Consider the following 53,782-nt stretch of genomic DNA (forward strand, 5'->3'; position numbering starts at 1 on the left):
CGCCCGTCACCGTCGTCTTCTGGGTCGGGCGGATACCCACAATCTCGATTTCCTCGCCCACCTTGATCGTGCCGCGCTCGATACGACCGGTCACCACCGTGCCACGGCCCGAAATCGAGAACACGTCCTCGATCGGCAGCAGGAACGCCCCGTCCACCGCTCGCTCCGGCGTCGGTATGTACGAATCCAGCGCCTCGGCCAGCTTCAGTATCGCCGCCTCGCCCAGATCCCCCGTATCGCCCTCCCGCGCCTTCAGCGCCGAACCCTTCACGATCGGAATGTCGTCGCCCGGGAACTCGTAGCTCGACAGCAGCTCTCGGACCTCCATCTCCACCAGGTCCAGCAGCTCCTCGTCGTCCACCATGTCCACCTTGTTCATGAACACCACCAGCGCCGGCACCCCCACCTGACGCGCCAGCAGGATGTGCTCCCGCGTCTGCGGCATCGGGCCGTCCGCCGCCGACACCACCAGGATCGCGCCGTCCATCTGCGCCGCGCCCGTGATCATGTTCTTCACGTAGTCCGCGTGACCCGGGCAATCCACGTGCGCGTAGTGACGGTTCTGCGTCTCGTACTCCACGTGCGCCGTGTTGATCGTGATCCCGCGCGCCTTCTCCTCCGGCGCCGCATCGATGTCCGCGTAGCTCATCGCCTTCGCGCCACCCGCCTTCGCAAGCGTCATCGTGATCGCCGCCGTCAGCGTCGTCTTCCCATGGTCAACGTGACCAATCGTGCCAATGTTGCAGTGCGGCTTGTTACGTTCGAATTTCTCTTTGGCCATCGGGGTCCTGCCGGCGTTGCTTAAACTTCTGCGTCAAGGAGCTGGAGCGGGTAGCGGGAATCGAACCCGCATCCTCAGCTTGGAAGGCTGCTGCACTACCATTGTGCTATACCCGCCGATAGCCCCGAGCCGGGCAAGCCCGGTTCGGATCCCGGCTCAGGATTCCGACCGCTTCTCAGCGATCGGGACCGGGCGGGCCCGGCTCGGATCCTTGCCTCGAGATTCCGATCGTTTCGACGCGATCGGAGGGCGGGGTCGCCGCATCTCCTCAGGTTCAACTCGTTCCGACGCGTGGTGGGGGAAGTAGGACTCGAACCTACGAAGCCATTACAGCAGCGGATTTACAGTCCGCCCCCTTTGCCACTCGGGACATTCCCCCAGCGCGCCCGGAGCCAAAATGGGGCCTTCGGAGAAAAGGCTTCCGCCCGGGCGGGAGGGGAGCGTAAAGCGCCGGTCTCTCGTCCAGAATGCGGCGGCCCGCCGAGGGGCCCCAAATCGGAGCGCGTCTTATAGTGGCCTCGTCCCGCGAACGCAACGACGCCCGAAAGGGCCGGAAATCGCCCCCCCGGAGCCCGGCGAAACACGAGGGCCGGGCAGAGGCGAAGCCCCCTTCCCGCCCTCGCGGCGACCGCCGCGCCGCCCCTCCCGCCGACGATTGGCTATGGGGCTGGCACGCCGTGGAAGCGGCGCTGGCCAACCCCCGTCGCGGCCCGCCGGTCCGGCTGGCCGCGACGCCCGACAAGGCGCGGCAGATCGAGGCGCGTTTCGGCCGCCTGGACGTCCTGGAGCTTCACGATTCCCATCGGATCGGGCTGATGCTGCCACAGGGCGCCGTGCACCAGGGCGTCGCGCTGCGCCCCGCGCCCCTGGAGGACACCGATCTGGGCGACTTCGACGTACGCCCCGGCGCGGTGCTGCTGATGCTGGATCAGGTCACAGACCCACAGAACGTGGGGGCGATCCTCCGCTCGGCCGCGGCTTTCGGCGTGACGGGCGTGATCCTGCAGGACCGCAACGCGCCCAAACTGACCGGCGCCCTCGCCAAGGCCGCCGCGGGCGCGGTGGAGAAGACGCCCGTCGCAAGGGTCGTGAACCTGTCCCGGGCGCTGGAGGAATTGTCGCGCCTGGGCTGGCGGGCCGTGGGCCTGGCCGGCGAGGCCGAGCGGACGCTGGACGCGGCCCTGGACGGCTCTCCCACGGTGCTGGTCATGGGATCGGAGGGTGACGGCCTGCGCCGCCTCGTGTCCGAGCACTGCGACGAGCTGGCGAGGATTCCCATGCCCGGCGGCTTCGAGAGTCTGAACGTCTCGGCCGCAGCGGCGATCGCGCTGTACGAGGCCGCCCGGCCCCGCCAGGGTCAGGGCGCGGGATGAACAGGTTGCAGCCGCGCCCACGCTGTCGCATGGAGGCGAGATGTTCGCAGACTTGCTGACCCCCGCGGCCCTGTCGGCCCTGCTCCAGGTGCTGATGATCGACCTGGTCCTGGCCGGCGACAACGCCGTGGCCGTGGGCCTGGCCGCAGGCGGCCTGCCGCCCGAGCAGCGCAAGCGGGCGATCTTCTACGGGCTGATCGCCGCCGTGGTGCTGCGGATCGGCTTCGCGCTGATCACCACCCAGCTCCTGGGCATCGTGGGCCTGCTGTTCGCCGGCGGGCTGCTGCTGCTCTGGGTCTGCTGGAAGATGTGGCGCGAGCTGCGCGACCAGGCCGTGCACGAGGAGGCGGCCGCCGAGGCCGTGCTGGACGACGACCCGACGACCGAGCCGTCGGCCGCCGTCACGGTCCGCCAGCCGAAGAAGTTCCGCGACGCCTTCATCCAGATCCTGATCGCCGACGTCTCGATGTCGCTGGACAACGTGCTGGCCGTGGCCGGCGCCGCGCGCGAGCATCCGGCCATCCTGGTCTTCGGCCTGCTGCTCTCCATCGCGCTGATGGGCGTGGCGGCGACCTGGATCGCGCGCCTGCTGCACAAGCATCGCTGGATCGGCTACATCGGCCTGCTCATCGTGCTGTACGTGGCCCTGCACATGATGTGGGAAGGCCACCGCAGCGTCGTGGTCGATGTGGGCCAGACGCCGGCGTACAACGCCCTGATGCCTGCCCCGCTGGACATCACGCCCGAGGAAGAGGCGCGGATCCTCGCGCACTGACGGCTCCGGGACGCTCCATCCGGAGCGCCCCGGCCCGCCTCAGAAGTCAACCTTCAGGGAGACCCAGAGCCGGCGGCCTTCCTGGTTGTTGGTGTACTCCGGCGCATAGGCCACGGGAGTCCCGTACGGGAGCTGGCGGACGAAGTACTTGTCCAGCACGTTGTAGATCGTCGCGCTGAGGGTGACGTTCTCCCGCACCTCGAACGATCCCCCGAGGTGGAACACCGCATAGGCCTTGTAGTCGCCGAGCGCCGCGCGCGCCGCGCCCTCGCCCCGATACCGCTTGCTGCGATACTCGCCGCGGACCCAGGTGTTCAGCCGGTCGGTCACAGTCCAGCGGACGGCGCCGTTCAGCATATGCTTCGGGGTGTCGGTGAGGGGCAGGCCGGCGGAGGCGCCGCTCTTCTGCTCGCTGTCCGTGAAGGTATAGTTGGCCTGCACGCTCCAGTCCTCGGCGAACCGCCAGCGCGAGGCGATCTCCACCCCCCGCGTGACCGCCTTGTCGATGTTCACGCTCTGGCCGAACGTCGCGACCGTGGGGAAGAAGCCCACGTCCGTGCAGCCCGCCGGGCGGCCGCTGCCCGAGTCATACTGGGCCTGCGTCAGGCCGAAGCTGCAGTTCGCCACCGGCTGGCCGCTCGCGATCTTGTCCTTGAAGTCGTTGTGGAACGCCGTGACGTTGGCGGTGAAGCCATTCAGGTTGTCGAAGTAGATCGCCGCCTCGACGCTGGTGCTCGTCTCGGGCTTCAGCGTCGGCGACCCGATCAGCGGCAGCCGGCCCTGGTTGCCGAACCCGTTGATGCCGCTGGCGAGCTGTTCCAGCCGGGGCGTCTTGAAGCCCTGGCTGACGCCGCCCTTCACCGTCCAGTTCTCGTTGGCGTTCCACACGAGATAGCCGCGCGGGCTGAAATGCGAGCCGAAGGTGCTGTGATCGTCGCGCCGGGCGCCCACGGTCAGGGCCAGGCCTTCGGTGAAGCGCCACTCGTCCTCGGCGAACAGGGCCCACTGGGTATGCTCGAACGGCGCCGGCGCGACACCGTCGACCATCTCGGCGTCCCAGTACTGACCCCCCACCGTGAAGGTGTGGTTACGCCAGCGAGAGAAGAGCTTGGAGTCGAAGATCGTGTTCACCGATTCCAGCGTGCGGGGCCCCCCGGCGCCGGCGACGCCGTTGGGGATGATCCGCCCCTTGGTCTCGGTCTTGCCGCGCGAGATGTTGCTCTCCAGCACCCCGAACGGCAGCTTCCAATCGTGGGCCAGCACATACTGGGTGCGGCTGAACTCCAGCGCATCGGCATAGCCGCCCGCCGTGGTGTTGGTGCCGAGCTGGGAGGCGGAGTTGTCATACCACTGCTCGGCCCAGTCCACGTCCAGCCAGAGGTTGTGGTCCGGATGCGGGGTCAGGGTGAGACGGCCACCCGCGCTGCGCAGCTCAGCCCGCGTGGCGCTGCGCCCGAAGCCGGTGATCGGCGCGTCCACCCCGGCGACGTTCTCGAAGGTCAGCTTCGAGGCCTGCCGGTTCGTGAACGACCCGCGCAGCGCCAGTCCGAGAAGCCCCGGCGCCACCGGGCCGGTCACATAGGCGTTGCCGCCGTAGAAGTTCCCGAACTCGCTGTTCTCCTGCAGCGTTCCGTCCAGGGTGAACGAACCGGTCCAGCGCTCGCCCACCTTGCGCGTGATGATGTTGACCACCCCGCCCATGGCGTCCGAACCGTACAGGGTCGAGACGGGGCCGCGCACCACCTCGATGCGCTCGATCGCGCCGATGGGCGGCAGGAAGCTGGTCGAGGTCTCGCCGAAGCCGTTCGGCGTGACGCTGCCCGCGGTGTTCTGCCGCCGCCCGTCGATCAGGATCAGGGTGTAGTCGCTGCCCATCCCGCGGATGTTGATGTTCAGCCCGCCGGTCTTGCCGACCGCGCCGCCGACGTCGACGCCCTCCACCATGGTCAGGGCCTCGGCGATGCTGGTCGCCCGCATCTGCTCCAGCTCCACCCGCGGCAGCACGGTGACGCTGGCCGGCGCCTGGGTCAGCTTCTGCTCGAAGCCGGCCGCGGTCACCACCAAGGCGTCGACCTCGGTCGCGGCGGACGCGTCCGCGCCACGATCTGCGGCGCTCGCGGCCACCTGCGCCAGGGCCGCCTGGCTACCAAACACGACAAACGCCAGCGCGCTCGTCCCCAGCAGGACGCGCCGCAAACACGGACTCGACATGAATTATCCCCAACTCGCGACTAAGAATAAGTCGCAGTAACAGCTTCGCAGCCGGCGTCAAAGTTTTTGCGAGCCACTCGCAATCAAGAGATCGCTGATCTTTGAAGCCCTCAGGCCTCGGGACCGCCGAAGCGTTCGCGCCATTCGGCGGCCTGGGTGTCCTCGATCTTGCGGAACAGCACCTCGGGCGCGCGGACCGGCTGGCCGGGCGTGAGCGCCGACAGCACGCCCTCCCCGTCCAGCGACGGCCAGGTCCCCGGGAACGGCTGGCCCAGGGCGTCGGCGATCTTTTCGGCCGCGAACGGGATGAAGGGCTCGGACACCCGCGCGAACAGGGCCGCCAGGTTCAGGCCGTAGCGCACCGCCACGGCCGCGCGGTCGCGGTCGGTCTTGATGGCCGTCCAGGGGGCGGCTTCGGTCAGGTACTGGTTGCCCAGCACCCAGAGCTGGCGGAGCGCGGCCGCGCTCTTGCGGAACTCGCGATCCTCCATGTGCCCGGTCAGCTCGCGCAGTTTGGCGAGCACGTCGGCCTCGAGCTTCTCGTCCAGCGCGCCCGGCTGGCCGCCCTCGGGCACGACGCCGTCGAACCGGCTCTCCGCGAACTTGCAGATGCGGTTGACGAAGTTGCCCAGCACGTCGGCCAGGTCGGCGTTCACCTGCTCCCGGAACTGCTCCCAGGCGAAGGTGGAATCCGAGGTCTCGGGGACGTTGGCCATGATCCACCAGCGCCAGTAGTCGGCGGGCAGCAGCTCCAGCGCATGGTCCATGAAGACGCCTCGGCCCTGAGAGGTCGAGAACTTGCCGCCGTAGTAGTCGAGCCAGTTGAAGCCCTTGAGCTCGTCCACCAGCTTCCACGGCGCATTGTTGGCGACCGCCCAGTTCCCCTTGGCGTCCACCCGCTCGTTGACGCCCAGCAGCGTGCAGGGAAAGCCGACGGTATGGAAGGGGACGTTGTCCTTGCCCATGAACTGGACGTACTTCACGTCGGCCGCTTCGGGCTGGCGCCACCAGCGTTCCCAGGCGGCGTCCGGCGCGGGCCCCTGCCCGGCTTCCTGGGCGCGGGCGTCCGCCCATTCCCAGGTCGCGCCGATATAGCCGATCGGCGCGTCGAACCAGACGTAGAAGACCTTGCCGGCCAGGCCCTCGATGTCGGGAAGCTGGCCGTCGGGATTGGCGCCCCACTCATGGGCGTTCACGGGCACGCCCCATTCCAGGTCGCGGGTGACGCCCCGGTCCTGCAGGCCTTCATCCAGCCACTTGAGCGCGATCGAGGTGACCAGCAGCGGCCAGGCGCCACGCTTGCCGTCGATCCAGTTGCGCAGCTTGTCGGCGAAGACGCTCTGACGCAGGAACAGGTGCTTGGAGCCGCGGATCTCGATGTCCGTCGAGCCGGAGACCGCGGAACGCGGGTGCAGGAGATCAGCCGGGTCCAGCACGCGCGTGCAGTTCTCGCACTGGTCGCCGCGGGCGGCCTCGTACCCACAGTGCGGGCAGGTCCCGATGACATAGCGGTCGGGCAGGAAGCGCCTGTCGGCGTTGGAATACACCTGCTGGGTGACCCGCTCCTCGATGAAACCCGCTTCCCAGAGCTGCTGGGCGAACTGCTGGGTGAGCCGGCGGTTCTGCGGTGAAGAGGTCCGGCCGAAGTGGTCCCAGGACAGGCCGAACGCCCGGCCCAGGCGATGCTGGACGTCATGCTGCTCGGCGCAGAACGTGGCCGGGTCCTGGCCCTTCTCGGCGGCGGCCAGCTCGGTAGGCGTGCCGTGTTCGTCGGTCGCGCAGATATAGAGCGTCTCGCGCCCCCGCGACCTCTGGAACCGGGCGTACACGTCGGCGGGCAGCATCGAACCGGCCAGCGTGCCGAGGTGCTTGATCCCGTTGATGTACGGCAGGGCCGAGGTGATGAGGATACGGGACATGGGCGTAGGTCGAGGGTCTTCTGGTGGCCGGTGAGGACACGCGGCTTACAGGGCCGTGCCGGGGATCGCCATAGCCGACGTTGCAAGAAACACTCGCGCCGACGGCCCATATGGCGTCAAACTCGCCTGAGGGGCGAGCGGCGGCCTATCGAGTCGCCAGCGATCTCATGTGTCCGCCCCGAGGGAGGAAGACATGCGAACGTCCATCGTGGCGGCAGGCCTTGCGGCCTGCTTCATCCTGTCGGGCTGCGGTCAGAGCGAACCTGCCGCCCAGTCCGCGCCGGCCGCCGAAGCCCCGAAGAAATCCCTGGCGCGGCAGGCGCCGATGTACGCCGGCCAGGAACAGGTCCTTTCGATCCAGTCGGGCAGCGTCAAGGCGGCGTCGGGCGGCGGCGTGGACCTGGAGGTCAAGGCCTCCACCGAGGGCGCCGGCTGGACCCAGGTGGGCTTCCTGCCCCGGGTGTATGCGGCCACGCCGCCCGACGGGATCTACGAGGTCGACGTCGTGGCCCAGAAGCCCGCCACGCCCGGCGCGACCGACCCGACCCCGGTCGAGGTGAAGAGCGCCTGGGACAGGTACACCGACGGCCGGGTGAAGGGGGTGAAGTTCATCTCCAAGACCAACGAGGTCGTCGCCATACTGCCTGAAGGCAAGTGACGGCGGGCAGGTGACTTCGGGCCGCCCCGCCGCGCCGCGGCGGGGCCGTTCCGGCTCTCACAGCGGTCCCTTGAAGACGAAGAACGCGCCCAGGGCGATGAAGCCGAAGCCTACGGCGTGGTTCAGGGTGAACTTCTCGCCCAGGTAAGCCACCGAGAAGACCGCGAAGACCGCCAGGGTGATGACCTCCTGCATCGCCTTGAGTTCGGCCGGGTCGTAGACCTGCCGGCCGATGCGGTTGGCCGGCACGGCCAGCCAGTACTCGAAGAACGCGATCCCCCAGCTCACCATCACGATGGCCCAGAGCGGCCCGCGCTCGATCTTCAGGTGCCCGTACCAGGCGAAGGTCATGAACACGTTCGAGGCGATCAGAAGCAGGATTGGCGTGATCGCAGTCCAGGGGGCGGTCATGGTCGATTCGCGCTTAACGTGGCTTCGAAGCGACCTATAACCTGCCCCGTCGACGATTGGGGGACCGCATAGATGACGTCGTGGTGGAAGTTGGCCGGGTGGAAGGTCGCCGGCGTGGCGGCGGCCCTGGCCGGGGGCCTGATCGTCGCGGGATGCAGCCCGCAAGGCGACAAGGCCGGCGCGACGCTGCGCATCTACAACTGGTCCGACTACATCGACCCCGAACTGCTGACCGAGTTCACCAAGGAAACCGGGATCAAGGTCGTCTACGACACCTTCGATTCCAACGAGGTGCTCGAGACCAAGATGCTGCAAGGCGGCACGGGCTACGACCTGGTCGTCCCCTCGAACCACAACCTGCCGCGCTACATCACCGCCGGCGCGATCCAGAAGCTGGACAAGGCCCAGCTTCCCGGCCTCGACAAGCTTTCGCCCGACCTGATGGAGCATCTGGCGGCGTTCGATCCGGGCCATGCGTACGCCGTGCCGTACATGCAGGGCACCGTCGGCATCGGCTACAACATCGACGCCGTCGCCAAGCGCCTGCCTGGCGTGAAGATCGACAGCTGGAACGTGGTGTTCGACCCGGCGAACCTGGCGAAGCTGAAGGACTGCGGCGTCTACTTCCTGGATGCGTCCGAAGACATGTACGCGGTTGCGCTCAACTACCTCGGCAAGGCTCCCAACTCGACCTCGCCGGCCGACTACCAGGCCGCCACCCAGATGCTGATGAAGGTCCGCCCCTCGGTGCGGAAATTCCATTCGTCCGAATACATCGACGCCCTGGCCAATGGGGACATCTGCGTGGCCGTCGGCTACTCGGGCGACGTGCTGCAGGCGCGCGACCGCGCCGACGAAGCCAAGAACGGGGTCAAGGTGGCCTACGCCGTTCCGAAGGAAGGCAGCCAGGTCTGGTTCGACGTCTTCACCATCCCGAACGACGCGCCGAACGCGGCGGCGGCCCACAAGTTCATGGCCTATATGCTGCGGCCCGACGTCATCGCCCGCGCCTCCAACTTCACCCAGTACGCCAACGCCAACACCGCGGCGACGCCAATGGTGGATGAGGAGATCCGCAACGATCCCAACGTCTACCCGACGCCCGAGGTCGCCCAGCGCCTGTTCGTCACCACCACCAAGGACCCCGAGCTGCTGCGCGAGGTGAACCGCCAGTGGACCCGGGTGCTGACCGGACGTTGAGCGTCCGGCCCCAAGTCGGGGGAGCGATCGGGGGAATCCGCGACACCTTCGCGCCGTGGGAGGACCCCACGGCGCGGCCTCTCGTGCGTTTCGACCACGTGTCGAAGACGTTCGGTGGCGTGACGGCGGTCGACGCGGTCGACGTGTCCATCTACGAGCGCGAATTCTTCGCGCTCCTCGGCCCCTCGGGCTGCGGCAAGACCACCCTCATGCGCCTGCTCGCCGGCTTCGAGGCGCCCGACACCGGCCGCATCCTGCTGGAGGGCCGCGACATCCAGGACGACCCGCCCCACCGGCGGCCGGTCCACATGATGTTCCAGGCCTACGCCCTGTTCCCGCATCTGAATGTCGCCCAGAACATCGCCTTCGGCCTGAAGCGCCAGGGGCTGGGCAAGGCCGAGGCCGCGGCCCGTGTGGAAGAGATGCTGGCGCTGGTGCGGCTGGAGGGCCTGGGCCGCCGGCGCATCGACCAGCTTTCGGGCGGCCAGCGCCAGCGGGTCGCCCTGGCCCGCGCCATCGCGCCCCGGCCGCGCATCCTGTTGCTGGACGAGCCGATGGCCGCCCTCGACAAGAAACTGCGCGAGGAGACCCAGTTCGAACTGATGTCGCTGCAGCAGTCTCTGGGCATGACGTTCATGATCGTCACCCACGACCAGGACGAGGCCATGGTCGTCGCCGACCGCATCGCGGTGATGCGCGAAGGCCGGATCGCCCAGGTGGGCCGCCCGGCCGAGATCTACGAGGCGCCGGCCGACCGCTACGTCGCGGGCTTCATCGGCGACATCAACCTGTTCGAGGCGCGGGTCACCCACTCCGGGACCGGCCGCGTGAAGCTGGCCTCGGACGAAGGCCTGTTCGAGGCCGAGGGCGCGGGTCCGGTGGGCGAGACCGCCTGGGTGGCCGTGCGCCCGGAGAAGATCGCCGTCCTGACCGAACTGCCCGCCGGCGTCGCGGCGGATGCGCCCAACCTCGTCCGCGGCGAGATCCACGACTACGGCTACCTGGGCGACTGGACGACATACATGGTCCGGATGCCCTCCGGGCGCACCCTGCGCGCCGCCCGCGCCAACGCCACCCGCGCGCTCGACCGGCCGCTGGGCGTCGGCGACGCGGTGTGGCTCACCTTCCAGCCCGGCAGCGCGATCGTGCTCACCCGATGAACGGCGGTCGGTCCCGCCTGGCGGCCATCCTGCCGCTGCTGTGGGTGGCGGTGTTCTTCGCCTTCCCCTTCGCCCTGGTGGCCAAGCTCTCGCTGTCGGACAGCGTCCTCGCCATGCCGCCCTACGCCCCGCGCATCGACTGGAGCCAGGGTTTCGAGGGCCTCCGCGCCTTCCTGGCCGGCCTGGACGGCGAGACCTATGCGCGGCTGGTCAAGGACCGTCTCTATCTCGACGCCTATCTTTCGAGCCTCAGGCTGGCGGCGACCGGCACGGGCCTGCTGCTGCTGATCGGCTATCCCATCGCCTACGGCATAGCCCGCTGCCGGCCCGGCGTGCGCGAGGCGCTGGTGATGGCGGTGATCCTGCCGTTCTGGACCAGCTTCCTGATCCGCATCTACGCCTGGATCGCGATCCTGAAGCCGGCGGGGATCCTGAATGCGGCCCTGGGGGGTCTCGGCCTGTCGCCCGTCGACATCCTCAACAGCGAGACGGCGGTCCTGCTGGGCCTCGTCTACGCCTACCTGCCGTTCATGGTGCTGCCGCTGTATGCGGTGCTCGAGCGCCAGGACGCCGGCCTGATCGAGGCGGCCCAGGACCTGGGCGCAACCCCGCTCCAGGCCTTCTGGCGCGTGACCCTGCCGCTCTCGATCCCCGGCGCCGGCGCCGGCGCCCTGCTCTGCTTCATTCCGATGGCCGGCGAGTTCGTGATCCCCGACCTGATGGGGGGCTCCGAGACCCTGATGCTCGGCCGGGTGATCTGGACCGAGTTCTTCGCCAACCGCGACTGGCCGGCGGCCTCGGCCGTGGCGATCGTGCTGCTGGCCACCCTGATCGTCCCCATCCTGCTCTTCGAGCGCCAGCAGTCGAAGGTGCTGAAATGAGGCGGAGTCCATGAGACGGGGCCCCTCCGCCTTCAACATCGCCTCGGTGGCGCTGGGCCTGGTGTTCCTCTACGCACCCATCGTCGTGCTGGTGATCTACTCCTTCAACGACAGCCGCTCCGTGGCGGTCTGGGGCGGTTTCTCCACGCGGTGGTACGCCGCCCTCTTCCGCGACCAGCAGCTCCTGGACGCCATCGGCGTCACCCTTCGCGTCGGCGCCATCTCGGCCACCCTGGCGACCCTGGTCGGCGCGATGGCGGCGGTGGCCCTGGTGCGCGGGGGGCGCTTCCGCGGCCGCACGGCTCTGGCGGGCGGCGTCTATGCCACGCTGGTGATGCCCGAGGTGATCCTGGGCCTGTCGCTGCTGTTCCTGTTCGTCTCGCTGGGCCTGCCACGCGGCTTCTGGACCGTCACGCTGAGCCACGCGACCCTGACCCTCGCCTACGCCACGGTGGTGATCCAGGCGCGACTGGCCACCTTCGACCCTGCCCTGGAAGAGGCGGCCCAGGATCTGGGCTGCCCCCCCTGGAAAGCGTTCCTGCTGGTGACCTTGCCCGGGATCGCACCGGCGGTGGCGGCGGCCTGGATGCTGGCCTTCACGCTCTCGCTGGACGACCTGGTGATCGCAAGCTTCACGTCCGGCCCCGGCGCAACCACCCTGCCCATGCGGCTCTACAGCGCCGTCCGCCTGGGCGTGGACCCGAAGGTCAACGCCGTCTCCACGCTGCTGATCGGTCTCGTCGCCACCGGCGTGGTGGCCGCCTATCTTGTCCAGCAGCGCCGCCGCGCCGGCGCCTGACTTCCGAGATCGACGCACGCGCCTCAGGCGGTCCGATCGGCGACATTGTGACCCTTACGCGCCACCGGCCGGACCGCCTGGGCCAGCGCCCTTCCCCCGAAGGACGCCGTGTCGCCCGGCCGCACCCCCATGCTGCCGGGCCGCCGGATGCTGCGTCCCGTCTCGACACAAACATCCGGCCTGTGGCCCGTGGGGTGCAAGAGGCGGGCAATGCCGGCGCCTGTGACGAACGGCCTCTACGCAAAGCCGCGGCCTACAGTGGCGGCACGCGATCGAACCAGGGGCGCGCCGCCTCCAGCTGCCCAGCCAGCCGGAACAGCGTGCTCTCGTCGCCCGTGGGCGCGACGAACTGGATGCCGATGGGCAGGCCGTCGGAACTCCAGGCCAGGGGGACGGTCATGGCCGGCTGGCCCGAATTGTTGAAGGCCTGGGTGTTGGGCATATAGCCGAACAGCCGCTCGACCGTCCGCTTCGGGTCCTCGAACAGATGGCCCAGGGGGATGGCCGGCCGACCCAGGGTGGCCAGCAGAAAGACATCGCAGCGCTCGAACACCTGCGCAGCCGCCCGCCCGTAGGCGTGGACGACCTGCACCGCGCGGACGTACTCGGGGCCTGTGGTTGCCTTGCCCCGGCGGTAGATGCCGTGGGTCGCGGGTTCGATCTCGTCCTCCGCCAGCGGCCGGCCCCGCCGCTCGCACTCGGCGTCGATGCTGGCCGCCACGCTCGCCCACAGGATCGTGCGCGCCGCCGCCTGCATGGCGGCGTGATCTCCGGGCAGCTCCACCGGCTCGACGCGATGGCCCAAACCCTCGCACAGGCGGGCGACGTCGCGCACGGCCTCGGCCACCTCGGGATCCAGCGCGGCGCCCACGGTCAGCGCCTTGTCGGTGAAGCCGATGCGCAACTTGCCCGGGTCGCGCCCCACCTCCTGCGCATAGGGGCGTTCGGGCGGCGCCAGGAAGTAGGGATCGCCCGGCTGCGGCGCACACGTCGCGTCCAGGAGAACGGCGCTGTCCCGCACCGAACGCGTCACGGCATGAGGTATCGAAGCGCCCGCCCAGCCCTCACCCGCGGGGGCGAACGAGACGCGCCCCCGGGAGGGCTTCATCCCGAACAGGCCGCAGCAGGCCGCCGGAATGCGGATCGAACCGCCGCCGTCCGTGGCGTGCGCGGCCGGCACGATCCCCGCCGACACGGCGGCCGCGGCCCCGCCGGACGAGCCGCCCGGCGTGCGCGACAGGTCCCAGGGATTGCGGCAGGCGCCCAGCAGGTGCGGCTCGGTCACCGGCCAGATGCCGAACTCCGGCGTGTTGGTCTTGCCGAAGATGTTGAGGCCGGCCATCCGGTAGAGCCGGGTCATCGAACTGTCCGCCGCCGCCGGCACGTCGGCGAACAGGCGCGAACCGAACGTCGTCGGAACTCCGCCCCAGTGCGAGCCCAGGTCCTTCAGCAGATAGGGCACGCCCGCCAGCGGCCCGGAGGCCGGTGGCCCGGATAGGGGTAGCTGTGCGCGGGCGATGTCGGTCATGTCGCGGGTCACCGCGTTGATCTTCGGATTCACCTCGGCCATGCGGGCGACCGCCACATCCAGCAGTTCGCCCGCCGTCGCCTCGCCCCCGGCCACCAGGGCCGCCAGGCCCACGGCGTCGTGCGCCCGATACTCGTCGAAACGCATGGTGTCTCCTCCCGACCTTGTCCCGGTCCCGGCCCGAACCATAACGCCTGGCAGCGGTCCGGCGAGTCCTCCCGACGGGCCGCGCATCGCGCGGTCCCCGGGCCTGGCCCCCGAGGGCTGGCTCGACCGAGGCTTGCCCCTGGCCCGCCCGCATGGCATCGGGGCGCGCATCGACGACGCCGGATTAGCTCAGCTGGTAGAGCAGCGGTTTTGTAAACCGAAGGTCGCGGGTTCGAGTCCTGCATCCGGCACCATCCCAACCCGGCCTCCTGGCGGCGACAATGCGCATCTTCATCGACGCCGACGCCTGTCCGGTGAAGGACGAGACCTACAGGGTCGCCGCTCGCTACGGCCTCAAGGTGTTCGTGGTGGCCAACAGCTTCATCCGCGTCCCCGCCTCGCCGCTGATCGAGCTGCGGGTGGTGGATGCCGGACCGGACGTCGCCGACGACTGGATCGCCGGAGAGACGCAGCCCGGCGACATCGCCGTCACCAACGACATCCCCCTGGCCGACCGGGTGCTGAAGGCCGGGGGCGCGGCCATCGCGCCGAACGGGCGGGCCTTCACCGTCGACTCCATCGGATCGGCGCTGGCCCAGCGGTCCATCATGGAGCATATCCGTTCGACCGGCGAGACCACGGGCGGGCCGCCTCCGTTCTCCCCGGCCGACCGTTCGCGCTTCCTGCAGGCGCTGGACGAGACGGTGAACCGCATCCGGCGGACCCGACGCTGAAGCGCCCTTGCATCGGCAGGGGCAGGCGCTAACTAGCGTCGCAACACCCCTTCTGGAGAGCCTGACCATGCGCCCGGGACCGATCCTCGCCGCCGCAGCCCTGACCGTCCTGGCGGCGGCGTGCGGGCAGTCCCCGGAGAAGGCCGGCAGCGCGGCCGCGCCGGCGCCGAAGCTGACCGACGCCGAGAAGCAGGCGATCCTGGCCGCCTATCCCGCGCCCTACAACACGGCCGACCTGGCCAACGGCAAGGCCAAGTTCGCCTTGTGCCAGTCGTGCCACACGGTCACCGAGGGCGGCGCCAACATGACCGGTCCCAACCTGCACGGCGTGTTCGGCCAACCCGCCGCCAGCAAGGCTGGCTACAGGTATTCCGACGCCCTGAAGGCCACCGGCTTCATCTGGGACGCCACCCATCTCGACAACTGGCTCGACAAACCCCAGACTTATGTGCCCGGCACCAAGATGTCGTTCGCGGGCGTGCATGACCCCAAGGATCGCGCCGACCTGATCGCCTACGTCATGGTCGAGACCGGCTACCGCGCCCAATAGCCTCCCGACGTCGCACCGCTTTCCGACGAATTTCGGACGAGACAACCTTGACGAGAATGCAAGGCGTGCGCATTCTTGCCGTGTCCACAGACGAGCATCTGCGCGGACACCCTTCCGAAAGGCTGCGCGACCGCAGCCGGCCGGGCCCAGGGACCTGACACCCCCTTTGATCCAGGTTCCCTGGCGCCGGCCGGGAGGCGCCGCGTCCGCGCCTATTCCGCGGCGTTGGCGACCCGGGCCTTCTCGGCCTCTTCGAACGCCTCGATACGCCGGGCCGTGGCCATCGGCGACTTCGTGAAGCGCGCCAGCATGTTGTAGAACACCGGCACGATGAACAGCGTGACCATCATGGCGAAGATCGCCCCGAAGAAGATGGTCACGCCGATGGTCCGCCGCGCCTCGCCGCCGGCGCCACCCCAAAGGATCAGCGGCACCGCGCCGGCCGCCGAAGCGATGGACGTCATGATGATCGGCCGCAGTCGCAGGCTGGCGCTCTCGATCACGGCCTCGCGGATCGACAGGCCCTCGTCGCGGAGCTGATTGGCGAACTCCACGATCAGGATGCCGTTCTTGGCGGCGATGCCGATCAGGATGATCAGGCCGATCTGGCTGTAGGTGTTGATCGAACTGTCGGCGATCAGCAGGCCGAACAACCCGCCGACGGCCGCCACGGGCACCGTGAGCATGATGACGGCGGGATGGATCCAGCTCTCGAACTGGGCGGCCAGCACGAGGAAGACGAGCAGCAACGCCATGGCGAACGCCAGCCCCACGGACCCCGAGGCCTCCAGGTAGTCGCGCGCCCCGCCGCCCCACTTGATCGTGATGGCGCCGTCCTGCTTGGCCGCCTCGGCGCGGAAGAAGGCGATGGCCTCGCCCATGCTGTAGCCCGGGTTGAGCTGGGCGTTGAGCGAGATCGAGCGCAGGCGATCGACCCGCGAGCGGTCGGGCGTGTCGCCGCGGACCTGGGTCGTGACCACCGAGGCCAGCGGCACCATCGCGCCGGAGGCTGCGCGGACATAGAGCTTCTCGAGGTCGGCCTCGGTCTGCCGGTGCTCCCGCTCGGTCTGGAGGAGCACGTCGTACTCCTGGCCGTTCTTGATGTAGGTGGTGGCGCGCCGCGATCCGAACATCGTCTCCAGGACACGCCCCACGGCCTGGGAGGAGACGCCCAGGGCGGCGGCCTTCTCGCGGTCGATGTTGACGACCACCCGCGGGCTTGTCGGCTCATAGTCCAGGCGTGGACGGGCAAGGCCGGGATTGTTCTGCGCCGCGACCAGCAGGGGCTGGATCCAGCGCGCGATCTCGGGATAGTCGGTTCCCGTCGCGATCAGCGAGAAGCTGGAGCCGCCCCCGCCGCCGCCCGGTCCGCCGCGCTGGAGGCCGCCCTCGGCGCTGACGATGGCGCGGACCGACGTCACCGACGAAAGCTCCCCGTTCAGGCGCGCCGCCAGCTCGGGCGCCGTGACCTTGGTCTCGGTCGAGAGGATCGCGTTGCCGCCGCCGGTGTTGAAGGAGTTGTTGCCGAAGCGCGGCATGGAGAAGACGTACCGCTCCAGCACGCCTTCGCTCACATAGCGGTTCAGGACGCCCTCGACCTGTTGCGCGGCTCTGAGGGTATAGTCGAAGCCCGCGCCCTCCGGCCCCGAGATCATGATCATGGCGCGCCGACGGTCTTCCTCGGGCGTCAGTTCGCGCGGCAGCACGGAGAAGACCCCGACCGCCGCCAGGCTGAGGAGAACCACGACGGCCGACGCGCCGGCCGACGCGATACGCTTGCCCAGCAGGCTTTCCAGCGAGGCGTGGTAGGACGTCCGGAGCCGATGCATGGCCGCATCGACCTTGCGGGCGACGAAACCCTCCCCCTTGGCCGGCCGCAGCAGCTTGGAGGCCAGCATCGGGGACAGGGATAGCGCGAGGAGCGCCGAGAACGCCACGGCGGCGGCGACGGCGACGGCCAGTTCCACGAACAGCCGGCCGATGAAGCCGGGCAGGAACATCAGCGGCGCGAACACCGAGATCAGGACGATGGTGGTCGCCACCACCGCGAAGAACACCTGCCGTGCTCCACGCTGGGCGGCCACGATCGGCGGTTCGCCCTCGTCGATACGCCGCTGGATGTTCTCGACCACCACGATGGCGTCATCGACCACGAGGCCGATGGCCAGGACGAGCGCCAGCAGCGTCAGGAGGTTGATGGAGAATCCGAGCGGCGCCAGGACGATGAACGTCGACAGGAGGCAGATCGGCGCCACCAGCGAGGGGATCAGCGCCGCGCGCAGGGTGCCCAGGAACAGGAAATTCACCAGGGCCACGGCGCAAAGGGCGATCAGCATGGTCCACCAGACCTCGTCGATCGCGTGCCGGGTGAACTCGGTATAGTCCACGGAGACGGCCAGCCGGGCGCCCTGGGGCAGGCCGGGATTGATCTCCTCGATCGCGGCGCGGACGCCTTCCGAGATCTCGAGGTCGTTGGCCAGGCTCTGCCGGAAGATGGCGATGCCCACCATGTCGCGGCCGTTCATGCGGAACAGGCGGCGGCGCTCGTCGGCGCCTTCCTCCACCCGGGCGATGTCGCCAAGCCGCGTGATGTAGCTCTGGGCCGCGCTTGCCGGAGTGATCGAGCGTGTCGTCCCCTGGGCGGCCCCCGCCGTGGCGGCCGAACCGCCCAGCGCGGCCGAGGCCTGGCTGGCCGATGCGGTCCGCGAGGGCGTAATCGGCATCCGCGCGAACTGTTCCGGCGTGGCGTAGCTGCGCGCCACACGGATCGTGAAGTCCTTGTCCGCGGCCTCGAGCGAACCCGCGGGAAGCTCGGCGTTCTGACTGCTGAGCGCCGCCTCGACGTCCTCCACCGTGATGCCCCGGGCCGCCATCGCATCCGGATCGAGCCAGATACGCATGGAGTAGAGCTGGGCCCCGCCCACGCCGACGTTGGCCACGCCCGGCACGGTGGAGATGCGCTCCACGAGGTAGCGCTCGGCGTAGTCCGAGAGCTGCAGCCGGTTCATGTTCGGCGAGGTGAAGTTGAGGAACATGATCGGCGACGCGTCGGCGTTCGCCTTCTGAATCTGCGGCGGGTCAGCCTGTTCGGGCAAAATCGCCGCCACGCGGCTCACGGCGTCGCGGACGTCGTTGGCCGCCGCATCGAGATCGCGGTCCAGCTTGAACGAGATGTTGATCCGCGACGAGCCGTCGCGTGAGGCCGAGTTGACCCGGTCGATCCCCTCGAGGCCCGCGACCTGGCGTTCGATCACCTCGGTGATCCGCTCTTCGATCACTTCCGCGGAGGCGCCGCGATAGGTGGTCGAGATGCCGACCACGGGCGGGTCGACGCTGGGCAGCTCGCGCACCGTGAGCGAGGTGTAGGACGCAAAGCCCACCACGCACAGGATGATCGCCGCAACGGCCGCGAAGACCGGGCGCCGGACCGAGATGTCGGAAAGCATCATGCCGCGGGACGCGCGGCGGCAGGCCGCGTCCCTTGCGGGTAGGAGGCGGGCGAAGCCGCCGGCGCCTGACCTGGCGCGCCGCCCGCGCCGGGGGTCCCGGCGACGCGTACGGGCTGGCCGGGCTGTATCTTGTTGAGTCCGTCGGCCACCAGGCGCTCACCCGCCCGCACGCCGTCGACGATCTCCACGAAACCCTGCTGCCGCACGCCGGTGACGATCGGCCGTTGCTCGGCCATCATACGCTCGCCCTGCTGCTGCAGGACGTAGACGAACGCCGAGTCGCCCTGGACCGACACCGCCGATTCCGGCGCGCTGGGCGTGGTGCGCTGGCCGCGCGACACGCCGACGCGCATCAGCATGCCGGGCTTGAGGCGGCCCGACGCATTGGGAAACTCGGCGCGCGCCGTGATGGCGCGGGTGCGCTCGTCGACCCGAGTGTCGAGTTGGGCGATCCGGCCGGAAATCGTCTCGCCGGGGAAGGCGTCGGCGGCGGCGAGGAGCGTCTGCCCCTGGCGAAGCTGGCCCAGGTAGCGCTCGGGCACCTGGAAGTCGACGCGGATCACAGAGGTGTCGTCCAGCGTCACGATAGGCGCCCCGGGATTGACCAGCGCGCCGGGCGCGACGTCCGACAGGCCGACCACGCCGGAGAACGGCGCGCGGATGATCCGGTCGTTCTGGCGGGCCTTGGCGGCGGCCACGTCGGCTTGCGCCGCACGCCAGGCGGCTTCGTACTGATCGACCTGCGCCTTGGAGGCCCATCCCTGCTCGCCCAGGGTCTTGTAGCGGTCGTACGCACGCCGCGCCTCGAGCAGGCGGGCTTCCGCCTGGGCGGCGCCGGCGCTCTGCTCGGTGTCGCGGAGCTCGACCAGGACCGCGCCCTGAGGAACCCGCTGACCGTCCCGGAAACGCACCTTGTCCACCAGTTGCGTCGCGGCGGCCGTGAGCGTGACCGACTGCCGGCCCTTGGCCACCCCCAGGACTTCGATGGTGTCCTCGAAGACCCTGGGCTCCACCGTCGCGACGGTGACCAGCGCCGGACCGCCGAAGCCGCCCCCTCCGCCCTTGGCCATGGGCGCGCCTCCGCCGCCCGAGCCGCCATCAGCACGGCCCAGCACCTTCAGGCCGCCGACCACGACCATGACGGCCAGCACCACGAGCGCGGCGGCGAGGAAGAAGTGGCGTCTTATCAAACCGGAGGGCTCCGTCGCCGCGAGGATCGCGGCGCTGCAGGTGCAATTGGAAATCGTAGAACAGACCGCTCAATACACGCGATCGGATGACAGCAGGATGGCTCAAGGTTTCGGCCCTGAAACTTGGCCCCGAAACGCAAACGGGCGCCTAACGGCGAGGCGCCCTTGCAATCGGGTCCGGCTGGCTCAGGCGTCGTAACCCGGAAGCTCCCGATCCAGCTTCCGCAAGCAGCCGGGCCAGGCGAGACCGCCACCGATTCCCCGCGCGACCTGCGACTTCACCTCGGCCTGGGCGGCGTCCGGGGCGATCAGCACCCGTTCGCGGCCTACGGACAACGCCCTCACCTGCATCGTGCAGGCGCGCTCCAGGTAGTACATGCCCACCCAGCAGTTCGCCGCCGTGTCGCCGACCGAAAGCGTGCCGTGATTGCGCAGAAGCATCAGGGTCTTCTCGCCGATGTCGGCCACCAGGCGTTCGCGCTCGTCGTGGTTGAGGGCGATGCCTTCATAGTCGTGGTAGGCCAGCCGCGGGAGGACGATCAGCGCGTGCTGCGACAGCGGTAGCAGGCCCTCTGCGTGGGCGGCCACCGCCACCCCGTCGTCGGAATGCAGGTGCATGACGTACTTGGCGTCCTCGCGCGCGGCGTGGATCGCGGAATGGATGGTGAAGCCCGCCGGGTTGATGAAGTAGGGCGTCTCCTGGAGGATGTTGCCGTCGAGGTCGATCTTCACCAGGGACGAGGCGGTGATCTCCTCGAACAGCATGCCGTACGGATTGATCAGGAAATGGTGTTCCGGCCCTGGAATCCGGGCCGAGATGTGAGTGTAGATCAGGTCGTCCCAGCCGTAGAGCGCAACCAGGCGATAGAGGGCCGCGAGATCCACGCGGGCCTGCCATTCCTCAGCGCTGACCTTTCCCTTGAGCGACGCGACGCTGACGACAGAACCGTCCGCCATGACCGTTCTCCCCTGATGATCATTGTTCACTCAGGGTCGCGCCGCGCAGCCCCAGCGTCAAGCGCTCCGACCTATCCGCGGCGACGCCGATGCCCTAGGACGAACCCCCTCGACCGCAGCCGGCCGATCCCCAGAGGAACCGATGAGCGACCGAACACATCGCCGCGCCTTTCTCGCAGCCGTCGCCGCCACGGCCGCCGGCCCGGCCCTCGCGGGCGGCTCCGACGGTGTCGATCCCGAATGGACGATGCAGCCGCCCACGGAGGCCGGCTTCGACGCCGAGCGGCTCACCACGGCGATCGAGACGGCCATGGCCCGCCGGAGCCGCGCCGTCCTGGCGCTCCGCGGCGGCCGGATCGTCGCCGAGCGCTACGCTCCCGGCTGGGGCGTGGAGCGCAGCCTGGAAGTCGCGTCGGTCGGGAAGAGCATGCTGGCCGTGCTGACCGGCATGGCCCTCGACGACGGCCATCTCCGCGGTCTGGACCAGGCCGTGGCGGACTTCGCCCCGGAATGGCGGGACGGCCCGCGCGCCGCAATCACCCTGCGGCACCTGCTCAGCATGACGTCGGGCCTCGACGACACGGGCCTGGCCCTGCGCAACATCGTCGGCGACCAATATGCCCTCAACATCGCGGCGCCGCTGAAGGCCGCGCCCGGGACGACCTGGCGATACAACACCGCCGCCTATCATCTTCTGTTCCACATCCTGGCGCGCGCGACAGGTCAGCCTTTCGAGGCCTATGCCCGCCGCCGCCTGCTGGACCCCCTGGGCCTTTCGCACACGACCTGGCTCACGAACCCCGGGCGGGGTTCGGCGGGAACGGTCACGAACTACTACACAGCGGTCTCGTCCGCGCGCGACCTCGCTCGCTTCGGCCTCTTCGCACGTCAGGGCGGGGTGTGGCGCGGCCGGCGCCTGGTCGCTCCGGCCTTCATCGAGGCCATGATCAGCCCGTCGCAGGCGTTGAACCCCGCCTATGGCCTCCTGTGGTGGGTGAACAGCCGACCGGGCGTGGACGCCCAGGGCCGCCATCCCGGCCTGAGGTTCCCGGGTTCGCCGCCCGACGCCTTCGCGGCCCTGGGGGCCGGCGGACAGGCGGTGATGGTGGTCCCCTCCCGCGACCTGGTGGTGGTGCGCCAGGGCGACCCGCCGGGTTCCGAGGCGATGCTGCCCGAACTGCTGGCCGGGGTCGTCGGGGCTCTGAAGGCCTGACTTCGCGGCCCGTCAGGTCCGCACGCGGTTCACCGCATCCAGCCAGCGCGCATAGGCCCGCTCACGTGCGTCCGTTCCCATCCGCGGGAGGAAGCCCTCGGTCGCCGGGCGCGCTCCGGCAGCCTCCTCCACGTCCCTGAAGACGCCTGCGCCGACGCCGGCGAAGAGGGCCGCGCCGAGAGCCGTGGTCTCCTGGAATGTCGCCCGGCTGACGTTCAGGCCCGTGAGATCGGCCAGCCGCTGACTGAACCACGCGCTCCTGGCCATCCCGCCGTCGATGCGCAACTCGGCCTCGCCCCGGAACGCCTGCGGAGCGTCGGCGCGCATGGCCTCGATCAGATCCCGGGTCTGCAGCCCGCAGGCATCGAAAGTCGCCCGGGCGATCTCGGCCAGACCCGCGTCACGCGTCAGGCCGAAGATCCCGCCCCGGGCGTTGGCGTCCCACCACGGCGCGCCCAGGCCGGTGAAGGCCGGGACCAGAATCACCGGCAGGTCGTCGCGCGCCCCTGCCGCCAGGGCCTCGGCCGCCTCCGGCCCACCCGCGATTCCCAGGCCTTCTCCCAGCCACTGGATCGCGGCCCCGGCGATGAAGATCGCGCCTTCGAGCGCATATGTGGTCCGGCCGTCCACGCGCGCAGCGATGGTGGTCAGCAGACGGGCCTGGGAGACGGGCGCGGTCTCGCCCGTGTTCAGCAGCATGAAGCAACCGGTGCCGTAGGTGGCCTTCATCTCGCCGGGTCGGATGCAGCCCTGCCCCATCAGCGCCGCCTGCTGGTCGCCGGCCACGCCGCGTATCGGGACGGCCCGCCCCAGAATCCCGGGCTCGGCCTCGCCGTAGTCGCCGGCGCAGTCCCGCACCTCGGGCAGGATCGAAAGCGGGACCTCCAGCATCTCGCCCATTTCGGTCGACCACGCCCCCGCGCGGATGTCGTAGAGCAGGGTCCTTGAAGCGTTGGTGGCGTCGGTGGCGTGCACCGCGCCGCCGGTCAGTTTCCAGATGACCCACGCGTCGATCGTCCCCGCCAAGAGGTCGCCGCGTGCGGCGGCCGCCCTCGCGCCTGCCACGTGGTCGAGCAGCCACGCCAGCTTCGTGCCCGAGAAATAGGGATCGAGGAGCAGGCCGGTGACCTCGGTCACCCGCCCCTCCAGACCTCTGTCGCGAAGCCGGGCGCAAAGGGGTTCGGTCCGGCGGTCCTGCCACACGATCGCCCTGTGGATGGGTCGTCCGGTCGCTTTCTCCCAGACCACCACCGTCTCGCGCTGGTTGGTCACCCCGATGGCGGCGACGTCGGTCGCGGGCCGGCCCGAAGCCTCCAGCGCCGCCCTCAGGACCTCGACCGACGCCTGGAATATCTCCTCCGCGTCATGCTCGACCCAGCCGTCCTGGGGATAGTGCTGCGCGAGGGGCCGGCCGGCGTCGGCCAGCGCGCGTCCGTCGGCGGCGAACAGGATCGCGCGGGTCGACGTCGTCCCCTGGTCCAGCGCCAGGATCAGCGGATCGGCCATGATGATCGTCTCCTCGCCTCGAATCGCGTGTCTTAAGCATGTCTTCACCGCCACGGGGCATCTTTCGATACAGCCGTGTTCGCACTGTAGAAAATGGGAGATCCGGCTTGAGCCTCGCGATGAGCAGCGAAAGCCTGCTCGACCTCGCCAAGAGCCGCCAGCCGGCGGACCGTGAACGCCTCCTCCTGGCGATCGCGGATCTGTGCGACGCGCCCCACGCCGGCGACGCCATGAAATCGGCCTCGATCCAGGCGCTGCTCTCCTCGATCTTCATGAGCCTCGTCGTCGAAGCCGAGCGCGACATCCGCCGCCGGCTCTCGCACAAGCTGGCCGCGGCCGACTGGGCGCCGAACGCCCTGGTGAACGTCCTGGCGCTGGACGACATCGAGATCGCCCGACCGATCATCTCGCTCAGCCCGGTGCTGAAGGACCTGGATCTGATCCGGCTGCTGGTCGAGGCGACCATCGAACATCAGGTCGAGGTGGCGCGCCGGCCGAATCTCCCGGCCAAGGTGGTCTCGGCGATCCTCGAACAGGCCGAGCCGGCGGTCATGTCCGCCCTGGCCGCCAACCACACCGCCGAGCTTTCGCCCTCCGACATGGAGGAACTGGTCGAGGCCTCGCGGCAGATCGCGGCCCTGCATTCCCCGCTCAGCGAGCATCCGCGCCTCACGGGGCAACTGGCGAAGCGACTCTACCTGTGGGTGGGGCTGGCGCTGCGCCAGGGGCTCGCCGACCGCTTCCGCCTGGACGTCGCGATCCTCGACGAGAGCCTGGCCGCCGCGGTGGTGGAGGCCCACGGCGCCGCGCCGTCGCCCGAGGCCGAGCCCACCGTGCGGACCACGCGGGACGGCGAGCGCGAGCTCATGGAGCAGCGGCTCATCGACAAGCTGCATTCCGCAGGGCAGCTGCGGCCGGGCTATCTCATCCGAGCCCTTCGGGAGGGCCGGCTGGGGCTGTTCGCCGGCGCCCTGGCGGTGTTGGGGCGGTTCGACACCGCCCAGGTCCAGGCGACGCTCGATTCCGATCGGCCCGAACTCCTGGCGCTGGCCTGCGCCGCGGTCGGCATAGACCGCAGCGTCTTTCCCGACATCCTGGACATGGTGCGCGACCTGAACGGCGGCCGGCCCGGCGGAGGCGCCGAAGGCGCTCGCAAGGCCTCGGTGGCGTTCGCGCCCGTCTCGCCGGAAGTCGCGGGCGCCGCCTTCCGTCAGGCCGCCCGATCGCTTGCGACCGTTTGACACGGCAAGGCCGTTCGGGGTTTCTGGCGGCCGCGATGAAGAACCTGTTCGTCACCCGTCTCACCTTCGTGGCGTCAAGCCGTCCTGAGGCCGAGGAGGCCCGCGACAAGCTGGTCGCGCGCTACGGCGACGCCGGCGTCGACGAGGCGCAGGTGATCGTCGCCCTGGGCGGCGACGGCTTCATGCTGGAGACCGTCCACGCCCTGATGGCGTCGGGAAAGCCGATCTACGGCATGAACAAGGGCTCCGTCGGCTTCCTGATGAACGAGTATGCCGACGACGACCTGCTGGGGCGGATCAACTCGGCGGAACAGGCCCAGATCCACCCGCTCCGGATGCAGGCCGTCGACGTCGAGGGCAAGACGCACGAGGCCATCGCCTTCAACGAGGTCAGCCTGCTGCGCACGACGCGCCAGGCCGCCAAGCTGCGCATCTCGGTGGACGGCCGGGTCCGCCTGCCGGAACTGATCTGCGACGGCGCGCTGATCTCCACGCCGATGGGCTCGACCGCCTACAACCTGTCGGCGCACGGCCCGATCATCCCGATGGATTCGAAGATCCTGGCCCTGACGCCGATCAGCGCCTTCCGGCCGCGCCGCTGGCGAGGCGCCCTGCTTTCCCACAACGCCCGCATCCGGCTGGAAGTGCTGGAAGGCGCCAAGCGCCCGGTGAGCGCCGTGGCCGACAATTTCGAGGCCCCCAACGTGCTGGAGGTCTATGTGGCCGAGGATCGCGACGTGCATCTCTGCATGCTGTTCGACGCCGGCCGCAGCCTGGGTGAACGGGTGCTCGCCGAGCAGTTCTCGGTCTGAGGCGCATCCCCGCGGCCCGGCCTCGCATGGGGCCGCACACCGACCCAATACCGGTCATTAATATGTTCACCCTAGCCTTCGGCCGCGATCTGCGGGGAGAGTGACGTGAGCGAACCCAAGACCGGCCAGATGATCCAGCCCTCCAACGCCCTTCGGCTGAAGGTGGGCGGCGGCCGCCTGGGCGCCATCGACCCGGCGGCGATCGCCAAGGCCGAGGCGGCGCTCAAGAGCCTCTCAGGCAACTTTACCCAGTGGCTCAACGACGAGATCACCAAGCTCGAGGCGGCGCGGCAAGCGGTCCGCGTCGAGGGTCCCGACGTCGCGAACATGGAGAGCCTCTATCTCCGCGCCCACGACCTGAAGGGCCTGGGCGCCACCTACGGCTTTCCGCTGATCACCCGCATCGCGGGCCTGCTCTGCCGGCTGATCGACGACAAGGCCAAGCGCCTCGAGGCGCCCATGGGCCTGGTCGACGCGCACATCGACGCCATCAAGGCGGCCGTACGCGACGACATCAAGACCGACGACCATCCGGTGGGCAAGATCCTGGTCCAGGAACTGGAAAGCCGCATCCGCGAACTGGGCGCCTGACCCGCCGCACGCGCGGACGCTTCCCGAAACCGCGTTTCTCCGGGCGCTTCCGCGGTCATTCAGATGCGATGGCGGCGCTTCGCGGCCCGACTCATCCCGCGCGGCTCTCCGAAGCGATCCGCTCCATCGGCTCGGCCACCTCACCGTAGCCGGCATCCGGGGGAATCACCAGGAAACGGCGCTCGCCGCGCACCTTCACCTCGGGCAGCACGGGCACCAGCGGGCGCGCCTCGGCGCGACGCACGCAGTCGCCGGCGCTCCCCGCCTCGGCGAGAAGTTGCACGTTCATGCGGGTCGGGAAGATCACGGTCCGCTCGCCGGCCTCCGCCAGCCGGAGGACCTCGCCCGGCGGTATCCACTCGGCGTCGACCGTCTCGCGGCCATCGCAGGCGGCCACCTGGTCCGGCGGCGCCGCCACGGCGTAGAACCAGGTGTCGAACCGCTTCGGCATCATGGTCGGCGTGATCCAGCGCGAGAACACGGTCAGCGCGTCCAGCCGCAGCCTCACGCCCAGTTCGCGGATGACGTCGATGAAAGGCGTCTCGCCGCGATCGACCGCGGCGCGCACGACCGGATCCGAGACCCCTGCGAAGTCCGCACCGTCGAGACCCTCGGCCATGAGGATCCCGGCTTCCTCGTAGGCCTCGCGGATCGCCGCGATGCGCAGGCCCCGCTGCTCGGCGTCGAACTGCTCCCACCCGCGGCAGTGCGCGGCCCAGGCCGGGTCATGGTCGCCCGCATGGGTCTTGCCGCCCGGAAAGACGAGTGCGCCCGATGCGAAGTCGATCTGATGATGGCGCTTGACCATCAGCACCTCGAACGCGGGGGCGTCCCGAAGCAGAAGTACGGTTGCGGCGGGCCGGATCTCGGCCGGCGGACGTGTCTCGCTCATGGGTCCAGCTTGGGACCCTGACCACAGGGAAGTCCACGGGGAAGTCCACGGGGAAGTCCGGAAGGCCTCTATCTCCTGGAAGGTCAGGCGGCGCCGGCCATCCAGGCCGAGGTCCCCGTGCTGCCCATGCGCGAAAGCAGATACTCCACATCATCGCGCGACGCGGACTGCGGCTGGGTGAGGAAGCGCTGGAGCATCGCCTCCTGGAACCGTTCGCGGTCGCGGGGGCCGCCGTCGAACTCCAGGGCGTGGAAGGTGTCGACGGCCGCACGGAACGCCGGGAACAGCCGCGCCGGCAGGCCGGCCCGCTCGTAGATCGCGCGCAAGCCCAGAGGCCCCGCGTCATGGATCATCAGCCAGGTCCGGTGATGCGGCACCTGGGCCAGTTCCGCGACCGCCCATTCGAAGAACGGCATGTGGCCATGCGCCAGCGCCCGCAACAGCAACGACGGCGTCAGCCGCTTGCCGGCGCGCAGGTGGGCGACGAAACCGCGCACATCGGCCGTGCGGCCCACCTGGTCGACCAGGTCCACCGTCGCACGCTCGGCGCCGCCGACCGCCATCTCGAGGGCCGCCTGCGGGCTCAGCGCGCCGTCGCGCAACAGATGTTCCCGCACCTGGCCGCCGACCAGGGCGACCAGCCGCTCGGTCACCGCCAGCGGCAACGCCTGGCGATAGGCCATCGCCGTGAGCACACGCTCGGAACTTTCGAACCGGTCCACGACCCGCTGGAGGCCGCGCTCGCTGAACGTCGCCCCGGGATTCGCGCAGGCGGCGGCGACCGCGCGCTGCCCGCCGTGTTCCGCCAGGCTGTCCGTCACCACCGGCGACAGCGCCGGGCGCCGCGCGACCGCAGCCTGCCGCACCGGCCCCCCGAGCCGGACGATCTCGGCGAGATCGTCGTCGGTGAAGACCGGCGAGAACGACAGGAGCGGCAGCGATATGCTCTCCACGTCGCGCGCCAGGCGCAGCGCGACGTCGCGCGGCACGAGGGCCGAAGCCCGCAGCTCCTCCGCGATGGACTTGCGCACCCGTTCGGCCACGTCGGCCGCCACGACCCGCAGGATGTCGGCGGCCAGCGCACGGTCTTCGTCGCCAAGGGGCGTGCGATCCATCGTCGCGCAGAGCTTCCGAGCGGCGGCGGCGCGCTCGTCGGGGGTGGCGCCCCGCATCAGCGTGCGGATGTCCTCATCCGTCAGCGCTGATCGCGTGGTGGCCATCGCCTGCCCAGTCCCCTTCCCCCACGGACCCTGGAGTCCCGCGATTCGACAATCCGACAGCGAAGCTTAACGAGAGGTTTCCGGCGCCGACAGGGATTAAGGATTTCGCGTAACGGCGCGCCAAGACGTGATTCCCTACCCTCTTCATCGAGGATCGAAGAGGATCGCCCGTGACCGACGCGACCAAGACGTCGCCCCTCGCGCCCGCCGCGCTCCAGGCGTCCCTGGACGTCCAGGGACAGGCGGCCCAGGCCGCGCTGCTGCCGTTCGCCCTGGCCGCGTTCGGCGTCTGCCTGCCGGTGTTCGTCTGGGCGGCCAGCCACGCCGCGAACGCCCACTGGATGAGCGCGTGCTTCGCGGGCTTCGCCATTGGATGGGCCGCCTTCTATGCGGCCGTGAACTGGCTGCGGACCCCGGCGGCCGCCGACCCGCGAAGACGGGGGATGGCGCAACTGGCCGGCGGGATCGTCTGGGCCCTCGCCATCGGCGGCGTCGCGGCGTTCGCGCACGAGGCGGGACCCGCCCGCGAGACCCTTCTCATGCTGGCGCTGGGCGCGGCCATGATCTGCGTGGTCTTCGCCACGCCCTGGCTTCCCAGCCTGCTCGTCGTCGCGCCGGCGGCGCTCGCCGGGCCCGTGCTCGCGCTCTTCGCCCGCCCCGAGAGCGCCGAGCTGGCGCGGCTGGGGCTGGCCGCAGCGTCGCTGTCGCTGGCCCTAGCGCTGCTGGTCAACCGCATCCTTCGCGGCCAGTACGCCCTGATCGCCGAGCGCGAAGCCCTGCTGACCGAACGCGCCGAACAGGCCGAGGCCGCCCGGCGGTTCGCCCGGGTGAAGGCCGACCTGGCGGACAGCCTCTCTGACGAACTGCGCGACGGGCTGACCGGGGTCGCCCACATCCTCGCCGCAGCGACCCGGGGCCGGTCGGCGCCGTCCCGCCCGCAATTGGCCGCGGCGCTCGACGGCGTGAACGATCTGCTTGCGATCGTCGGCGCACCCGAGACATCGACGCCCCAGGCCCCCGGACGACGCCTGCGTATCCTGATGCTGGAGGCCGACACCCTTGGAGCCGCCACCCTGCGCGCCTGCCTGGAGCAACTCGGCCATCAAGTGGTGGCCGCGACCCAGGCCGTCCGGGCCGTCGACCTGGCGCGGATCTGCGACCTCGACCTCATCGTCTGTGGCGACCCAGGCGCTGTGGCGGCCCTGCGCAACCTGCCCGGCGAAGCGGGTCGGACGCCCCTGGCGGCGGTGGTCGACCCCGAACCGCGCGCGGCCGAGGCCGCCCTCGCCGCCGGCGCCGACGCCCTGCTGCGGAGGCCGGTCGCCGCTCCGGCGACCGCACGGACGATCGCCGACGCTCTGGCCGCCGCCCGAGCGGCCCAGGCGGACGTTACGTCAACCTCAGGCCTGAAAGCCGTCGAAGCGGCATAGGCGCCGCGCCGACGTTTCCCTAGTTTGGCGCCGCAATCGGGAGGCGTCAGTGCTGCTCAAGGGTTTGAAGGTCATCGATTTCACCGCCTACATCGCCGGGCCGGGCGCTGCGGCGATCCTCGGCGACTGGGGCGCCGATGTCATCAAGGTGGAGCGGCCCGAAGGCGACAACATGCGCCACGTCTTCGCCGATCTGGCCAACGATATCGGCGCGAACCCGACGTTCGACGTGGACAACCGCGGCAAGCGCGGCGTCGTGCTCGACATCACCAAGCCGGCGGCCCGCGACGCCCTGGCCCGGCTGGCCGAGTCGGCGGACGTCTTCCTCACCAACGTGCGGCCGGCCTCCCTGCGCAAGTACGGCCTGGACGACGAGGCGCTGCGCACCCGCAACCCCCGCCTGGTCTATGCGGTGATCACCGGCTACGGCCTCGAAGGGCCGGACTCGCATCTTCCCGGCTTCGACGTCACCGCCTTCTGGGCGCGTTCGGGCCTGGGCTACATGACCGCGCCCAAGGGCGCCGAGCCCTTCATGCGCACCTCGGGCATGGGCGACCACACGACGTCGCTCGCCACCGTCTCGGCGATCCTGGCGGCGCTCTACGAGCGCGAGCGCACCGGCGAGGGCCGCCTGGTCCAGACCTCGCTCCTGGCCTCCGGCGTCTACCTGTGGAGCTCGGACCTGGCGGTCCAGCTCAAGCTGGGCCGTGTTGCGTCCATCCGGCCCCGCGACAAGCCGATGAACGCCGTCGCCAACTACTTCCGCAGCGCCGACGATCGCTGGTTCGTCCACAATCCGCGCGGCGCCAGCGGGGGCTGGGAGAAGTTCGTCACCGCCGCGGGCCGGCCCGACCTGATCACCGACGAACGCTTCGCCAGCGGCAAGGCGCGCCGCCAGAACGCCGTCGAGCTGTCCGCCGAACTGGACGCCGCCTTCGCCACCCTGCCGATGGCCGAGATCGCACGCCGGCTCGACGAGGCCGACCTGGTGTGGGCGCCGTTGCAGGTTCCGGCCGACGTGGCCAGCGATCCCCAGATCGAGGCCGCCGGCTGCTTCATCGACATCGAGGACGGCCAGGGCGGCTCGTATCGCTCGGTCGCCGCGCCCGCCCGCTTCCCCGGCGCCGACCAGACGCGCCGCCCCCGCGCGCCGCGCCTCGGCGAGCATACGCGCGAGGTCCTGGCCGAACTGGGCTACGGCGAAGCCGAGATCGAAGGGATCGTGGGCGGCTAGGCGGTCACCAGCGCCGGCGAGATCAGCTCTCGCGGCTGTCCGAGAGGATGCGCAGCATCTCGCTGGTGAAGATCGAGCCCGTCAGGCGACCGCCCGCCCCCGCCTGGTCGCCGGCCTGCGAGCCGCGCAGGAGCATCGCGATCAGGGCGTCCTGCTCGCGCTGGCGCGAGGTCTGGCGCATCGCGGCGTACTGGATGAACCCCCCGTCGTCCGACGGTTGCGGCGCGGACGGGCGGTCCACGGCGGACCCGCGCCCGCCTGTCCGGGTGAGGTTGGCGTAGACCTCGCCGACCGTGCGCGCCTGGCCGTCGCGGTAGAAGATGCCGCGGTTCGCCCGCGCCGCCTCCGGAAACAGCGAGGCGGCGGAAGCGCCCGGCTGGCTCTCGACCGCCTTGATCAGGCGCGCAGAACCCTGCGGTCCCAGGAAATGGGCGGCATAGAGTTCACCGGCGGTGGCCTCGCGGCCGACCCGGCCTTTCAGATAGGCGGCATGGTCGGCGGCCAGTTCACCCGCCATCAACGAAGCGGCATGCGGATCGAGCCGCAGGTCCATCACCGTCCGGCGCGCCTCGCCGCCCTCCACGCGATAGCGGCCGTCCGACCCCCGGGTGATGAGGTCCGCATAGCGGGCGTAGCCATGCTTCGTCCCGTGTTGCTTCAGGGTGGAGAGCCACGTCTGTTCCACGAACTGGAAAAGTCCCGCCGCCGACGACGTGGACGCCCTTGCACGCGGATTGAAGCTGCTTTCCCGCCCGGCCGTCTTCATCAGGAATCCGAAGTCCACCCCCGTCGCCTGCGAGGCGCGCTGGATGGCGGATTCGACGATGCCCCGGATTCCCTGGACGGACATGGGACCACAGGTCGCCGATCATGGTTAATGCGCGGCTAACCCTGGCGGAGATCGCTCTGGCCGCGATCCGGCGGGTCGCCATATTACTGCTGTAATTGACGAGTGGACTACAGGCGTAATCCAACGGGAGCGCGTCATGGCCGTCCGCCACTCCACCCCCTTCGACTTTACCCCGTCCCGCCGCCCCGCGCGGACGACCAGCCTGGTCGTCGCGGGCTCGGTCGGCGCCCATGCGCTGGTGGCCGCCTATCTCGCGATGATGCAGTTCGCGCCGCCCAAGCCGCTCGCGACGGCCGAAGCGCCGCCGGTCATGGTCACGATCGATCGGCCGCAGCCCCCGCCGCCCCCGCCCGAGCCGGCCCGGCCCGAGCCGCCGCGCACGCTCTCGCCGCGCGCGCCCGTGATCGCCAGCGCCCCGATTCCCGTCACGCCGATTCCGCTGACGCCCGTGGTCGAGCCGGTCGTCACGCCCGGTCCCGTGGCGATCACACCGCCTGCGCCGCCTGCCCCGCCCGCGCCGGATCCGGTCATCCGCAACCCCACCTGGCTCAAGCGTCCGAGCGCCGGGGAGATGGCCCGCTTCTATCCCGACCGCGCCGCTCGGCTGGAGATCGAAGGGCGGGCGATGATCACCTGCGAGGTCACCCCTTCCGGCGCCGTCGACGCCTGCCGCATCGCGTCGGAGACGCCGGACGACGCCGGCTTCGGCGCCGCGGCGCTCAAGCTGGCGCGGTACTTCCGCATGAGCCCGCAGACGGTGGACGGCCGGCCCGTCGGCGGCGCCCAGGTCTCCATCCCCATCGCCTTCCGCCTGCCGAAGTGACCCGGACGCCTTCTCTTCCAGCGCGGCGGGCCTGCCGGCTCAGTAGCTCTTCGGCAGGCCCAGCACGCGCTCGGCGATGTAGTTCAGGATCATCTCGCGGCTGACCGGGGCGATGCGGGCGATCATCGCCTCGCGGAAGTAGCGCTCCACGTCGAACTCCTTGGCGTAGCCCATGCCGCCGTGCGCCAGCACCGCCGCCTCGCACGCGCGGAAGCCCGCCTCGCCGCCCAGGTACTTGGCCGCATTGGCCTCGGCCCCGCACTCGCGGCCGGCGTCGAACAGGGCGGCGGCCTTGAAGGCCATCAGGTTGGCGGCCTCCAGCTCGGCCCAGGCCCTGGCCAGCGGATGCGCCACGCCCTGGTTCTGGCCGATCGGGCGGCCGAAGACGACCCGCTCCTTCGCATAGGCCGCCGCCCGCCCCAGCGCCGCGCGCCCCAGGCCCACGGCCTCGGCGCCGATCAGCACCCGCTCGGGGTTCAGCCCTTCGAGCAGGTAGTAGAAGCCCCGGCCCTCCTCGCCGACCAGATCTTCGGCGGGCACATGGAGATCGTCGATGAAGACTGCATTGGATTCAACGGCTTTCCGCCCCATCTTCGGGATCGGCGTGGCCGTGATCCGGCTGCGGTCGAAGTCGGTGTAGAAGAGGCTCAACCCCTCTGTCGCCCGCTTCACCTCCGCCTTCGGCGTAGTCCGCGCGATGATCAGCATCTTGGTGGCGCGCTGGGCGTTGGTCGTCCACATCTTCCGGCCGCGGATCACATAGCCGTCGTTGGTGCGCACGGCGCGGGTCGTGAGGCTGGTGGTGTCCAGGCCCGCGTCCGGCTCGGTCACGGCGAAGCATGTGCGGTCCTCGCCGGCGATGATCCGCGGGATCGCCTGCCGGCGCTGGGCCTCGCTGCCGAACTTCACCACGGGCATCAGGCCGAAGATGTTCAGGTGCATGGCGCTGGCGCCCGAGAAGCCGGCCCCGCTCTCGGCCACCGCCTGCATGACGATCGCCGCCTCGGTCAGGCCCAGCCCCGCGCCGCCCAGCTCGGCCGGCATGGCCACGCCCAGCCAGCCCGCCGCGGCCATGGCCGCCACGAAGGCCTCGGGAAACTGACCGCTCTCGTCCACCTGTCGCCAGTAGGCCGCATCGAAGCCCTCGCAGAGGCGGGTCACCGCGTCCCGGATCGCCTGCTGCTCGTCGTTCAGCCAGAAGCCGTTCATGCCTTCCCCCTCAGCCAAATCGCGCCGGATCCAATCGCGTCGCGTAGGGGCCCGGATCGCGCCCGGTCACCCGGGCCGTGACCACCTGAGCCACCAGCGGCGCCAACAGCCAGCCGTTGCGCCGCGCGCCGGTCGCGAGCATCACGCCCGGCGTCTTGCCGGGCCCGGCCATGGGCAGTCCGTCCGGCGTCGCCGCCCTGACGCCCACCGATATCCGATACGGCCGCCCCGCCAGGTCCGGGAACAGACGCAGGCCGGCGGTCAGCAGGGGTGCGGCCCGCGCCTCGTCGATCGCCGGGTCGTCCCGGCCCGGCTCCATGGTGGCGCCGAGCACCCGGACGTCACCCGGCGCCACATAGACGCCCTCGCCGCGAACCACCGCCCCCGTCGCCGCCCCGGCCAAGCGCACGATGTGACCCTTGATCGGGGAGAGGGTTGCGATCTCGGGCGCAACGGCCGCCAGTCCGCCGCCGGCGCCGGTGGCCACGACCAGGACATCCGACTCGCCCCGATCCGCCTCCTGCCCCCCCGCCAGGGCCTTCGGCAGGAAGACAACCCCGGCCGCCCGGGCCGCCATCCGAAGCGCCTCGAGCGCCGCCGACGCCTCGACGCGCCAGTCTTCCCGCGTGAACAGCGCCGAGCCGAAGGTCTCCCCGAGGCCCGGCGCCAGGGCCTGGGCCGTCCGTCCGCCGATTTCCGCCGGGCGCTCGTTCAGGCCGGCGAACCCCTGCGCCACCTGCGCCATCCAGGTCTCGCCCCCCACGGCCAGCGCCCCGCTGCGGTCCAGGGCGACCCCGGTCCGATGGGCCAGCGCCGGCCAGAGGTCGCGAGCGGCCAGCAACAGGTCGAAATGATCCCGCGCGGCCGGATCCAGCACCGCCTCGAAGACCGGCGCGATCATCCCGGCCGCCACGCTCGAGGCGTTGGGACCGCCAGGGTCGGCCACCGTCACGGCGCAGCCGGCGTCCGCCAGGGCCAGGGCCGTCGTCAGCCCCAGCACGCCGGCTCCGGCCACGGTGACTCGGGGGTGGGTGGTCATGCTCCTTAACGACCCGCTGACCCGGCGAAAATCAAGATCGGAACCCGGCGCCCGGCCACGGGTTGATCGGACGCGCCCGGGAGGAACGCCGAGATGACCTGTCACCACAGCCGGCCTGCGATCCCGTCGGAGACCGCGGCGACCGACCGCGCACCGGCCCCATCCGCCGGCAGGGTCCGCTGAGGGCGCCATGGCCGAAGCCCTGGCCCCGGCGATCCCCGACGACATCGAACAGCTGGCGCGCGACGTCCTCGCGACAGCCGGCGATCGGGGCCTGCGCCTGGCGACGGCCGAGAGCTGCACCGGAGGCCTGCTGGCCTCGCTGCTGACCGACATACCGGGCCTGTCCCACACGTTCGAATGTGGCTTCGTCACCTATTCCGACGCCGCCAAGATCGCGATGCTGGGCGTACCCGAGGCCTTGCTCGCGGAGCATGGAGCCGTTTCCGAAGCCGTGGCGGTCGCCATGGCCGAGGGGGCGGTCGCCAGGTCGGACGCCCATCTGGCCGTCGCCATCACGGGCTACGCCGACAACGGCCCGGGCCCGTCCGGCCTGGTCCATTTCGCGTGCGCCTGCCGGGGCGCCCCCACGCGCCGCCGTGAGGAATGCTTCGGCGCCGTGGGCCGCGCCGAGGTCAGACTCGCCGCGATGCGGGTGGGGCTGCGCCTCATGTGCGACGCCCTGGCGAAACGCTCCCGCGCGGCCTGACGAGCGAGGCGCCGAGCGGACCGCTCGCCGGCTTCCGGGCGACGGTGTTTCGGCGACGATGCAATCGCGCAATGGACATGCGCGTCGGGCGGGATAGAACTTGCGGTATGTTCTCGGGGGAGACGTCCTTGGTCCGCGATTTCGTGGTTTGGCTGGCGTCTCTGGGCAAGGGGTCGGGCGAGTACGACCCCTCCTGGAGCGAGATGCTGGCCAGCACGCTCAATGTGTGGGGCCTGCTGGAGGGCACCCACGTGCTCTCGCTGATGCTATTCGCCGGTACGATCTTCCTGGTCGATTTCCGGCTGCTCGGGATCGGCTTTCGCAACACGCCGGTCTCCGTGATCAGCGAGCGGGTGTTGCCGCTCACCGTGGCGGGCTTCATCCTGATGGTGCTGACAGGCGTCGCGCTCTTCTACGCCAAGCCATTGGTTTATTATCATAATATCTGGTTTCGCCTGAAGCTGGTGTTCCTGGTGATCGCCGCCGTGAACATCTTCGTCTTCCACGTCCGGGTGCAGCGCGACCGCGCCGTCTGGGACACCGCGCCCAGGCCGCCGGCCAAGGCGCGCATCTCCGCGCTCGTCTCGATCGTGGCCTGGATCACCGTCATCACCTTCGGCCGCTTCATCGCCTACGACTGGTACGAGTGCGGCAAGCCCCTGCCCCACTGGGCCAACGTGATCCAGGAGTGCGCGACCTCGGAATACGGCGCGATCGACCTGTCGGAGATGGCCCGATGATCGCGCCCCAGGACGTCTTCCCCCAGATCGCCGACTGGGTGGCCAATCTCGACGACGTCTTCCCGGGATCGTGGGTCAAGCCCTACTTCGCCCAGTGGGAGGTGGTTCACCTGCTGTCGCTGGCGTTGATCGGCGGGACCACCCTGCTCCTGAACCTGCGCCTCATCGGCTTCGGGCTGAGCGACGAGCCGCCGTCCGCCGTCCGCCGGGCCGTCCTCCCGTGGCTGAACCTCGGCGTCGCCGGCATCCTGGTCACCGGCGTGCTGATCGGCACGTCGAACCCCGAGCGGCTCTACACCTCGGAGGCCTTCACGGCGAAGATGCTGGGCCTGGCCGCCGCGCTGGTCCTCACCTACGGCGTCAGCCTGCCGGCCGCCCGGGCCGAGGGCCGGCTGAGTCGGGGGGCCGGTCTGTGGGCGGCCGTGGGCCTGGCGATCTTCGGGCTCAGCCTGGGCGTCTTCGCGGTGGCCAAGCTGGTCAATCCCGGCCTCTGGCACCTCGTCATCGCCGCCGCGCTGCTGGTGCTGTTCGTCACCCGCAGGCGCATGCGGATCATCTACCTTCTGGGTCTCGTAGGCCTGATGGCGACGCAAGTCGCGATCCACCACGTGATCTACCGTCCGGATGACTACGCGAACCTCGATCCGGCCAACAAGGCGATGATCGGGATCTACCTGGCCTGGATCCTGGCCGCCGCTGCTATCCAGATCGTGCGGGGCGGGCGTGATCCCGGCGGCGGGCCGGCGGTGAAGGCCCTGGCCTACGCCGGCATCCTGGTCTGGGTCGTCACCGCCGCCGCCGGCCGCTGGATCGCCTTCGCCTGAAACGTCTGGCAAAGGCGTCTCCACGGATGCCGAAAAGGCGTGAAAGGCCCGGTTCGGAACGCTAATCAGGAGCCGTGTCTGTGCCGACATGCTAGCCGCCGCGGGACCCGAGAACATGCGATCGCCCATGCCCCAGGACGTTCATGCGGCCCGTTGAACTCGCGCTGCAGGTGCTCGAACGCGTCGCCGAGGACCAGCCCATCGGCGCCAGCGAACTGGCCCGCCGGATGCAGCTGCCCAAGGCGACGGTCCACCGCCTTCTCATCGTGCTGGAACACTGCGGGTGGCTGGAGCGCGACGGCGACGGGCGCGCCCAATGGAGCGTCACCCTGAAGCCCGTGGCCGTGGCCGGCCGCGCCATCGAACGCAAGAGCGGCCTGCGCATGGCCGCCCTTCCCGTCATCGACGAACTGCGCCGCACGACCGATGAGACCGTGCATCTGGGCGTGCTGGAAGGCGACAGCGTGGTGCTCATGGAACGGTTCGACGGCGCAAAGTCGGTCAACCGCTTCCTGCCGATCGGGACCCACTGGCATCTGCACTGGTCCAGCGCCGGGCGCGCGATCCTGGCCAACTTCCCGCCCGACAGACAGGCCGCCTATCTGGCCCAGCCGCTGCTCAAGCGCCGCTCGACCGAGCCCCTGGAGCCTGGGGAGCTCGCCGCCGAACTCGACGCCGTGAAGGCCCAGGGATACGCCATCACCATCGGCGGCGGCGAGGCGCGCAGCAGCAGCGTGGGCGCCGCCATCTTCGACAAGCAGGGCTTCCCCTTCGCCGGCCTCTCGATCACCGGCGCCGTCGAGCGGCTGACACGGGAGAAGCTGGAGGCTCTGGCGCCGCAGGTGGCCGCAGCGGCGCACCGCATCTCCATGGGCATGAGCCTGGCCTGAATCGGCCCGGGCCGGGCCTTGACGAAGTGTGGCGGGACGCCGCGAACGGCGTCCCGCACAGCCGTCAGTAGCGGTAGGTCAGGTCCAGCCCGAAGGTCCGCGGTTCGTTGTAGACGTTGTAGTTGACGAAGTTCGCGCCCGTGCCCTGCAGGATGCTGTGGAAGACATTGTATTCCACGTTGGTGATGTTCTTCATCCACGCCGAGACGGCCCAGGTTCCAGGGGTCGCCCCCATTTCCATCTCGCCCAGCGTCACGCGTGCGTTCAGCATCGTGAAGGCCTGCGACTTGCGCGCGACCCCTTCGGTCGGGAAGCTGCCGCTGGAGTGGTTGGCGTCCAACCGCGCGGCGAACTCCCCGAACTCGAGGGGCTTGGTGTAGTCCACCGAGACCGAGGCCGCGTGACGTGGCGTCAGCCCGCTGCTGGAGCGGACGAGAACGCCGGAGAACGGGTTGACTAGGTCCGGATAGTCGCCGTCCGTGAACGAGTAGTTTGCGTTGAACCGCAGGCCGCGGGCGGGGGCCACGGTCAGGTCGATCTCCACGCCCCGGATCTTCGCCGGCGCGCCCACGTTGACGGTCTCGGTCGCCGAGGGGTTGGCGGGGTCCTGGAACGTCGCCTGCCGGTTTCGATAGCTCGACCGGTAGGCCGCGACGTTCAGGCGGGCGCGCCGGTCCCAGAACTCGGACTTCAGCCCCAGTTCCCAGGCTTCAAGCTCCTCCTCCTCGAAAGGCCGGAACGTCGCCGAGCGCGAGTTCGCCCCGCCGGCGCGGTACGCCACGCCCCAGCGGACATAGGTGTTCACCGCCTCGGTCCAGTCGAACGCAACCGTGGCGGCGGGATCGACGCGCGAGGATGAAAACTCATAGCGAAGCGGCGAGGGCACGCCCCGGATGGACGTCATCCGGCCATGCTTCTCGTCGTCGGTGTAGCGGAGGCCGAACGTGAGGTGCAGCCGATCGTCCATCACCGGCGGCGTCCAGGTGGCCTGGCCGAACAGCGCCTTGGACTGGACGTGGTTGTCGCTGGCCCGGTCCGGCCTGGGGCCGCCGACCGGTTCGGGGAGCACCGTGTAATCCGTGCCCGTCGCATTGAACCGCAGCGTGCGGGCCGTCCACGCGCTCTCGGTCGCGTCTTCCTCGAAATAGAAGGCGCCCACGACATAGTTCAGGCGCTCGTGCGTGCCGATGACCTGGAATTCCTGGCTGAACTGATCCTGGCCGATATCGGCCAGGCTGATCCGTCCGAAGAGCCCGTTCGGGGCGAACGCGAAGAACAGACCGGCGTTGGCGTCGTACTGCGATTGCGACAGCTTGCGGTACGAGGTGATCGAGCGAAGCGTCAGGGCGCTGGACGCGTTCCAGGTCACGTTCAGGCTGTGGCCGCTGATCTTGGCCACGCTGGGCTCCAGCGGCGCGCCGATCCGCGACTGACGCACACGGCTGGGCTCCAGGCCGAACATCGGCGCCAGCGCCGGCGCGCCCGGCAGCAGCGAGATGAACTGGCCATAGCCGCCCGTCGATTTGTCCCGGGAGGTGTCATAGGAATAGAGGGCCGACAGCCCTTCCACAGGCTCCCATAGCGCGGCCGCGCGCAGGCCGCGCCGGTCGTACTGGTTCCAGTCCCAGGCGCCGGGCAGGTCGTTGTTCACCCAGCCGTCGCGCTTCGAGAGCAGGCCGTCCAGCTTGATGCTCACGCCGGCTATCTCAGGGAGGTTCAGGTTGGTCGCGACGTTCCAGCCGTCCAGGTTGCGGACCCCGACCTTCTGGGTCAGCCCGAATTCTCCCGTAGGACGCTTGGTGATGATGTTGAGCGCGCCGCCGATGGTGTTGCGGCCGAACAGGGTGCCCTGCGGCCCGCGCAGCACTTCCACCCGCTCGATCTCGAACAACTCGGTCCCCAGGCCCTGGACCCGGCCCATATAGACGCCGTCGGTGTAGATGCCGATGCTGGTCTCGCGGCTGATCTGGGTGGAATCGCCCGTGCTCACGCCGCGCATGGCGATCGACACCGCCGAGGCCCGTCCGAAGAAGGGAATGATCCGGATCGACGGCACCGAGCCCTCGACCAGATCCTTCACGCTGGCGACCCCACGGTCCGCCAGTTCGGCGCCCCCCACCACCGACACCGCGATCGGCGTCTGCTGGAGCGAAGTCTCGCGCTTCTCGGCGGTGACCACGATCTCCTCGAGGTGGGTGTCCGTCTGCGCGTAGGCCCAGCCCGGCGCTACGAGGACCGAACCCAGCAACAGGCCCCTCAGCCCCATCTTCATTGTCTTCCCCTTCTGACAAGCGATTGCATTTCGCGTCGTTTTGCGAGACATCGTCTCGTATTGCGGTACATCTATCATTGAAGCGGGATGGTCAACCGCTCATGGGAACCGGTCGACGCCATGCGTCGGACAATCGGAGTGGAGATTGAAATGCGTGGACGGGGATGGATGGCGGCGGGATGCGCGGCGCTGGTGCTGGGCGCCGGCGCACAGGCGATCTCGGCGGAGACGCCTCGAACGGGTGTTCCGAAGGGCTATCTGGCGCAGCGGGACCTGCCGGACGGACTGTCACTCCTTCCGCCGCCGCCCGCCGCCGGCTCGCCCGCAGCGGCGGCGGACGAGGCGTACTTCCGCGACACCCGCGCTCTCGAAGGCGGCCCCCGGTGGTCGCAGGCGCTGGCCGACAACGCGATCCTGGAGCCGGGCGCGTTCCGGAGCTGGTCCTGCGCCGCCGGCGTCGCGCTGAGCAGCGAGGGAACGCCCGTGACCGCGCGACTGCTCACGCGCATTGCGGTCGACGCCGGGCTCGGCACCTTTCCGGCCAAAGCCCACTACGACCGGCCTCGTCCTTTCATGGTCACCGAGCTGCCGACTTGCACCAACCCCGAGCCGCTGCGGGGCAATGGCTCCTATCCTTCCGGCCACTCGGCCGTGGGCTGGGCCTGGGCGCTGGTGCTGGCTCAACTGCGGCCGGATCGCGCCACCGAAATCCTCACGCGGGGGCGCGAGTTCGGCGACAGCCGCGCCATCTGCGGGGTCCACTACATGACCGACGTCGAGTCCGGCCGGACGTTCGGGGCGGGAGTCGTGGCGCGGCTGCAGGCCAGCACGGAATTCCAGCAGGATCTCGCGGCCGCCAGGGCGGAACTGGCCGGCTTGGGGGAGACGGCTGCGTCGGCGGCATGCCCCGTCCCGGCGGGGTGAACGGCGTCAGCCCGGGCGGTACGGCGTCAGCCTGGGCGGTCTCGATCGAGCGGCTTCAGGCGGCGGGGTGCAGGCTGCCCCAGCCCTGGTGCCACTCGGGCTCGCCGGCGTAGCGCTGGGCCAGGAAATCCACGAAGGCGCGCACCTTGGCCGCCAGATGCCGGGCATGGGGATAGACCGCATGTACGTGGATGAGCTCGGGCTCGTGGCCGCACAAGACGGGGACCAGACGGCCTGAACGCAGGTCCTCCGCCGCCGCGAAGGCGGGCGTGCGGACGATCCCGAACCCCGCCACCGCCGCCTCGACGCAGGCCTCGGCCCCGTTGAAGCGCAGCCGGCCCTGCACACGCACGTCGCGCATCTGGACGCCCGCCCCGAACCGCCAGACCGTGGGGTCTCGTCCGTTGGTGTCGAGGATCGCCTCGTGCCGGCCGAGATCCTCAAGCGCCATCGGCGTACCCGCCGCCGCGAGATAGTCCGGCGAGGCGCAGGTGACCAGGCGCACGGCCGCCAGCTTCCGCGCCACCAGCGAGCTGTCGGTCAGGTGGCCGATGCGGACGGCGACGTCGAAGCCCTCTTCCACCAGGTTCACCATCCTGTCCGAGAAGCTCACATCCAGTGAGACGGCCAGGCAGCTTCGGGCAAAGTCGATGAGGGCCGGCGTGAGCTGATTGCGCCCGAACGAGACCGGCGCGGAAACCTTCAGGTTTCCACTGGGACCACTCTGGTCGCGCACCGAGGTCTCCAGCGCATCGAAACGCTCCAGCATGTCCCGCGCGCGCTCCAGATAGGCCTGGCCGGTATCGGTGAGCGAGACGTCCCGCGTGGTGCGATTCAGCAGGCGTGCGCCGAGGCGGTTTTCCAGCCGCGCCACGAGCTTCGAGACCTGAGCGCCGGAGACGTTCAGACGGCGCGCGCCCTGGGTGAAGCTCCGCGCCTCGGCGACGGCCGCGAAGGCCCTGATCTCGTCCACACGATCCATAGATTGCTTCCTGTCCGGAGATACTGTCCTTCATTCAGTTGCGATTATCAACGAAAGGGTTGTGACCCATCTTCCCGGCATCGCCTCGCATGACGCTGCTCGGGACCGAACCCATGTCGCAAACCAGAACGACCGGACACCTCACCCCCTACGCCCTCACGGCCCTTCGGGTGATGACCGGCGCGCTCTTCCTCGGCCACGGCCTGGTGAAGCTGGCCGGCTTTCCGGAAGGCGCCCAGCCGGGCGTTCAGCCGCTGGCCAGCCTGCTGGGGGTCGGCGCCGTGATCGAGGTCACCACCGGCGCGCTCGTGGCCCTGGGCCTCTTCACACGTCCGGCCGCCTTCATCGCCTCGGGCATGATGGCCGTGGCCTATTTCCTCTTCCACGCTCCCGCCAGCTTCTATCCCGTGCTCAACGGCGGCGAGCCGGCGATCCTCTTCAGCTTCATCTTCCTGCTGTTGAGCGCCTCCGGCCCCGGCGCATTCGCCGTCGACAGCCTTGTCGCCGGCCGGGCCCTGCGCCGGGCGGCGGGCTGATCCCTCCATTCGTCCCCTCTCGCAAAGGAGCTACCTTATGCCTCAAGCTCGCACCGTCGCCGTCGTCGTCGGCTCGATCCGCAAGGACTCGGTCAACCGCAAGGTCGCCAAGGCCCTCGCCGCGCTGACCCCCAACCTGAAGTTCGAGGTCGTCGAGATCGGCGCCCTGCCCCACTTCGACCAGGACCTCGAAGCCGCGCCGCCCGCCGAATGGGTGACGTTCCGCGAGCAGATCGCTGCGGCCGACGCCGTACTGTTCGTCACGCCGGAGTACAACCGCTCGGTCCCCGGCGTGCTCAAGAACGCGATCGACGTGGGCTCGCGCCCCTACGGCCAGAGCGTATGGAACGGCAAGCCCGGCGCGGTGATCAGCGTCTCCCCCGGCGCGATCGGCGGTTTCGGCGCCAACCACCACCTGCGTCAGTCGCTGGTGTTCCTGAACGTGCCGCTGCTGAGCCAGGAGGCGTATATCGGCGGCGCCTATGGCCTGTTCTCCGAAACCGGCGAACTGATCAACGACAGCACCGCCGACTTCCTGCGGGCCTATGGCCAGGCATTCTCGGCCTGGATCGAGAAGATCCTCGCCGAAACCCCGGCCAAGGCGGCCTGACGCCCACGTCCATACAGAGTTCCAGGTGACGCCATGACCCCGCATCCGCCCCCTTCCCCGTCGAAGACGCTCCCCACCGTCTTTCTCCCCCACGGCGCGGGGCCCTGCTTCTTCATGGAGTGGACGCGAGGCCCGGCCGACACCTGGGACCGGACGGCCGCCTATCTGCGCGGGCTCGTCGCCGGCCTTCCGGAACGTCCCCGTGCGATCCTCGTGGTCTCGGGCCACTGGGAAGCGCCGGCGTTCACCGTCGCCAGCGGCGCGCGGCCGGCGCTGGATTTCGACTACCATGGCTTCCCGCCCCATACATATGAGCTGACCTTCGACGCGCCGGGCGCCCCCGGCCTGGCGCATCGGATTCGCGACCTGCTCGCGGGCGCCGGCCTCCCGGCCGCCGAGGATGCGAGTCACGCCTGGGACCACGGCGTCTTCGTCCCCCTGAAGCTCGCGACGCCCGACGCCGACGTCCCGGTGGTTCAACTCTCGCTCCGCGGCGACCTCGATCCCGCGGCCCACCTCGCCGCCGGGCGCGCGCTCCGGCCCCTGCGGGACGAAGGCGTTCTGATCGTGGGATCGGGCATGAGCTGGCACAACATGCGCGGCTTCTCGCCGGCGTTCACCCGGCGCTCGGCCGACTTCGACCGCTGGCTCGAAGCCGCGGTCACCGACGCGGCCGCCCGCGAGAGGACGCTGGCGGCCTGGGAGACGGCGCCCCACGCCCGCGAGGCTCACCCGCGCGAGGAGCACTTCCTGCCCCTGATGGTGGCCGCCGGCGCCGCCCCGGGCGAACCTGCCGCCGTCGCCTTCCGCGACACGGTCATGGACGTCGTGGTCTCGGCCGTGGAGTTCGGCCGGGCCGCCTGACCTCCCGGCGGGAGCCCGAGCCCTCCTTTCCCCGGCGACACACGCCCGCCGTGAGGGGTTCCGGATCTTCGCTCAGGCCGCCGCTGTCGCGGCCTCGTCGACGTCTTCGCTCACCGCCGCCTGCAGCGCCTCGAAGAGGCGACGGGCTTCGATGGGCTTGGCCACGAAGGCGTCCATGCCCGACTGCAGGTACTCCGCGATCTGGTGACTCATGGCGTTGGCGGTCAGGGCGATGATGGGGGTGCGGGCACGGCCTTCGGAACGCTCGCGGGTCCGGATCCGGGCGGTGGCGGTCGGGCCGTCCATCACCGGCATCTGGACGTCCATCAGAATGACGTCCCAGGCCTCGCGCTCCCACGCCTCCACAGCCTGGCGGCCGTCACCGACGATCTCGGGCTCGACGCCCACCTGCGCCAGCAGGGTCCTGAGGACGAGCTGGTTCATCGCATTGTCCTCGGCCGCCAGCACCCTTAGCGGCCGAACAGGCGCAGCCGGCCAGGAAGCCATCTTGCGCGGCTTTGCGCGACGCGCCGGCCTCGGACCCGCCGCCGAACGGGCCACCTTCTTCAGCGGCAGGCGCGCGGTGAAGGTGGAGCCCATCCCCGGGGCGCTGGTCGCCGAGATCTCGCCGCCCATCAGCTCGGTCAGTTCGCGGCAGATGGCCAGGCCCAGCCCGGTGCCGCCGAACTTGCGGGTGGTCGAGGCGTCCGCCTGATGGAACTTGCGGAACAGGCCCGCGAGCTGGAACGGGGTCATGCCGATCCCGGAATCCATGACCGTCAGAGAGAGCGCGCCCTTCTCGCGACCTATCCGCACCTTCACCCCGCCCCGTTCGGTGAACTTCAGCGCGTTGGAGACGAGGTTCCACAGGATCTGGCGAACACGCACCTCGTCGCCCTCGTAGACGCCCCGGGCTGCGCGGTCGACGGTCAGCTCGAAGGACACGTCCTTGGCCTCGGCGATCGCCTGGAAGGTGGCGTGCACGGTCTTCGCCAAGGCGCCGGCCTCGAACCGCGCCGTTTCCAGCGCGAGCTTGCCGGCCTCCACCTTGGACAGGTCCAGAACGTCGTTCAGGATCGCAAGCAGGCTCTCGCCCGACTCGCGGATCACCTCGATCCGCTCGCGCTGCACATCGGTGAGCTGTGCATCCGACGCCAGCGCCTGCGCCATGCCCAGGACGCCGTTCAGCGGCGTGCGGATCTCGTGGCTCATGGTGGCCAGAAAGGCGCTCTTGGCCCGGTTCGCCGCCTCGGCCTCGTCCTTCGCCGCCACCAGCGCGCGTTCGGCCGTCTTCTGCGCGGTGATGTTGCGCAGCGCGCCGACGAGCCGCACGGGCCGTCCCTCCTCGTCGGTGATCAGCCGGGCCACGCCGGAAGCCCATATCTCCTGGCCGTCCGAACGGGCGATCCTATGCTCCGGTCGGTAGGGCGCGCCCTCGCGAACATGGCGCTGCCACGCGGCCTTCACCGCGGCGACGTCGCGCCGATCTATGCCGCGATAGATGTCCTCGGACATGTCGGCGTAGGTCATGGGCTGCTCGAAGAAGGTGTCTTCGGCGCCGACCTTGATCAGTTCCTGACGCCCATAGTCCATCTCGTAGACATGCAGGTCCGAAATCCCCAGGACCAGCTTCAGCCGCTCTTCGGAACGCTCGGCCCGTTCCAACCCCTCTACGAGTTCGGTGATGTCATAGGAGCTGATGATGAGGCCCCCCACCTCGCCCCGGTGGTCGCACCAGGGGGTGAGTTCCAGCCGCGACCAGGCCTTGCTCCCGTCCGGCGCAGGAATCTGGAGCCGTTCGATCGAATGCCGATGGCCCTTGAGGCACCAGGCGAGCCCGTCACGCCACTGATCGAACATGTCTGGGCGCAGCTCGAACAGCGTCTTGCCTATGACCTCGCGCCCTTCGAGCCCGCGCGCCTTGACCCACTGCGGGCTCGCGTAGAGCAGCCGCATGTCCCGGTCGGTCAGCACCATGGCCACCGGCATCGAGTCCACGATCGCCGACAGGGTCCGTTCGGAACCCGCCTTGACGCGGGCGGCCTGGACTCGGGTCCATTCGTCAGCGGCGAAATCGGCCAGATCCTGCAGGCGGCGCGCCAGGGCGGGATCGTACGCGCGGGCGCCCGGGCCGGCGACCCACAGCGCGCCGGGCGTCGTACCATCCTCCAGCCGGATCGGCGCGCTCGCGTAGAACAGCGGCCCGGACAGTTCCCTGACCAGGGGATCGTCGCGAAACCGAGGATCGAGCCGACAGTCCTCGAGCCATAGCAGCTCGCCGGACCGGATCACCTCGCGGACGCCGGCGGCGGCGCCCAGGTCCCGCTCGTTTCGGCGGCTCCGCCAGACGCCGTCGGGCGTCACGAGGGTGATCTGGGCTTCGACCTGGCCGAACAGGGCGCGGGCGAGCCGGGTGGCGCGGTCGAGGACAGGCCTGGAATTCTCCAGGCCGGGCGGCATCTCTTCCGCGGCTGCGCCAGGCGCGTTCGACATCGACTTCCCCCGGGCGCGCGTATCGCAACGCCTCCCCCGGCAGCCTTATGATCCACAGGCGTTAAATGGGGGCTTAACGCAACGTGAGCGTGTGAAGAACGATTCCACTCGTGGTCGCCACGTTGAGAGAGTCAAACCCGCCCGCCATCGCGATACGAACGGTCCGGGCCCGCGCCAGCACCGCCGCGGGCAATCCCGGCCCCTCCGCGCCGAACAACGCCGCGACCCGACCGGCGGGGCGGACGTCCTGGAGGTTCTCCGCGCCGGCCGGCGAGAGCGCGACCGTCTCGAAACCGGCCCCGCTCAGCGCCGCGACAAGGTGTTCTCCACTGCCGATCCGCGCGAACGGCGTCGTCAGGGCGGCGCCCACGCTGACGCGGATCGCCTTTCGATACAGCGGATCGCAGCAGGTATCGTCCAGAAGCACCGCATCGGCCCCGAAGGCGGCGGCGTTGCGGAAGACGCCGCCCATGTTGTCGTGATTGGCGATGCCGACCAGGCCCACGACCAGGGCCTGCGGCGGCAGGCCCGCCAGCAGCGCGGCGGCGTCCCGCCGAGGCCGGCGCCCCACGGCCAGGACACCTCGGTGAATGGGGAACCCCACCACCCTGTCCATCGCCGCCTGCCCGGCGGCATAGACTGGAATCTCGCCCGGCAACGCCGCGATCAGGTCCGACAGGCCCTCCAGGCGGTGCGCGGCGACCAGCACCGATTCCAACATGCCGGGGGTGGCGCGGGCCACCTTCTCCAGCACCACGCGTCCCTCGGCCATGAAACGTCCGTCATGGCCCACAAGATCGCGGTCCCGGACATGACGGTAGGGCTCCAGGCGCGGATCGTCCGGATCGTCGACCGCGACGATCACTCAGCGATCCGTGGCGTTGTCGCGGATTCGCGCGATCATGGACTGGCTGGCGATGGCCATCAGCTCACCATCCTGTGCGAAGAGATGCATCGAGCCGTGCGCGAAACCGCCATGCATCCCCGACATGCTTATGTCGCAGAGCACCCACTCCGTCGGAACGATGCGCCGGATGCGCAGGGTATTGTCCAGGCTGTTGCCGCCGGCGTTTCGCCCCATCGCGGCCCCCAGGCCCGAAGGCACCAGGTCGGCCATGATCGCCAGCATGCCCGTATCGATGGGAAAGCCCTCGCGCGGGCGCACCCAGATCATCGAACGCCCGTCGGCTTCCGGACGGCCGACCCGATCGGCGCCATAGCGGCCCTTGGCCCGCCGGACCTCCATGCGGCTGTGCAGACCTTCCTGGACGTGCCGCCAGTGTTCGGCGGGCTCGCAGTCCTCCGGCGGGGGCGCTTCCGGCATCCGGACCCACTGCTCCGAAAGGTCCGACGGCCGGGCGCCCAGGGCGGCGTTGACGGTCAGGATCTCCTTGTCGCCCACATGGCCGATGACCCGGGCCTGGGTGTTGTACTTGCCCTCGACGGGTGTCCAGACATCGAGGTCCACGATGCTGCCGGGACGCGCGTACGACAGGTACTGCGCCGTCGCCCAGATCACAGGGCGGTCACAGGTGCGCTCCATCGCCGAGACTGCGGAGGCCAGGCCCACGCCGCCGAACATGAACATCGCCCCGGGCGCGCCGACGCTGATGTTCGTCTCCACCGGCAGATACCAGCGATGCGGATTGTGGGTGGGGCGCAGGTCGAAGAAGAGCTTGTCCATCCGTCATCTGAAAGCGTGTCGCGGACGCCAGCGCAAGAGCCGCTTCAGCAACGCGCAATCACAGCCGCCACACGTTCCGCGAGAAGTCGTTCACCAAGCCTGAACCAACAAAATTAAGCGTGAAGTCAGAGGCGTGCGCCTAGTGTCCGCGTGCGATGATCAGCCAACCGCTCTCGCAAATCGGCGCTACGGTCCTGCGGCGACCGTTCTACATGCCCCTGGCGTTCATGCTTGGTGGGATGGTGCTGGCCCTTTCCATGACGCCGGTCTTCGACGCGTTCGTCCCGCGCCTGCTTCTGTTCTACGCCGGGACCGCCCTGGCCTACGCCCTGATGCCTTATGTACGGCGCGGCGACATCCCGCTGGTCGCCGCCTGGGTCATCCTCGTCAGCGAGCTTGCGCCGTGCGTCGCCGGCGAGCTCATATCCCCCGCCCAGGTGGCGGCCGACGCGCTGGGCGTGCTGATGGCCGCCGGACCGATCTACCTCGCGCGGCTGAGACAGGTGATGCAGGGCGACGTCCGGCCCGCCGGACGCCGCGCCTCGGAACTCCGCCGCTAGAAGTTCGCGCGGCGGCTGATCGCGCCGTCCACCACCATGTTGATCCCGGTCGTGAAGGCCGAGCGCGGACTGGCCAGGAACACGGTCGCCGCAGCGACTTCTTCGGGCGTCGCCATCCGGCCGGTGGGATTTCGCTGGATCATCTGTTCGAAGAAAGCCGGCATTCCCGCCTTCACCCGCCCCCAGACGCCATCCTCGAAGAACACCGTCCCCGGCGACACCACGTTGCAGCGGATTCCCTTCGGGGCGTTCTCGCGCGCCAGGCCCTTGGCGAAGTGGATCTGCGCGGCTTTCATGGCCCCGTAGGCGTCGGGCCGATCGGCTTCGGCCGCGGAAATGGACGAGGTGATCAGGAACGCCGCGTCACCCTTGTCGGCGGCGGCCTTCTCCAACAGCGGCTTGGCCGCCTCGAACGTGCGCACCGCGCCCAGGATGTCGATCTCGAACATCGCCCGCCAGGTCTCCTCGCCGGCCCCGTTTACGAGGGCGCTGGCGTTGGAGACGAGGATGTCCACGCCGCCCAGGGCCTCGCCCGCCGCGGTGACGAAGCCCCTGAGCGCCGGGCCGTCGGCGATTTCCACCACCTGGCCGAACGCCTTCACGCCCTTGGCCTCCAGGGCCCGCACCGCCTCCGTCACCTGCCCGGCGTTGCGGGCGCAGATGGCGACGTTGGCGCCCTCGTCCGCGAAAGCCTCGGCGATGGCCCGTCCGATGCCGCGAGTCGCGCCCGTCACCACCGCCGTCTTGCCCTTGAGCTGCAGGTCCATCCCGTCCTCCTGTCTTGTGGGCGCGGACCTTGCCCGAAGGCCTAGGCGCCAAACAAGCGGGCATGCGTCTCGCGAAGCCGGTTCTTCTGGACCTTGCCCATGGTGTTGCGCGGCAGTTCGTCCACGAAGACCACCCGTTTGGGCGTCTTGTAGGCGGCCAGCCGGCGACGCGCCTCGGCGATGATCGCCGCCTCGTCGCCGGTTCCCATGAGCACGGCCACGACGCCCTCTCCGAAGTCGGGGTGCGGAACCCCGATCACCGCGCTCTCGACCACGCCCGGAAGTTCGTCGAGCACCAGCTCGACCTCCTTGGGATAGACATTGTAGCCGCCCGAGATGATCAGGTCCTTGGCCCGGCCCGAGATCCAGACGCGGCCGTCCGGGTCGCGATGGCCCACGTCGCCGGTGAGGAAGAAGCCGTCGGCGGTGAATTCCTCGGCCGTCTTCTCCGGCATCCGCCAATACCCGGAGAAGACCGACGGCCCGCGGATCTCGATGACCCCGGTGGCCCCGGCAGCCGCCTCTCCGCCCCCGATCCGCAGCTCGACGCCCGGCAGCGGATAGCCAACCGAGCCGGCGATCCGGTCCCCATGCAGCGGATTGGTGGTGATGATCACCGCCTCGCTCATCCCGTAGCGTTCCAGGATGCGCTGGCCTGTACGCGCCTCGAACTCGGCGAAGGTCGAGGGCAGCAGGGGCGCCGAGCCCGAGATGAACAGCCGCACGCCCGCGGCGCGCCCGCGCGTGAAGTCCGGATTGGCCAGCAGGCGGGTGTAGAAGGTCGGCACGCCCATCATCACCGTGGCCTGGCCGAGGCCGGCCAGCACCTCGTCGTCCGCGAACTTCGGCAGCCAGACCATCGGGCAGCCCGACAGGAGGGCGCAGTGCAGCGCGACGAACAGGCCGTGGACGTGGAAGATCGGCAGGGCGTGCAGCAGCACGTCGTCGGGCGTGAAGCCCCAGGCCTCGTGCAGCGCCAGGGCGTTGGCCGCCAGCGCGCCGTGGGTCAGCATCGCGCCCTTCGACCGGCCCGTGGTGCCGGACGTGTAGATCAGCGAGGCGAGATCCGAACCTCCACGCGCCACGGCGGCGTCCAGCGGCGCATGCGTCCGCGCATGCGCGACCCAGGCCGGCGGGTCGGTGACGAAGGCGGCGGGCTCGGCGTCGTCCAGGAAATAGTCGACCTCGGCCGGCGTATAGGCGCTGTTGAGCGGCAGGTAGACCGCGCCCGCCTTCAGCACGCCCAGATAGACCATGATCGACTCGGGGCTCTTCCCGGCCTGCAGCGCGATTCGATCTCCGGGCCGCACGCCTTCGGCCACCAGGCGGCCCGCCACGTGGGCCGCCCCGGTCTCCAGGTCCCCATAGCTGACGGTCGTCCCGTCGCTCAGCAGGAAGCAGGGCGCGCGCCGATCGGCGGGAAACCGGGCGGCCAGCAGATCGTAGAGGTTCGCGGAGGGCGGTTCGGTCATGGGCCTTCCCTAGCTCATTTTCCGCAGCGATTGTCGCCCCATGACGCTAGCCGAAGCCCTGACCCGTATCCGGCGGCACGACGGCGCCCTGAACGCCTTCGTCCGCGTGTTCGACCCGCCCCTGGCCGACCTGGGGATGACCGGCCCCACCTTCGCGGTCAAGGACCTGTTCGACGTGGCCGGCGTCCCCACCGGCGGCGGGGCGCGCACGCCGCTCGACCCCGCCCCCGGCCGCAACGCCGTGGCGGTGGAGCGGCTTCTCCAGGCCGGCTGGAGCGCCGTGGGCAAGACCCGCACGGTCGAGCTGGCCTATGGCGGCTGGGGCACGAACCGGGCGGTCGGCGCGCCGCGCAATCCCTGGGATGTCAACGTCGCCCGCGTGGCCGGCGGCTCCTCCTCGGGTTCCGCCGTGGCGGTGGCGGCGGGCTTCTGCGACGCGGCCCTGGGCAGCGACACCGGCGGCTCGGTGCGCATCCCGGCGGCGACCTGCGGCGTGGTGGGCCTGAAGCCCGGCCGCAGCCTCGTCAGCCTCCTGGGCGTCCATCCCCTAAGCCCGTCCCTCGACACCGTCGGCGTCCTGGCGCGCGACGTGGCGACGGCGGCCCGCGCCCTGGCGATCGTTTCCGGCCCTGACGGCGAGGCGGCCACGCGCGATCCGTTCGACGCGGAGGCTGCGATGACCCGGGCGACTGGCGGCCTCCGGCTCGCCGCGATGCCACAGTCGGCGCTGGATCCCCTCGATCCCGACGTGGCGCGGCTATACCGCGAGGCGCTGGACCGGCTGGGCGAAGCCGGCTTCGAGGTCGCGGAAGCGCCGCCGCCCGCCGCCTTCGACGAGTCCTTCACGTCCAACGGCCTCCTGATGGCCGGCGAGGGCTGGCGGATCTGGGGCGCGCGGATCGCGGCGCTGGCCCACGAGATGGACCCCTGGATCGTCCGCCGCTTCGAGGTGGGCCGCGAGATCACCGACGAGCGCCTCGAACGCGCGCATCGCGAGCGGGAGGCCAGCCAGGCGGCCGTCCACCGCTGGATGGCCGGTTTCGACGGCCTCGTCTCGCCCACCTGCCCGATCCCCGCCGCGCCCTTCGCCGATGTGGACGAGACCGTCTCGCCCCTCAGCCGCCTGACCCGCGCCGCCAACTACCTCGATCTGCCGGGGATCAGCGTGCCGTGCGGCCTCACACGCGAAGGCTTGCCCGTGGGCCTCCAGATCCTGGGACGGCCGCACGATGAGGCGGGCGTGGTCGCGATCGCCGTCGCCTTCGAGCGCGTCTCGGGATGGAACGGCCGCATGCCCGACCTCAGCGGGTTCGCAGGCTAACCTCGGGCCGCCCCACCCATCGCCCGCAGCGCCACCCAGCCCACCAGCGCCCAGGCCGCGCCCAGGCACCAGCCCGCCAGGACGTCGCTGGGCCAGTGGACGCCCAGGTAGACCCGGCTGGACCCCACGCCCATCACCAGGAGGGCCGCCAGGGCGTAGGCCAGCGCCTTGCTGCGCCGCCGCGGCTCCAGGCTCGCCACCAGCATGGCCAGGGTGAGGAAGCAGGCGGTCGACATGGTCGAATGCCCGCTGGGGAAGCTGCCGGTGTAGACATGGACCTCGTGCGGCACGAGGTCGGGCCGCGGGCGGCCGAAGAACGCCTTGGTCCCGCTGCTGGACGCCCAGGCGGCCAGGACGACGCCGGCCATGACCAGCGCATGGGCCGTCCGGCGGTGGAAGGCGAAGGCCAGCACCGCCACCAGCGTCGTCACCGCCACCAGCGTGGTGCCCCCAAGCGCGGTGATGTCGCGGACGGCCTCCTCGACCGTGTGACCACCGATCGGGTCCGTCAGGTCCCCGGGCTCGCGCAACGCCAGGATGAGGCGCGAGTCGAACGCCTGGGTGTCGCCCCCGGCCATGGCGCCGGCCAGCGCCACGAAGCCCCAGAGGACGGCGGCCGCCAGGATCAGCCCGATGAGGACGCGGGCCTCGAAGCGGCGAAGGTAGGCTCCGAGACGCTGAATCGCGGGCATCATGCCGGGAGGCTAAGGCCCCGAAGGGCCCGGGGCAACGCGCGTCAGGCCGTCAGGCGCCAGTCGCCGCCGGCCCGGCGCAGGGTCATGTCGACCGCGGCCTGGGCGGCGTCCTGGGTGTCGTGCGCGCCGTCGGCGACCGTCTCGCCATTCTCGTCGTAGACACACCATCGCCACACATCGACGTCATGGCTGAGCGAATACGCAAGCGTGCGTCCCTGCGGCATACTCGTCCTCCGTTAACCGACGGATTCAACCGTGAGCAGATCAAACGGTTTCGCACTGCACAATCGCATTCGCGTGATGGCGGAATCGATTCGCGCGGCGGGCGAATCCTTGGTCAGATTCAGGCCTCAGACCTGCGCCTTCTGCTCCTTGAGCCAACGCTCCACGCATCGGCCCTCGGCAACGATCTTCGGAAGCGCGGTCCTGGGCACGGACGCCTCGAAAAGGGCCAGGGCCTCGTCGAGCGCGCCCAGCCTGTAGAGCGTCACCGCGAGCGCCCCGAGATTGGGGAGCCCCCAGGGATATGCCGTGGCGGCCCGGCCATACCACTTCGAAGCCTGGTCCTCGAGCGACGTCACCCGGTCGAACCACGGAAGCCCATGGACCCGGACCATCTCCGCCACCTCTGCCGGCCCCTTGGGATCGTTCTTCCA

The 53,782-nt window shown here is 70.0% G+C and carries 50 protein-coding genes and 3 tRNA genes; 27 read left to right on the forward strand and 26 right to left on the reverse strand.

Annotated features, from left to right (window positions below):
• The 3 genes from WG212_RS19180 to WG212_RS19190 all read right to left on the reverse strand — a co-directional run.
• Positions 1-781, reverse strand: a 781-nt coding sequence (locus tag WG212_RS19180; RefSeq protein ID WP_337188726.1) for an elongation factor Tu, incomplete at its 3' end; no start/stop codon positions are given.
• A 42-nt stretch (positions 782-823) separates the two neighbouring features.
• Positions 824-897, reverse strand: a tRNA-Gly gene (locus WG212_RS19185).
• A gap of 176 nt (positions 898-1,073) precedes the next feature.
• Positions 1,074-1,160: transfer RNA gene (locus WG212_RS19190), tRNA-Tyr, on the reverse strand.
• Between the two features lie 298 nt (positions 1,161-1,458).
• Between WG212_RS19190 and rlmB the strand changes: the two genes are divergently transcribed.
• Positions 1,459-2,154 carry a 23S rRNA (guanosine(2251)-2'-O)-methyltransferase RlmB gene (rlmB, locus tag WG212_RS19195; RefSeq protein WP_337188727.1) on the forward strand — a complete coding sequence of 232 codons (696 nt, stop codon included), beginning with the start codon at positions 1,459-1,461 and terminating at the stop codon, positions 2,152-2,154.
• 40 nt (positions 2,155-2,194) lie between these two features.
• Entirely contained in the window at positions 2,195-2,929 is a 735-nt protein-coding gene (locus WG212_RS19200) for a TerC family protein (RefSeq protein ID WP_337188728.1), read from the forward strand.
• 39 nt (positions 2,930-2,968) lie between these two features.
• Here the strand turns inward: WG212_RS19200 and WG212_RS19205 are convergent, their stop codons facing one another.
• Entirely contained in the window at positions 2,969-5,140 is a 2,172-nt protein-coding gene (locus WG212_RS19205; protein WP_337188729.1) for a TonB-dependent receptor, read from the reverse strand.
• Between the two features lie 110 nt (positions 5,141-5,250).
• Positions 5,251-7,059 (reverse strand): methionine--tRNA ligase, encoded by a 1,809-nt coding sequence (metG, locus tag WG212_RS19210; RefSeq protein ID WP_337188730.1) that lies wholly within the window; start codon positions 7,057-7,059, stop codon positions 5,251-5,253.
• Positions 7,060-7,252: 193 nt separating this feature from the next.
• Here metG and WG212_RS19215 point away from each other — a divergent pair, with 193 nt between their 5' ends.
• Entirely contained in the window at positions 7,253-7,717 is a 465-nt protein-coding gene (locus WG212_RS19215) for a hypothetical protein (protein WP_337188731.1), read from the forward strand.
• A 57-nt stretch (positions 7,718-7,774) separates the two neighbouring features.
• Here the strand turns inward: WG212_RS19215 and WG212_RS19220 are convergent, their stop codons facing one another.
• Positions 7,775-8,128: a DMT family protein gene (locus WG212_RS19220; protein ID WP_337188732.1), complete on the reverse strand. Its 354-nt coding sequence runs from the start codon at positions 8,126-8,128 to the stop codon at positions 7,775-7,777.
• Positions 8,129-8,200: 72 nt separating this feature from the next.
• Here WG212_RS19220 and WG212_RS19225 point away from each other — a divergent pair, with 72 nt between their 5' ends.
• From WG212_RS19225 to WG212_RS19240, 4 genes are all read left to right on the forward strand, one after another.
• Positions 8,201-9,328 (forward strand): polyamine ABC transporter substrate-binding protein, encoded by a 1,128-nt coding sequence (locus WG212_RS19225; RefSeq protein WP_337188733.1) that lies wholly within the window; start codon positions 8,201-8,203, stop codon positions 9,326-9,328.
• An 83-nt stretch (positions 9,329-9,411) separates the two neighbouring features.
• Positions 9,412-10,488, forward strand: coding sequence for an ABC transporter ATP-binding protein (locus tag WG212_RS19230; RefSeq protein WP_337188734.1), 1,077 nt, complete (start codon positions 9,412-9,414; stop codon positions 10,486-10,488).
• Positions 10,485-11,369 carry an ABC transporter permease subunit gene (locus WG212_RS19235; protein WP_337188735.1) on the forward strand — a complete coding sequence of 295 codons (885 nt, stop codon included), beginning with the start codon at positions 10,485-10,487 and terminating at the stop codon, positions 11,367-11,369. Before WG212_RS19230 ends, WG212_RS19235 begins: the two co-directional genes overlap by 4 nt.
• Positions 11,370-11,379: 10 nt before the next feature.
• A complete protein-coding gene (locus WG212_RS19240) occupies positions 11,380-12,168 on the forward strand; it encodes an ABC transporter permease (protein ID WP_337188736.1) in 789 nt (262 codons plus the stop codon).
• 253 nt (positions 12,169-12,421) lie between these two features.
• Here the strand turns inward: WG212_RS19240 and WG212_RS19245 are convergent, their stop codons facing one another.
• Positions 12,422-13,843: an amidase gene (locus tag WG212_RS19245; RefSeq protein ID WP_337188737.1), complete on the reverse strand. Its 1,422-nt coding sequence runs from the start codon at positions 13,841-13,843 to the stop codon at positions 12,422-12,424.
• A gap of 178 nt (positions 13,844-14,021) precedes the next feature.
• Between WG212_RS19245 and WG212_RS19250 the strand changes: the two genes are divergently transcribed.
• The 3 genes from WG212_RS19250 (at position 14,022) to WG212_RS19260 (ending at position 15,127) form a co-directional block, all read left to right on the forward strand.
• A tRNA-Thr gene (locus WG212_RS19250) sits at positions 14,022-14,097 on the forward strand.
• Between the two features lie 15 nt (positions 14,098-14,112).
• Positions 14,113-14,577, forward strand: coding sequence for a YaiI/YqxD family protein (locus tag WG212_RS19255; RefSeq protein ID WP_337188773.1), 465 nt, complete (start codon positions 14,113-14,115; stop codon positions 14,575-14,577).
• A gap of 67 nt (positions 14,578-14,644) precedes the next feature.
• Positions 14,645-15,127, forward strand: a complete 483-nt coding sequence (locus WG212_RS19260) for a cytochrome c family protein (RefSeq protein ID WP_337188738.1) — start codon at positions 14,645-14,647, stop codon at positions 15,125-15,127.
• Positions 15,128-15,339: 212 nt separating this feature from the next.
• On the opposite strand, the gene WG212_RS19265 is transcribed toward WG212_RS19260, so the two are convergent.
• The 3 genes from WG212_RS19265 to WG212_RS19275 all read right to left on the reverse strand — a co-directional run bounded on the left by WG212_RS19265 (position 15,340) and on the right by WG212_RS19275 (position 20,723).
• A complete protein-coding gene (locus WG212_RS19265) occupies positions 15,340-18,573 on the reverse strand; it encodes an efflux RND transporter permease subunit (protein WP_337188774.1) in 3,234 nt (1,077 codons plus the stop codon).
• Positions 18,573-19,766 carry an efflux RND transporter periplasmic adaptor subunit gene (locus tag WG212_RS19270; protein ID WP_337188739.1) on the reverse strand — a complete coding sequence of 398 codons (1,194 nt, stop codon included), beginning with the start codon at positions 19,764-19,766 and terminating at the stop codon, positions 18,573-18,575. Before WG212_RS19270 ends, WG212_RS19265 begins: the two co-directional genes overlap by 1 nt.
• 186 nt (positions 19,767-19,952) lie before the next feature.
• Positions 19,953-20,723, reverse strand: coding sequence for a class II aldolase/adducin family protein (locus WG212_RS19275; protein ID WP_337188740.1), 771 nt, complete (start codon positions 20,721-20,723; stop codon positions 19,953-19,955).
• Between the two features lie 142 nt (positions 20,724-20,865).
• Between WG212_RS19275 and WG212_RS19280 the strand changes: the two genes are divergently transcribed.
• On the forward strand, positions 20,866-21,936 hold the full coding sequence (locus WG212_RS19280; RefSeq protein WP_337188741.1) for a serine hydrolase domain-containing protein: 1,071 nt from the start codon (positions 20,866-20,868) through the stop codon (positions 21,934-21,936).
• A gap of 12 nt (positions 21,937-21,948) precedes the next feature.
• Here WG212_RS19280 and glpK read toward each other — a convergent pair whose 3' ends face one another.
• Positions 21,949-23,442: a glycerol kinase GlpK gene (gene glpK / locus WG212_RS19285; RefSeq protein WP_337188742.1), complete on the reverse strand. Its 1,494-nt coding sequence runs from the start codon at positions 23,440-23,442 to the stop codon at positions 21,949-21,951.
• 107 nt (positions 23,443-23,549) lie between these two features.
• On the opposite strand from glpK, the gene WG212_RS19290 reads away from it, so the two are divergent.
• The 3 genes from WG212_RS19290 (at position 23,550) to WG212_RS19300 (ending at position 26,086) form a co-directional block, all read left to right on the forward strand.
• Complete coding sequence (locus WG212_RS19290; protein ID WP_337188743.1) at positions 23,550-24,683, forward strand: DUF2336 domain-containing protein; 1,134 nt, start codon at positions 23,550-23,552, stop codon at positions 24,681-24,683.
• A 35-nt stretch (positions 24,684-24,718) separates the two neighbouring features.
• Positions 24,719-25,495, forward strand: coding sequence for an NAD kinase (locus WG212_RS19295; RefSeq protein ID WP_337188744.1), 777 nt, complete (start codon positions 24,719-24,721; stop codon positions 25,493-25,495).
• Between the two features lie 129 nt (positions 25,496-25,624).
• Positions 25,625-26,086: an Hpt domain-containing protein gene (locus tag WG212_RS19300; protein WP_337188775.1), complete on the forward strand. Its 462-nt coding sequence runs from the start codon at positions 25,625-25,627 to the stop codon at positions 26,084-26,086.
• 91 nt (positions 26,087-26,177) lie between these two features.
• Here WG212_RS19300 and WG212_RS19305 read toward each other — a convergent pair whose 3' ends face one another.
• Both WG212_RS19305 and WG212_RS19310 read right to left on the reverse strand, forming a co-directional pair.
• Positions 26,178-26,978, reverse strand: a complete 801-nt coding sequence (locus WG212_RS19305) for an NUDIX hydrolase (RefSeq protein ID WP_337188745.1) — start codon at positions 26,976-26,978, stop codon at positions 26,178-26,180.
• A gap of 83 nt (positions 26,979-27,061) precedes the next feature.
• The gene (locus WG212_RS19310) at positions 27,062-28,198 is read right to left on the reverse strand and encodes a DUF2336 domain-containing protein (RefSeq protein WP_337188746.1); all 1,137 of its coding nucleotides are present in this window, start codon (positions 28,196-28,198) and stop codon (positions 27,062-27,064) included.
• A 170-nt stretch (positions 28,199-28,368) separates the two neighbouring features.
• Here WG212_RS19310 and WG212_RS19315 point away from each other — a divergent pair, with 170 nt between their 5' ends.
• Positions 28,369-29,628 (forward strand): hypothetical protein, encoded by a 1,260-nt coding sequence (locus tag WG212_RS19315; protein WP_337188747.1) that lies wholly within the window; start codon positions 28,369-28,371, stop codon positions 29,626-29,628.
• Positions 29,629-29,677: 49 nt separating this feature from the next.
• Complete coding sequence (locus WG212_RS19320) at positions 29,678-30,862, forward strand: CoA transferase (protein WP_337188748.1); 1,185 nt, start codon at positions 29,678-29,680, stop codon at positions 30,860-30,862.
• A gap of 22 nt (positions 30,863-30,884) precedes the next feature.
• Here the strand turns inward: WG212_RS19320 and WG212_RS19325 are convergent, their stop codons facing one another.
• The gene (locus WG212_RS19325; protein WP_337188749.1) at positions 30,885-31,712 is read right to left on the reverse strand and encodes a transglycosylase SLT domain-containing protein; all 828 of its coding nucleotides are present in this window, start codon (positions 31,710-31,712) and stop codon (positions 30,885-30,887) included.
• Between the two features lie 136 nt (positions 31,713-31,848).
• Here WG212_RS19325 and WG212_RS19330 point away from each other — a divergent pair, with 136 nt between their 5' ends.
• Positions 31,849-32,535: an energy transducer TonB gene (locus WG212_RS19330; RefSeq protein WP_337188750.1), complete on the forward strand. Its 687-nt coding sequence runs from the start codon at positions 31,849-31,851 to the stop codon at positions 32,533-32,535.
• 39 nt (positions 32,536-32,574) lie between these two features.
• Here WG212_RS19330 and WG212_RS19335 read toward each other — a convergent pair whose 3' ends face one another.
• Together WG212_RS19335 and WG212_RS19340 are read right to left on the reverse strand one after the other, a co-directional pair.
• Positions 32,575-33,744, reverse strand: a complete 1,170-nt coding sequence (locus WG212_RS19335) for an acyl-CoA dehydrogenase family protein (protein ID WP_337188751.1) — start codon at positions 33,742-33,744, stop codon at positions 32,575-32,577.
• A 10-nt stretch (positions 33,745-33,754) separates the two neighbouring features.
• Positions 33,755-34,783, reverse strand: coding sequence for an FAD-dependent oxidoreductase (locus WG212_RS19340; RefSeq protein WP_337188752.1), 1,029 nt, complete (start codon positions 34,781-34,783; stop codon positions 33,755-33,757).
• A gap of 190 nt (positions 34,784-34,973) precedes the next feature.
• On the opposite strand from WG212_RS19340, the gene WG212_RS19345 reads away from it, so the two are divergent.
• The 4 genes from WG212_RS19345 (at position 34,974) to WG212_RS19360 (ending at position 37,946) form a co-directional block, all read left to right on the forward strand.
• The gene (locus WG212_RS19345) at positions 34,974-35,492 is read left to right on the forward strand and encodes a CinA family protein (RefSeq protein WP_337188753.1); all 519 of its coding nucleotides are present in this window, start codon (positions 34,974-34,976) and stop codon (positions 35,490-35,492) included.
• A gap of 128 nt (positions 35,493-35,620) precedes the next feature.
• Complete coding sequence (locus WG212_RS19350) at positions 35,621-36,232, forward strand: DUF6644 family protein (protein ID WP_337188754.1); 612 nt, start codon at positions 35,621-35,623, stop codon at positions 36,230-36,232.
• Positions 36,229-37,056, forward strand: a complete 828-nt coding sequence (locus tag WG212_RS19355) for a DUF6644 family protein (RefSeq protein ID WP_337188755.1) — start codon at positions 36,229-36,231, stop codon at positions 37,054-37,056. The genes WG212_RS19350 and WG212_RS19355 overlap by 4 nt, the downstream gene beginning before the upstream one ends.
• 143 nt (positions 37,057-37,199) lie before the next feature.
• Positions 37,200-37,946, forward strand: coding sequence for an IclR family transcriptional regulator (locus WG212_RS19360; protein ID WP_337188756.1), 747 nt, complete (start codon positions 37,200-37,202; stop codon positions 37,944-37,946).
• A gap of 64 nt (positions 37,947-38,010) precedes the next feature.
• On the opposite strand, the gene WG212_RS19365 is transcribed toward WG212_RS19360, so the two are convergent.
• A complete protein-coding gene (locus WG212_RS19365; RefSeq protein WP_337188757.1) occupies positions 38,011-40,218 on the reverse strand; it encodes a TonB-dependent receptor in 2,208 nt (735 codons plus the stop codon).
• Between the two features lie 150 nt (positions 40,219-40,368).
• Here WG212_RS19365 and WG212_RS19370 point away from each other — a divergent pair, with 150 nt between their 5' ends.
• Positions 40,369-41,142 (forward strand): phosphatase PAP2 family protein, encoded by a 774-nt coding sequence (locus WG212_RS19370; protein ID WP_337188758.1) that lies wholly within the window; start codon positions 40,369-40,371, stop codon positions 41,140-41,142.
• Between the two features lie 55 nt (positions 41,143-41,197).
• Here the strand turns inward: WG212_RS19370 and WG212_RS19375 are convergent, their stop codons facing one another.
• Complete coding sequence (locus WG212_RS19375) at positions 41,198-42,124, reverse strand: LysR family transcriptional regulator (protein ID WP_337188759.1); 927 nt, start codon at positions 42,122-42,124, stop codon at positions 41,198-41,200.
• Positions 42,125-42,237: 113 nt separating this feature from the next.
• Here WG212_RS19375 and WG212_RS19380 point away from each other — a divergent pair, with 113 nt between their 5' ends.
• The 3 genes from WG212_RS19380 (at position 42,238) to WG212_RS19390 (ending at position 44,134) form a co-directional block, all read left to right on the forward strand.
• Complete coding sequence (locus tag WG212_RS19380) at positions 42,238-42,660, forward strand: DoxX family protein (RefSeq protein ID WP_337188760.1); 423 nt, start codon at positions 42,238-42,240, stop codon at positions 42,658-42,660.
• A gap of 37 nt (positions 42,661-42,697) precedes the next feature.
• The gene (locus WG212_RS19385; RefSeq protein WP_337188761.1) at positions 42,698-43,270 is read left to right on the forward strand and encodes an NAD(P)H-dependent oxidoreductase; all 573 of its coding nucleotides are present in this window, start codon (positions 42,698-42,700) and stop codon (positions 43,268-43,270) included.
• Positions 43,271-43,384: 114 nt separating this feature from the next.
• Positions 43,385-44,134, forward strand: coding sequence for a class III extradiol ring-cleavage dioxygenase (locus WG212_RS19390; RefSeq protein WP_337188762.1), 750 nt, complete (start codon positions 43,385-43,387; stop codon positions 44,132-44,134).
• A gap of 72 nt (positions 44,135-44,206) precedes the next feature.
• Here the strand turns inward: WG212_RS19390 and WG212_RS19395 are convergent, their stop codons facing one another.
• The 3 genes from WG212_RS19395 to WG212_RS19405 all read right to left on the reverse strand — a co-directional run bounded on the left by WG212_RS19395 (position 44,207) and on the right by WG212_RS19405 (position 48,311).
• On the reverse strand, positions 44,207-46,627 hold the full coding sequence (locus WG212_RS19395) for an ATP-binding protein (protein WP_337188763.1): 2,421 nt from the start codon (positions 46,625-46,627) through the stop codon (positions 44,207-44,209).
• A 73-nt stretch (positions 46,628-46,700) separates the two neighbouring features.
• Positions 46,701-47,492 (reverse strand): RNA methyltransferase, encoded by a 792-nt coding sequence (locus WG212_RS19400; RefSeq protein WP_337188764.1) that lies wholly within the window; start codon positions 47,490-47,492, stop codon positions 46,701-46,703.
• On the reverse strand, positions 47,493-48,311 hold the full coding sequence (locus WG212_RS19405) for an acyl-CoA thioesterase (protein WP_337188765.1): 819 nt from the start codon (positions 48,309-48,311) through the stop codon (positions 47,493-47,495).
• A 155-nt stretch (positions 48,312-48,466) separates the two neighbouring features.
• Here WG212_RS19405 and WG212_RS19410 point away from each other — a divergent pair, with 155 nt between their 5' ends.
• Entirely contained in the window at positions 48,467-48,871 is a 405-nt protein-coding gene (locus WG212_RS19410; RefSeq protein ID WP_337188766.1) for a hypothetical protein, read from the forward strand.
• Here the strand turns inward: WG212_RS19410 and WG212_RS19415 are convergent.
• Both WG212_RS19415 and WG212_RS19420 read right to left on the reverse strand, forming a co-directional pair.
• Positions 48,868-49,638 carry an SDR family oxidoreductase gene (locus tag WG212_RS19415; protein WP_337188767.1) on the reverse strand — a complete coding sequence of 257 codons (771 nt, stop codon included), beginning with the start codon at positions 49,636-49,638 and terminating at the stop codon, positions 48,868-48,870. The genes WG212_RS19410 and WG212_RS19415 overlap by 4 nt on opposite strands.
• A 41-nt stretch (positions 49,639-49,679) precedes the next feature.
• Positions 49,680-51,110: an AMP-binding protein gene (locus WG212_RS19420; protein ID WP_337188768.1), complete on the reverse strand. Its 1,431-nt coding sequence runs from the start codon at positions 51,108-51,110 to the stop codon at positions 49,680-49,682.
• Between the two features lie 40 nt (positions 51,111-51,150).
• Between WG212_RS19420 and WG212_RS19425 the strand changes: the two genes are divergently transcribed.
• Entirely contained in the window at positions 51,151-52,431 is a 1,281-nt protein-coding gene (locus WG212_RS19425; RefSeq protein WP_337188769.1) for an amidase, read from the forward strand.
• Here the strand turns inward: WG212_RS19425 and WG212_RS19430 are convergent.
• From WG212_RS19430 to WG212_RS19440, 3 genes are all read right to left on the reverse strand, one after another.
• The gene (locus tag WG212_RS19430; protein ID WP_337188770.1) at positions 52,428-53,126 is read right to left on the reverse strand and encodes a phosphatase PAP2 family protein; all 699 of its coding nucleotides are present in this window, start codon (positions 53,124-53,126) and stop codon (positions 52,428-52,430) included. The genes WG212_RS19425 and WG212_RS19430 overlap by 4 nt on opposite strands.
• A 41-nt stretch (positions 53,127-53,167) precedes the next feature.
• A complete protein-coding gene (locus WG212_RS19435; protein WP_337188771.1) occupies positions 53,168-53,350 on the reverse strand; it encodes a hypothetical protein in 183 nt (60 codons plus the stop codon).
• A 126-nt stretch (positions 53,351-53,476) separates the two neighbouring features.
• A partial coding sequence (locus WG212_RS19440) for a hypothetical protein (RefSeq protein WP_337188772.1) occupies positions 53,477-53,782 on the reverse strand: 306 nt, incomplete at its 5' end.

Source organism: Phenylobacterium sp. (assembly GCF_037189685.1).
Lineage (GTDB): Bacteria > Pseudomonadota > Alphaproteobacteria > Caulobacterales > Caulobacteraceae > Phenylobacterium.

What these genes read in the sequence shown, in the direction of transcription:
- WG212_RS19305 (WP_337188745.1), bottom strand. Translation starts at nt 26,978, where the DNA reads ATGAGCGAGACACGTCCGCCGGCCGAGATCCGGCCCGCCGCAACCGTA.
- WG212_RS19240 (WP_337188736.1), top strand. Translation starts at nt 11,380, where the DNA reads ATGAGACGGGGCCCCTCCGCCTTCAACATCGCCTCGGTGGCGCTGGGC.
- glpK (WP_337188742.1), bottom strand. Translation starts at nt 23,442, where the DNA reads ATGGCCGATCCGCTGATCCTGGCGCTGGACCAGGGGACGACGTCGACC.
- WG212_RS19395 (WP_337188763.1), bottom strand. Translation starts at nt 46,627, where the DNA reads ATGTCGAACGCGCCTGGCGCAGCCGCGGAAGAGATGCCGCCCGGCCTG.
- WG212_RS19410 (WP_337188766.1), top strand. Translation starts at nt 48,467, where the DNA reads ATGATCAGCCAACCGCTCTCGCAAATCGGCGCTACGGTCCTGCGGCGA.
- WG212_RS19420 (WP_337188768.1), bottom strand. Translation starts at nt 51,110, where the DNA reads ATGACCGAACCGCCCTCCGCGAACCTCTACGATCTGCTGGCCGCCCGG.
- WG212_RS19295 (WP_337188744.1), top strand. Translation starts at nt 24,719, where the DNA reads ATGAAGAACCTGTTCGTCACCCGTCTCACCTTCGTGGCGTCAAGCCGT.
- WG212_RS19300 (WP_337188775.1), top strand. Translation starts at nt 25,625, where the DNA reads ATGATCCAGCCCTCCAACGCCCTTCGGCTGAAGGTGGGCGGCGGCCGC.
- WG212_RS19375 (WP_337188759.1), bottom strand. Translation starts at nt 42,124, where the DNA reads ATGGATCGTGTGGACGAGATCAGGGCCTTCGCGGCCGTCGCCGAGGCG.
- WG212_RS19430 (WP_337188770.1), bottom strand. Translation starts at nt 53,126, where the DNA reads ATGATGCCCGCGATTCAGCGTCTCGGAGCCTACCTTCGCCGCTTCGAG.
- WG212_RS19370 (WP_337188758.1), top strand. Translation starts at nt 40,369, where the DNA reads ATGCGTGGACGGGGATGGATGGCGGCGGGATGCGCGGCGCTGGTGCTG.
- WG212_RS19205 (WP_337188729.1), bottom strand. Translation starts at nt 5,140, where the DNA reads ATGTCGAGTCCGTGTTTGCGGCGCGTCCTGCTGGGGACGAGCGCGCTG.
- WG212_RS19360 (WP_337188756.1), top strand. Translation starts at nt 37,200, where the DNA reads ATGCGGCCCGTTGAACTCGCGCTGCAGGTGCTCGAACGCGTCGCCGAG.
- WG212_RS19340 (WP_337188752.1), bottom strand. Translation starts at nt 34,783, where the DNA reads ATGACCACCCACCCCCGAGTCACCGTGGCCGGAGCCGGCGTGCTGGGG.
- WG212_RS19365 (WP_337188757.1), bottom strand. Translation starts at nt 40,218, where the DNA reads ATGAAGATGGGGCTGAGGGGCCTGTTGCTGGGTTCGGTCCTCGTAGCG.
- WG212_RS19310 (WP_337188746.1), bottom strand. Translation starts at nt 28,198, where the DNA reads ATGGCCACCACGCGATCAGCGCTGACGGATGAGGACATCCGCACGCTG.
- WG212_RS19245 (WP_337188737.1), bottom strand. Translation starts at nt 13,843, where the DNA reads ATGCGTTTCGACGAGTATCGGGCGCACGACGCCGTGGGCCTGGCGGCC.
- WG212_RS19215 (WP_337188731.1), top strand. Translation starts at nt 7,253, where the DNA reads ATGCGAACGTCCATCGTGGCGGCAGGCCTTGCGGCCTGCTTCATCCTG.
- metG (WP_337188730.1), bottom strand. Translation starts at nt 7,059, where the DNA reads ATGTCCCGTATCCTCATCACCTCGGCCCTGCCGTACATCAACGGGATC.
- WG212_RS19260 (WP_337188738.1), top strand. Translation starts at nt 14,645, where the DNA reads ATGCGCCCGGGACCGATCCTCGCCGCCGCAGCCCTGACCGTCCTGGCG.
- WG212_RS19265 (WP_337188774.1), bottom strand. Translation starts at nt 18,573, where the DNA reads ATGCTTTCCGACATCTCGGTCCGGCGCCCGGTCTTCGCGGCCGTTGCG.
- WG212_RS19385 (WP_337188761.1), top strand. Translation starts at nt 42,698, where the DNA reads ATGCCTCAAGCTCGCACCGTCGCCGTCGTCGTCGGCTCGATCCGCAAG.
- WG212_RS19345 (WP_337188753.1), top strand. Translation starts at nt 34,974, where the DNA reads ATGGCCGAAGCCCTGGCCCCGGCGATCCCCGACGACATCGAACAGCTG.
- WG212_RS19405 (WP_337188765.1), bottom strand. Translation starts at nt 48,311, where the DNA reads ATGGACAAGCTCTTCTTCGACCTGCGCCCCACCCACAATCCGCATCGC.
- WG212_RS19280 (WP_337188741.1), top strand. Translation starts at nt 20,866, where the DNA reads ATGAGCGACCGAACACATCGCCGCGCCTTTCTCGCAGCCGTCGCCGCC.
- WG212_RS19200 (WP_337188728.1), top strand. Translation starts at nt 2,195, where the DNA reads ATGTTCGCAGACTTGCTGACCCCCGCGGCCCTGTCGGCCCTGCTCCAG.
- WG212_RS19275 (WP_337188740.1), bottom strand. Translation starts at nt 20,723, where the DNA reads ATGGCGGACGGTTCTGTCGTCAGCGTCGCGTCGCTCAAGGGAAAGGTC.
- WG212_RS19220 (WP_337188732.1), bottom strand. Translation starts at nt 8,128, where the DNA reads ATGACCGCCCCCTGGACTGCGATCACGCCAATCCTGCTTCTGATCGCC.
- WG212_RS19380 (WP_337188760.1), top strand. Translation starts at nt 42,238, where the DNA reads ATGTCGCAAACCAGAACGACCGGACACCTCACCCCCTACGCCCTCACG.
- WG212_RS19390 (WP_337188762.1), top strand. Translation starts at nt 43,385, where the DNA reads ATGGAGTGGACGCGAGGCCCGGCCGACACCTGGGACCGGACGGCCGCC.
- WG212_RS19235 (WP_337188735.1), top strand. Translation starts at nt 10,485, where the DNA reads ATGAACGGCGGTCGGTCCCGCCTGGCGGCCATCCTGCCGCTGCTGTGG.
- WG212_RS19435 (WP_337188771.1), bottom strand. Translation starts at nt 53,350, where the DNA reads ATGCCGCAGGGACGCACGCTTGCGTATTCGCTCAGCCATGACGTCGAT.
- WG212_RS19335 (WP_337188751.1), bottom strand. Translation starts at nt 33,744, where the DNA reads ATGAACGGCTTCTGGCTGAACGACGAGCAGCAGGCGATCCGGGACGCG.
- WG212_RS19225 (WP_337188733.1), top strand. Translation starts at nt 8,201, where the DNA reads ATGACGTCGTGGTGGAAGTTGGCCGGGTGGAAGGTCGCCGGCGTGGCG.
- WG212_RS19330 (WP_337188750.1), top strand. Translation starts at nt 31,849, where the DNA reads ATGGCCGTCCGCCACTCCACCCCCTTCGACTTTACCCCGTCCCGCCGC.
- WG212_RS19425 (WP_337188769.1), top strand. Translation starts at nt 51,151, where the DNA reads ATGACGCTAGCCGAAGCCCTGACCCGTATCCGGCGGCACGACGGCGCC.
- WG212_RS19355 (WP_337188755.1), top strand. Translation starts at nt 36,229, where the DNA reads ATGATCGCGCCCCAGGACGTCTTCCCCCAGATCGCCGACTGGGTGGCC.
- WG212_RS19325 (WP_337188749.1), bottom strand. Translation starts at nt 31,712, where the DNA reads ATGTCCGTCCAGGGAATCCGGGGCATCGTCGAATCCGCCATCCAGCGC.
- WG212_RS19415 (WP_337188767.1), bottom strand. Translation starts at nt 49,638, where the DNA reads ATGGACCTGCAGCTCAAGGGCAAGACGGCGGTGGTGACGGGCGCGACT.